Genomic DNA, 57,671 nt, shown 5'->3' with positions numbered 1-57,671 from the left:
AGCACGATCTTCACCGTGTAGACGACCATCGCCGTCAGCATGATCATGTGCGGGTTCTTCTCGGTGACCTTGCGCATGACCACCAGGCGCGCTCCGAAGAAGGCGATGACGATCGCGGCGCCGATCAGCGACGAGAGGGCGGGGGCCAGGCCCTGCCAGACGGCCGTCACCACGACGCACACCACGCCGACGATCCCCGTCACGAGGGAGGCGCGACGCAGCAGCACGCCGAAGGCCTGTGCGGCCTGGACGCCTGCGTCGGTGCTCGTGCTCACGGGATTCTCTTTCGTCGTCGGTGGGTCGTCCGGTGGGACAGGCCTATCGGCGGCAGCCCCGGACTCGGGTGGAACCGGGGAGACTTCGTGAAAGCTATCACGAGCTCCGGGGTCTCCTACACCGCGTCGTGGGTCACCGGGGCTCACGTGCGGGACGTCTCGGTGGGGGCCGGCACCGGGGCCGTGCCGGACGCGTCGCTCGCTCCGTCGCTCACGGGCTCCACGGTGGGCCGTCCGCGCCGCCAGTACAAGGGCAGGAACGTCAGCGCGAGCACCAGGCAGCCCGCGGCGAAGGCCACGGCGAGGGCCTGGGCCAGCGGCAGGAAGGCGGAGGTGGCCGCGCCGAAGCTGAGGAAGGCCGCCCAGGAGTACATGACCAGCACGGCCACCCGGTGCGAGTGGCCCAGCTGCAGCAGCCGGTGGTGCAGGTGCTTCTTGTCGGGGTGCCAGAACGCCTTGCCCGCCCGCGTGCGGCGCACGACGGCCAGCAGCATGTCGCTGAACGGCACGAGCAGGACCGCGATGGGCAGCAGCAACGGGAAGAAGGCCGGGGCGATCTTCTCGTCGGCGACCGTCTCGGGGTCCACCGTGCTGGTGGCGGCGATGGTCGAGCTCGCCATGAGCAGCCCCAGCAGCATCGAGCCGGAGTCGCCCATGAAGATGCGCGCCGGGTGGAAGTTGTGGGGCAGGAAGCCCAGGCAGACGCCGACGGTGATCGCGGCGATCAGCGTGGCCAGGGAGGAGAAGTCGTCCGGGACGCTGCCGCGCTGCAGGGCGTAGGAGTACCCGAAGAAGGCGATCGCGCCGATGCCGACGATCCCGGCCGCCAGCCCGTCGAGGCCGTCGACGAAGTTGACGGCGTTCACCGAGACGAGCACGACGAGGATCGTGATGATCATCATGGTCCGCCCGGACAGCAGGGTCACCCCGCCGATCGGCAGCTGCAGCAGGCTCACGCCCTGCCAGCCCATGATCCCCGCGGCGAGCACCTGACCGGCGAGCTTGGTGACGGCGTCGAGCTGGACGATGTCGTCGGCGACCCCGACGGCGACGACCACCGCGGCGCCGACGAGGACCCACAGCGGGCCCGGGTCGGTGTCGAACACGCGGGACAGGAACGGGATCCGGCTCGAGACGACCAGCGCGGCGCCCATCCCCAGCAGCATGGCCAGCCCTCCCAGCCGCGGGATCGGGACCGTGTGCACGTCCCGGTCGCGCAGCGGGGTGACGGCGCCGACCCGCTGGGCCAGCCGCCGCACGAGGGGGGTCGTCAGGTACGTGACCGCGGCGGCCACGACGATGACGAGGAGGTAAGCCCTCATCCGCTCGCGGCCCCTGAGTGCTCCTCGTCGACGGGAGCCTCGGGCTCGGCCGGTCCGGGCTCGGCCGGCCCCTCGGGCTCGGCCCAGCCGTTCGGGACGGCCGCGCGCAGCTCGGCCTCGCTGAGGGCCCCGACGCGCACGACCCGCAGCGGGCCGTCGGAGGCGTCGACGATGGTCGAGGGCGCGCCCTTCGGGCTGGCTCCCGCGTCGAGGTAGACGCGCACGGACTCCCCGAGCTGCTCGACGGCCTCCTCGACGAGCGTGGCCGCCGGCTGCCCGGACCGGTTGGCGCTCGAGACGGCCATCGGGCCGGTGAGGCGCAGCAGCTCCAGGGCGACCGGGTGCAGCGGCATCCGCAGGGCGACCGTGCCGTTCGTCTCCCCCAGGTCCCACGTCAGCGACGGCTGCGCGCGGCAGATGATGGTCAGGGCCCCGGGCCAGAACGCGTCGATGAGCTCGCGGACCGCGAACGAGATGGAGCTGGCCAGCCCGTCGACGGTGCGCGTCTCGGGCACCAGGACCGGCGGCGGCATGTCGCGCCCGCGGCCCTTGGCCTCCAGCAGCCGCTTGACGGCGGCGGGGTTGAAGGCGTCGGCGCCGATGCCGTAGACGGTGTCGGTCGGCAGGACGACGACCTCACCGCGTTTGACGGCGTTGTGCGCGGCGGACAGTCCGCGGTCTCGGACGACGGGGTCAGCGCAATCGAACGGGGGCCTCACGAGGCAAGAGTGTCCCACCGTCCGGGCGTGTCGCGACGACCGCCTCGCGCGCGGCGGGTCAGGCGCCCTCCCGCGGCACGCTCAGCGGCGGCGGGCCGAGGTCGAGCGCGGGCGGTCCGTCAGGTCGCGGTGGCTGCGGACGTCGGTCCACGCGGCCGCCGCGAACATGGCCCGGGCGCTGAGCTCCTGCACCTCGGCGTGCTCGACGACGACGTACCCGCCCGGCCGCAGGAGCCGGGCCGCCGCCGCGACGACGCGCCGCGGGACCTGCAGGCCGTCGTCCCCGAGGCCGTACAGCGCGACCCGCGGGTCGTGCAGGGCGACCTCGGCGTCCACGGGGACCGCGCCCGGCGGGACGTACGGCGGGTTGCTCACGACGACGTCGACGGCGCCGTCGAGGTCGTCGAACGACGTGCCCGCGTCCCCCAGGCGCAGGTCCAGGCCCGGGGCGAACTCGTCGACGTTGCGCCGCGCCCAGGCGTGGGCCATCGGGTCCAGCTCGACGGCGTGGACGCTCGCGCCGGGCACCTCGGTGGCCACCGCCAGGGCGATCGCCCCGGACCCGGTGCACAGGTCGACGACGACGGGGGCGTCGACCTCGCGGGCGGCGACGATCGCCAGCTCCGCCACGGTCTCGGTCTCCGGTCGCGGCACGAACACCCCCGGGCCGACGTGCAGGTCGAGGGCCCGGAACCCGGCGCGGCCCGTGAGGTGCTGCAGCGGGACGCGTTCGGCGCGCTGGTCGAGCAGGTCGGGGAACCGGCCGGGGTCGACCCGCTCCCCCAGCGCCACCAGCACGCCCAGCCGCGAGCGCTGCACCCCGAGGGCGTGGGCGAGCAGGACCTCGGCGTCGGCCCGCGGGGTCGCGACCCCGGCGCCCGCGAGCCGCTGCTCGGCCTCGTGCAGCAGCTCACCGGCATCGATCACGTCGCCGAGGGTAGGCCCAGCAACCGGAAGGCGATCGTCTGGGTGTCCACCGTCGCCGACCCGCTGGGCGAGGTCACCGCGACCCAGGCCCCGCTCGCGGGTTCGGCCCACACCGAGGCCTGGACCCCGGTGGTGGCGCCGTTGTTCCCCACGAGGGTCCGGCCGTCGACCTCGACGGTGAACCAGCCCCACCCGGACCCGCCGCCCAGCGCGGGGATGCGCGGGGCGAGCGCCAGCGGGTCCAGCCCGCCCGTGGCCGCCGCCCGGGCGAGGGCGCCGAGGTCCTCGGCGTCGGACCAGACGCCGGTGCCGGCGGGGGTGCTGCCCGCCGAGAGCCAGACCGTGGCCTCGCGCCCGTCGGCGGCCAGCTGCCGGGCGGCCCCGGCCGGCGGCGCGGCGGGGGCGGCCACGGTGCGGGTCAGGCCCAGCGGGGTCAGCACCCGCTCGGCCAGGAGCTGCGGGTACGGCTGCCCCGTCCGCTCGGCGAGCGCGTTGCCGAGGACGGCGTAGCCGAGGTTGGAGTAGGCGAACGTGCCGGGTGCCGTCCGCAGCGGCGTCCACGCGGCGTCGCGCAGCAGGTTGTCCGGCGTGTCCCAGCGGTAGGGGTTGCCGTGGGTGAGCAGGGACAGGAGCCCGGCGGCGCCCGCGCGGGTGCTGAGCCGGGGCAGGCCGGAGGTGTGCGTCGCGAGCTGGTCGAGGGTGATCGCGGCGGCGCCCCCGCGCAGGTGCGGGTAGACCTCGCCCAGCGTCGTGGCCGGTGCCACCTCCCCGCGCGCGACCATGTCCGCGAGCAGCAGCCCGGTCAGCGACTTGGTCACCGACCCGATCTCCTGCGGCGTCCGCGCGGTCAGGGCGCGGTCGACGTCGGCGGTGCCGATCGCGGCGGACCCCTCGGGGGTCGCCGCCGCGAAGCCCTGTCCGGCCAGGCCGGCCGTCGCGGTCCGCAGCCGGTCGGCGAGCGCCGGGTCGCCCGTCCAGGCGTCCGAGGGGTGCGGGGCCGGCGCGGGCGCAAAGGCGCTCAGCCCCACGACCAGCGCGGCACCCAGCCCCGCGACGGACAGCTTCCTGACGAACGAACGGTTGCGCGGCAACGGGTCACCTCGGTCCTACGGGCGGGCGGTCACGGACCGGACGACGGCGGCCCCGCAGCCCCACGTCGTCCGCGCCTCGAACCTAGGCATCGCCGCCGCCCGTCGTCGTCCGACGATCGGCCACGATCGGTGACGCTCAGGACGCCGCGAGCTGGGCCGCCTCGTCCGCGTCGATGGCCGACTGGATGACCGGGTCGAGGTCCCCGTCGAGGACCGTGTCGAGGTTGTAGGCCTTGAAGCCCGTGCGGTGGTCCGCGATGCGGTTCTCGCCGTAGTTGTACGTGCGGATCCGCTCGGAGCGGTCGACGGTGCGGACCTGGGAGCGGCGCGCCGCCGAGGCCTGCGCGTCGGCGGCCTCCTGGGCGCGGGCGTGCAGCCGGGCCCGCAGGATGCGCAGGGCCTGCTCCTTGTTCTGCAGCTGCGACTTCTCGTTCTGGCAGCTGGCCACGACGCCCGTGGGCAGGTGCGTGACGCGCACCGCCGAGTCGGTCGTGTTGACGCTCTGACCGCCGGGCCCGGAGGACCGGAAGACGTCGATCCGCAGGTCGTTCGGGTCGAGGGCGACCTCGACCTCCTCGGCCTCCGGCATCACCAGGACCCCGACCGCGGAGGTGTGGACGCGGCCCTGCGACTCGGTGACGGGGACCCGCTGGACGCGGTGCACCCCACCCTCGTACTTCAGGCGGTGCCAGACCCCCTCCGGGGAGCTGCCACGCGTCTTCACGGCCACCGAGACGTCCTTGTAGCCGCCGAGGTCGCTCGCCGTGGAGTCGATGAGCTCGGTCGCCCAGCCGTGGCGCTCGGCGTACCGCAGGTACATCCGCAGCAGGTCACCGGCGAACAGCGCGGACTCCTCCCCGCCCTCCCCCGCCTTGATCTCCAGGATCACGTCGCGGGAGTCGTCGGGGTCGCGCGGCAGCAGGACGCGGCGCAGCCGTTCGGCGGCGTCGGTGACGGCCTGCTCGAGCCCCGGCAGCTCCGTCGCGAACGAGGCGTCCTCGGCGGCCAGTTCCCGCGCGGCCTCGAGGTCGTCGGAGGCCGCCCGCCACGCCGAGTGCGCCTCGACGACCTGCCCGAGCTCGGCGTAGCGCCGGCCGAGCGAGCGGGCCAGCCCCTGGTCGGCGTGGACGGCGGGCTCGCCCAGCCGGCGTTCGAGCTCGGCGTGCTCGTCGAGCAGCGGCTGGACGGACTCGAACACGGCAGGGCTCCTGGGGGTGGAAGGGCGGGAACGCGACAGCGCCGGCCCCACCACCTGCGAGGTGGCGGGACCGGCGCTGTGAGCCGACTACTTGGCGGTCTTCTTGCCGTAGCGCTGCTGGAAGCGGGCGACGCGGCCACCGGTGTCCAGGATCTTCTGCTTGCCCGTGTAGAACGGGTGGCAGGCGCTGCACACGTCGGCGCGCATCTCGCCGGACGTCTCGGTGCTCTTGGTGGTGAACGTGTTGCCGCAGGTGCAGACGACCTGGGTCTCGACGTACTCCGGGTGGATTCCGGCCTTCATGGTGATCTCCTCTTGGCGCTCAGTCGGCACCGGGTCGCCCATCGCGTGCGGCGTGAGCCGGTACCTGCGGTCGAAGCAGTCTCCCACAGGAGCCGCCGGGTAGTGGAACCCGGCGACCCCCCGGGAGATTCCCGTCGGTCCTGCCTCAGTCCTTGTTGACCAGCGGCGTCGAGGTCTGCACCTGGTGCAGGAACTCGAGGTTGCTGCGGGTCTTCTTGAGGCGGTCGAGCAGCAGCTCGATGGAGGCCTGCGCGTCCAGCGCGGTGACCACGCGACGCAGCTTCCAGACGGTCTGCAGCTCCTCGCGGGACATGAGGATCTCCTCGCGCCGCGTGCCCGAGGCCGGGACGTCGACGGCGGGGAAGATGCGCTTGTCGGCCAGCTGGCGCGACAGGCGGACCTCCATGTTCCCGGTGCCCTTGAACTCCTCGAAGATGACCTCGTCGGCCTTGGAGCCCGTCTCGACCAGGGCCGAGGCCAGGATCGTCAGCGAGCCGCCGTTCTCGACGTTGCGGGCCGCGCCGAAGAACCGCTTCGGCGGGTACAGCGCCGAGGCGTCGACACCGCCGGACAGGATGCGGCCGCTGGCCGGCGCCGAGATGTTGTAGGCGCGCGACAGGCGGGTCAGGGAGTCCAGCAGCACGACGACGTCGTTGCCGAGCTCCACGAGGCGCTTGGCCCGCTCGATGGCGAGCTCGGCGACCGCGGTGTGGTCGGAGGCGGGACGGTCGAAGGTGGAGGCGATGACCTCACCCTTGATCGTCCGCTGCATGTCGGTGACCTCTTCGGGACGCTCGTCCACGAGCACGACCATGAGGTGGCACTCGGGGTTGTTCGTCGTGATGGCGTTGGCGATGGCCTGCATGACCATCGTCTTGCCGGCCTTCGGCGGGGCCACGATCAGACCGCGCTGGCCCTTCCCGAGCGGCGACATCAGGTCGATGATGCGCGTCGTCAGGACGTTGGGCTCGGTCTCCAGGCGCAGCCGCTCCTGCGGGTACAGCGGCGTGAGCTTGGTGAACTCCGGGCGGTGGCGGGCCTGCTCGGGCGCCGCGCCGTTGACGGTGTCGACGCGCACGAGCGCGTTGAACTTGGCGCGCTGGCCGGACTGCTCGCCCTCACGGGGCTGACGGACGGCACCGGTGACGGCGTCGCCGGGGCGCAGGTTGTTCTTCTTCACCTGGCCGAGGGAGACGTACACGTCGTTGGCCCCGGCGAGGTAGCCCGAGGTGCGGATGAACGCGTAGTTGTCGAGGACGTCCAGGATCCCCGCGACGGGCAGCAGGACGTCGTCCTCGTTGATCTGCTCGTCGACCTCGGGAGCGCCGCCGCCCTCGCGGCCGCCGCGACGGCCCTTGCGGTCGCGGTAGCGGTTGCGCCGACCGCGACGGCCCTCGCCGTCGAAGTCGTCGGCCGGGCCGTTGCCGGGCCCGCCGCCCGAGGCGGCCTGGGGACGCTCGTCGGACCGGTTGTCCTGGCGCTCCTGGCGCTCGGGACGGTCCTGGCGCTCGGGACGGGTGCGGTTCTCGCCCCGGCCCTCGGCCCGGTCGCCACGGGGCTCGCCCTCGGCACCGTCGCGGTCGCGACGGGGCAGGACGGGCAGCTCGACCTGCTGGTCGGGTTCGCGGACGCGGTCGCGGCGGGCGCGCTCGCGGCGCGACAGGCGCTGGGGGGCGTCCTCGGAGCGCTCGGCGCGTTCCGGGCGCTCGGCCCGCTCCGTGCGGGCGTTCGTGAAGTCGTCGAGCGTGGGCTCGGGGCGCTGCTGGGCCGGCTGCTGGGAGGCGACCGGCGCGGCGTCGGCCGGCGCGGCGTCGGCGACCGGCGGGGCACCCGCCGGGGCTCCGGCGCGACGCGAACGGGTCCGCGGGGCGCGCGCGCCCTCCAGCGCCGGCGCCTCGGCCTGCGCGGAGACCTCGGCCCGCTCCGGGGCCTCGGCCCGCACGGGGGCGGGGTCCTGCGCGGGAGCGGGGGTCTGGACGTCCTGCGCGGGAGCGGAGGTCTGGGCCGGGGCGGCGGGAGCCGCGGTCCCGGCCTCGGGGCGGCCGCTGCGCTGCGGGGCGCCGGACTGGTGCTCGCGGATGGCCGCGAGCAGGTCCACCTTGCGCATGCGGCCGGTGCCCGAGATGCCGAGCTCGGTCGCGAGCGCCTGCAGCTGCGGCAGGCGGAGTGCGGACAGGCTCCCGGTGCGGCGCGCGGGCGCCTCGGCGGTCGCGGCGTCGGTGGCTGCGATGTCGGTGGTGTCGGTCACGAAGGTCCTTCCCCCTCGTCGGAGCGACGGACCGGCGGACCCGGCGCTTCGTCGGGTCCGGGGGTGTCGCGTTGACTGCCCGATCGGGCAGGAATTGGGAATCCACGGCCGCGCGAAGGAGCGCAGGACGAACGTGGAGACGCACCCGGAGGCAGGGGGACGGCCGCTGCAGGAAGACGTTCCTACGAGCGGTTGTTCTTCGACCAGCGTCCGCCAGAAACGGTCCCGCCGTGAGTGCTGATGACGATGCTAACACCCACCGGCCCGCTGTCCTTCCCCATCCCCCGTTCGGACGCGCCGCGCGTCGTGGCGCCGGACCCCTGCGGCAGCGCGCGGCGGTGGCCCGCTGGACGGCGCACCACCGGTCTCAGCCGACGCGCCAGGACACCCCGGTCGGGTGCACGGGGCGGTCGTGGACGTCCCACGTGCCCTGCGCCGCAGCGGTCTCGTGCACCCGCGCGACCCCGGCCGCGTCGGTCAGGACGAGGACGCTGGGCCCGGCCCCCGAGACGACGGCGGCCAGGCCCTGCTCCCGCAGCACCCCGAGCAGCCGCGCCGAGGCCGGCATGGCCGGGGCCCGCTGGGCCTGGTGCAGCCGCTCCTCCGTCGCGTCGAGCAGCAGGGAGGGGTCGGCCGTCAGGGCGTGCACGAGCAGACCGGCGCGACCGGCCGTCAGTGCCGCGTCGGCGTGCGGGACACCGGCGGGCAGCAGCGCCCGGGCCCGCGACGTCGCGAGCTCCACCTCGGGCACGCACACGACGGCGCGGACGTCCGGGTGCACGGAGAGCCGGACGGACTTCACGGCGTCGGGGTGCGTGGGGTCCTCGCCCCGCGTCCAGGCGATGGTGAACCCGCCGTGGACGGCGGGCGCGGCGTTGTCCGGGTGCCCCTCGCGGCGCGAGCTCTCCACGAGGACCCGCGTGCGGGTCTGCTCGTCCGTCTCGTCGACGACCCCGACGGCCAGCAGCAGCCCACGCGCGGCCGCGAGCCCGGCGACGATGGCCGACGCCGACGACCCGAGCCCCCGACCGTGCGGGATTACGTTGCGGCACAGCAGGTTCAGCCCCGGCAGCGCGTACCCCTCCGCGGCCAGCTCCTCGCGCAGGACACGGACCACGAGGTGCCGGCCGTCCGTCGGGACGGTCCCGGCGCCCTGGCCCTCGACGGTCACCGAGAGCCCCTCGGGCAGGACCTCGGCGCGCACCTCGTCGCACAGGTCGAGCGCGAGGCCGAACGCGTCGAAGCCGGGTCCGAGGTTCGCGCTCGTCGCCGGGACGCGCACGGTCACGGCCGTGCCGACCGGCAGCGGCGCGAGGGCGCGCGGACGCGCGGGGGTGCTCACCGCCTCGGACACGCGGCTCAGACGTCCAGACCGATCGCGCGGGCGATGGTCACGGCGTCGGGCTGGACGCGCGTCGGCTGGGCCGCCTCGCCGGCGAGGTCGATGGCCCACTGCGGGTCCTTCAACCCGTGCCCGGTGACGGTGATGACGATGGTCTGGCCGGCCTCGACCTCGCCGGCCTCGGCCGCGGCGAGCAGGCCGGCGACCCCGGCCGCCGACGCGGGCTCGACGAAGACGCCCTCGCGGGAGGACAGCCAGCGGTGCGCGGCGAGGATCTGCTCGTCGCTGACGGCGTCGATGCGGCCGCCGGAGTCGTCGCGGGCGGTCGTGGCGCCGGTCCAGGAGGCCGGGTGGCCGATGCGGATCGCCGTCGCGACGGTCTCGGGCTCGTCGACGGGGTGGCCCTTGACGATGGGGGCGGCACCGGCGGCCTGGAAGCCCCACATCTTGGGCGTCTTCTTCGCCACGCCGTCGGCGGCGTACTCGGTGTAGCCCTTCCAGTACGCCGTGATGTTGCCGGCGTTGCCCACGGGCAGGGCGTGGATGTCGGGGGCGTCACCCAGGACGTCGACGACCTCGAAGGCGCCCGTCTTCTGGCCCTCGATGCGGAACGGGTTGACCGAGTTCACCAGCTCGACGGGGTACGCCTCGGCGAGCTTGCGGGCCTGGTTCAGGCAGTCGTCGAAGTTGCCGTCGACCTGCAGGATCGTCGCGCCGTGGGCGACGGCCTGGGACAGCTTGCCCATGGCGATCTTGCCGTCCGGGACGAGCACGACGCTGCGGATGCCCGCGGCCGTGGCGTACGCCGCGGCCGAGGCGGACGTGTTGCCCGTCGAGGCGCAGATGACGACCTCGGCGCCGTTCTCCTTGGCCTTGGTCATGGCCATCGTCATGCCGCGGTCCTTGAAGGACCCCGTGGGGTTGCAGCCCTCGACCTTGAGGAGCACCCGGCCCCGCACGAGCTCGGACAGGTGGCGCGCCGGGACGAGCGGCGTGCCGCCCTCCCCCAGCGTGACGACCGGGGTGTCCTCGGTCACGGGCAGCCGGTCCCGGTACTCCTCGACGAGACCCCGCCACACGTGCGCCATCAGGCGTCTCCCCCCTCGACCCGCAGCACGCCGGCCACGGAGTCCACGATGTCCAGTCGTTCCAGTTCGTCGACCGTGGTCGACAGCGCCGCGTCCGTGGCGCTGTGGGTCACGACGACGAGGACCGCGCGGCCCGAGTCGTCGTGACGCTGCTGCACGGCCTCGATCGAGACGCCGTGCGCGGCGAAGACCCCGGCCACCTGGGCCAGGACGCCGGGCTTGTCGGCCACGTCGAGCCGCACGTGGTACCGGGTGACCGTCTCGCTCATGGGCTGCACGGCCAGCTGCGCGTAGGCCGACTCCCCCGGTCCGCGGCCCCCGACGACCTTGTGCCGGGCGACGGCCACCACGTCGCCCATGACGGCGCTGGCCGTGGGCCGCCCGCCCGCGCCGGGACCGTAGAACATGAGCTCACCGGCCGCCTCGGCCTCGACGTAGACGGCGTTGAACGCGCCCCGCACGCCGCCGAGCTGGTGCTCGCGCGGCAGCATCGCGGGGTGCACGCGCACCGAGACGGCCTCGTTGCCCTCGGCGTCGGTGCCCCGCTCGCAGATGGCCAGCAGCTTCACGACGCAGCCCTGCAGCTCGGCGGCGCGCACGTCGGCCGCGCTGACCTCGGTGATCCCCTCGCGGTGAACGTCGTCGAGGCTGACCCGGGTGTGGAAGGCCAGCGAGGCGAGGATCGCGGCCTTGGCGGCGGCGTCGAACCCCTCGACGTCGGCCGTCGGGTCGGCCTCGGCGTACCCGAGGGCCTGGGCCTGCTCCACCGCCTCGGCGAACCCCATGCCCGTGGTGTGCATCTGGTCCAGGACGTAGTTCGTCGTCCCGTTGACGATGCCGAGGACCCGCGTGACGCGGTCCCCCACGAGCGACTCGCGCAGCGGCCGCAGCAGCGGGATGGCCCCGGCCACGGACGCCTCGTAGTACAGGTCGACGGAGTTCTTGGCCGCGGCCTCGTACAGGGTCGGGCCGTCGGCCGCCAGCAGCGCCTTGTTCGCGGTGACGACCGAGGCGCCGTGCTCGAAGGCGCGCAGGATGAGCGAGCGGGCCGGTTCGATGCCGCCGATGACCTCGATGACGACGTCGGCGCGCGTCACCAGCTCCTCGGCGTCGGTCGTGAACAGCGACGTGTCGATGCCCGCCCCGCGGTCGCGGCCCAGCCGGCGCACCGCGATCCCGACGAGCTCGAGCGGCGCGCCCACGCGCGCCGCGAAGTCGTCGGCCTGCGTCGTCAGCAGCCGCGCCACCTCGGCGCCCACCACGCCGCACCCGAGCAGCGCGACCTTCACCGGCTCCACCGCTTGCGCTCCCTCAGTTCGTCCTGCACGATCCGCCCCACCCTCTCACCCCGGTCAGGGCGTCCTGACCGGCTCCGTCCCGACCGGCTCGGTCCTCAGCCGGCGTCGAGCGCCAGCAGGTCCTCCGGCGTCTCGCGGCGCACCAGGAGCTTGGAGGACCCGTCGCGCACCGCGACCACGGCGGGGCGGGGCACCTGGTTGTAGTTGCTGGCCATGCTGCGGCAGTAGGCGCCCGTGCCGGGCACCGCGAGCAGGTCGCCCGCCGAGGTGTCGGCCGGCAGGAACTCGTCGCGCACCACGACGTCGCCGCTCTCGCAGTGCTTGCCGACCACGCGCGAAAGCACGCCCGGGGCGGCGGAGGCGCGCGAGGCGATCGTCGCGGAGTAGTCGGCGTCGTACAGCGCGGTGCGGATGTTGTCGCTCATCCCGCCGTCGACGGACACGTAGCGCCGGCTCGTCCCGCCGTCGAGGTCGACGACCTTCGTCGTGCCGACCTCGTAGAGGGTGAACGTGCTGGGGGCGGCGATCGCCCGGCCCGGCTCGACGGACACGCGCGGGACCGCGATGCCCTGCACGAGGCACTCGCGGGCCACGATCTCGGCGAGGCGACCGGCGATCTCGACGGGGGCCAGCGGCTTGTCCTCGGACGTGTAGGCCACGCCGTACCCGCCGCCGAGGTCGATCTCGGGCAGCTCCACGCCGTGCTCGCGCTCGACCCTGCGGTGCAGCTCCAGCAGCCGGCGCGCCGAGACCTCGAACCCGCCGAGGTCGAAGATCTGCGAACCGATGTGGCTGTGGAACCCCAGGACCTGCAGCTCCGGGCGCGACAGCGCCTTGGCCACGGCGGCCTCGGCGGCCCCGCCGGCCAGCGACAGGCCGAACTTCTGGTCCTCGTGGGCCGTGGCGATGTACTGGTGCGTGTGGGCCTCGACCCCGACGGTCACGCGCAGCATCACGGGGGCGACGACCCCGCGCTCACGGGCCAGGTCGGCGACGACGTCGATCTCCTCCAGGGAGTCCACGACGATGCGACCGACCCCGGCCTCCAGCGCCGTGACGATCTCGCGGCGCGACTTGTTGTTGCCGTGCAACGCGATCCGGCCCGGCAGCACCCCGCCGCGCAGACCCAGTTCCAGTTCCCCGCCCGAGGCGGTGTCCAGGTGCAGGCCGTCCTCGGCGATCCACCGGGCGACGCCGGTGGCGATGAACGCCTTCGAGGCGTAGTAGACGTCCGCCCCGCCGCACAGGTCGGCGAAGGCGTCCGCGAACGCGTTGCGGAAGGCGGTCGCCCGGGACCGGAAGTCGAGCTCGTCGACGACGAACAGCGGCGTGCCGAAGGTCCGCGCGAGGTCGGCGACCGGGACACCGCCCACGGTCAGGGCCCCGGCGGCGTCCCGGGCGACCGTGCGCGCCCACAGCTGCGGGAGGAGTTCGTTGACGTCGGCCGGGGGCTTGAGCCACGCCGGCACGACCGCGATGTCCGCCACTCACCTACCCCCGATCACATGCGGTCCGGGGCGGAGACGCCCAGCAGACCCAGGCCGTTGGCCAGGACCTGCTTCGTGGCGTCGTTGAGCCACAGGCGCGTCCGGTGCACGTCAGTGACCTCCTCGTCGGCGCGCGGGGTGACGCGGCACGCGTCGTAGAACTTGTGGAACCTGCCCGCGAGCTCCTCGAGGTAGCGCGCGACCCGGTGCGGTTCGCGCAGCTCCGCGGCGCGCTTGACCACGTCGGGGAACTCGGCGAGGGCGGCCAGCAGCAGCGACTCGGTCTCGTCGGTCAGCAGCGAGGGCTCGAAGGCGTCCTCGCGGCGCACCCCGGCGCTCGCGGCGTTGACGCCGACGTTCGCCGTGCGGGCGTGCGCGTACTGCACGTAGAAGACCGGGTTGTCGTTGCTGCGCCGGGTCAGCAGGTCCAGGTCGACGTCGATGCTGGAGTCGACGCTGGAGCGCACGAGGGAGTAGCGGGCCGCGTCGACGCCGACGGCACCGACGAGGTCCTCCATCGTCACGACCGTCCCGGCGCGCTTGCTCATGCGGACCGGCGCGCCGTCCTTGACGAGGTTCACCATCTGGCCGATGAGGATCTCGAGGTTGACCCCGGGGGTGTCGCCGAACGCGGCGCACATGGCCATCATCCGGCCGACGTACCCGTGGTGGTCGGCGCCGAGCATCAGCACGCAGCGGTCGAACCCGCGCTCGCGCTTGTCCAGGTAGTAGGCGATGTCGCCGGAGATGTACGCCGGCTGACCGTCGCTCTTGAGGACGACGCGGTCCTTGTCGTCCCCGAAGTCGCTCGTGCGCAACCACTCCGCACCGTCGGCGGTGTACATCCGGCCGAGGTCGCGCAGCTTCTGCACCGCGCGCTCCACGGCGCCGGAGGAGTGCAGGGAGTCCTCGTGGAAGTAGACGTCGAACTCGACGCCGAAGTCGGCGAGGCTCTTCTTGATCTCGGCGAACATGAGGTCGACGCCCTCGCGGCGGAACGTCTCCTGCTGCTCCTCGCGCGGCTGGTCGAGCACACCGGGCACGCGGGCGCGGACCGCCTCGGCGATGTCGGTGACGTAGTCCCCGCCGTAGCCGTCCTCGGGGGCGGGCTCGCCGTTGGCGCGGGCGAGCAGCGAGCGGGCGAACCGGTCGATCTGGCCGCCGTGGTCGTTGAAGTAGTACTCGCGCGTCACCGACGCGCCCGAGGCCTGCAGGACGCGGGCCAGGGAGTCGCCGACCGCGGCCCACCGGGTGCCGCCGAGGTGGATCGGGCCGGTCGGGTTCGCCGAGACGAACTCGAGGTTGACCTTCTCGCCGCTGGGTTCGGCCGCGTTCCCGTAGGCCGTGCCCGCCTCGACGATCGCGCGGGCGAGCTCGCCGGCCGCCGCGGCCTCCAGGGTGACGTTGAGGAAGCCGGGACCGGCGATGTCGACGGCCCGGACGCCGTCGACCCGCACCAGGCGCTGCTGCAGGACGGCGGCGACGTCGCGCGGGGGGCGGCCGGCCTTCTTGGCGAGCTGGAGGGCGACGCTGGTCGCCCAGTCGCCGTGGTCGCGGTTCTTGGGGCGCTCCACGCGGACCTCGGCCGGGACGTCGGCGGGGTCGAGGGTCAGCTCTCCGGCGGCGACGGCCGCGGTCAGGGCATCCCTCAGGGCAGCTGAGAGCTCGGCGGGAGTCACGAGGGGCAAGCCTACCGGCGCGACGGGCCCCACCCTCGCGCGCACCGATCGGGGGAACGGTGGTCGGGGCGCGCGCCGACCACTGGTAGTGTCTGCGACGCACCGCAGGGCCCCCGTAGCTCAGCGGATAGAGCATCGGCCTCCGGAGCCGTGTGCGCAGGTTCGAGTCCTGCCGGGGGCACGCAGACGAAGGGCGCCGCACACCGTGCGGCGCCCTTCGTCGTGTCCGAGCCCCGTGCTGGGATCCGTGCCGGACCGGGCAGGTCGAGGAGGGGGGTCGCGGGTGGACGTGCAGGACGCGCTGGCGATGGCGCGCGAGCTGCTGGCCGAGCACGGGCTGCACGACTGGACGGTCGGGCTGGACCGGGCCCGCACGCGCGCGGGGGTGTGCCGCGCGGACCGGCGCTGGATCGGCTTGAGCGGGCCGCTGACGGCGCTGCACGACGAGGCCGAGGTGCGCGACACCGTGCTGCACGAGATCGCGCACGCCCTCGTGGGGCCCGGGCACGGCCACGACGCGGTGTGGCGGGCGACGGCGCGGCGCCTGGGCTGCTCGGGCGAGCGGACCTCCGCGGGCCCGCGGGCGCCGGGGCCGTGGGCCGGGACGTGCCCGGCGGGGCACACCACGACGCGCCACCGCCGCCCGACCCGGGTGCTGTCCTGCGGCCGGTGCGGGCCGGGGTTCGACCCGGCGAACGTCGTGAGCTGGCGGTTGCGGGGCCGCGAGGTGCCGCCCGCGGAGATGCCGGACAGCTACCGCGCGGACCTGCGCCGGCTGCAGGACGTCGCCGCCTCCACCGCAGGCCGCACCGCAGCACCCGCCGGGGTGCGCCGGCTCCCGGTCGGGTCGTGGGTGCGCGTGGTGGGCGGCGGCCCGTACACGGGCACCACGGGGCAGGTCGTCAAGCTCGGCCGGACGCGCTACCACGTGCGCACCCGGGCGGGGGTGCTCACCGTCCCGTTCGCGCTGGCCGAGGCGGGACGGTGAGCGGGTCTCAGCCCGGCAGGACGGCCTCGAGCGCGGCGCGCAGCGCGGGGTCCTCGGGCGTGGTGCGCGAGCGCCAGCGGCCCGCGACGGTGCCGTCGGGGGCGACGAGGAACTTCTCGAAGTTCCAGGCGACGTCCCCGGCCCGACCGTCGGCGTCGGGGACCTGCGTGAGGGTGGCGTACAGCGGGTCGCGGCCGGCGCCGTTGACCTCGAGCTTCTCCGTCATGGGGAACGTGGTGCCCCAGGTCGCGGAGCAGTACTCGGCGATCTCCTCGTTGGAGGCGGGTTCCTGCTCCTTGAACTGGTTGCAGGGCACGCCCAGGACGGTGAACCCGCGCTCGCCGTACTCCTGCTGCAGCGCCTCGAGCCCCTCGTACTGGGGGGTGAACCCGCAGCGGGAGGCGACGTTGACGACGAGGACGGCCCGGCCGGTGAGGGCCGCGGTGTCCAGCGGGCCGCCGGTGAGGGCGGTGAGGGGGGTCTGGAACGGGGAGGTCACGGCCGGAACGTACACCGGGCCTGCCGGGGGCGGTTCAACGCCCGGCGAGGACCTCGCGGACGGCTTCGCGGGCGGCCCGGCTCGCCCCGACGGTGCTGGCGGAGGGGCCGTACCCGACGAGGTGCAGGCGGGGTTCGCGCACGACGCGGGTGCCTTCGACGAGGATCCCGCCGCCGGGTTCGCGCAGGTGCAGCGGGCGCAGGTGGTCCAGGGCGGGGCGGAAGCCGGTGGCCCACAGGACGACGTCGGCGGCCTGGGTGGACCCGTCGGCCCACTGCACGCCGTCGGGCCGCAGGCGGGCGAAGGCGGGGTGCCGCTTGAGGACGCCGCGCTCGCGCAGGGCGGCGACCTCGGGGGTCAGGACCAGGCCGGTGGCCGAGACGACGCTGCCGGGTGGTTCGCCGTGCGCGACGCGGCGGGCGACGACCTCGACGGCGGCGCGGCGGGCCTCGACGTCGAAGTCGTCGCGGAACACCGGCTCGGAGCGGGTGACCCACGTGGTGGCGACGCCGAGGTCGGCGAGGTCGGCGAGGTGCTGGACGGCGGAGATGCCGCCGCCGACGACGACGACGTGCCGGCCGACGAACTCGGCCGGGCCGGCGTAGTCGGCGGTGTGCAACTGGCGGCCGCGGAAGACGTCGCGGCCGGGGTAGGACGGCCAGAACGGCTTGGTCCAGGTGCCGGTGGCGTTGACGACGGCCCGGGCGGCGAAGGCTCCCGCGCTGGAGTCGACGAGCAGGCGCGCCCCGGCCGGGCGGACCTCGTGCACGGCGACGGGGCGGCGCACGGGTCCGCCGAGCCGCAGCTCGTACTCGGCGAAGTAGGCGGGGACGACCTCGCGGGCGGGGGCCCGGGGGTCGACGGCGCCGAGGGGGTAGCCGGGCAGGTCGTGGACGCCGTTGACGCGCTCCATGACGAGCCCGGGCCAGCGGTGGCGCCAGGCGCCGCCGGGTTCGTCGTCGCTGTCGAGCACGACGTACCCGCGTCCGGGGGCGAGACCGGCGTGGTCGAGGAAGAACGCGGCGGACAGCCCGCCCTGACCGGCGCCGATCACGACGACGTCGACGGTGGCGAGCGCGGGGCTCACGGCCGCCCGCCGCTCGACCGGCCGCGCGAAGGAGTCGTCACAGCGAGTGATCGTAATCGTCCGGGGCCCGACGCGGAGGGAGAGCGGGCGGCGGGCGCGGCTACCCTCGCCGCGTGACGACCTCCTCCCCCGGTGACCGCGACGGCTCCGGCGACCCCGACGGCGCGATCGGCTCCGGCGGCCCCGACCGCGAAGTGCTCACCTGGTCGACCTTCGGGCAGGCGGTGCGGGACCTGGCCTCGGCCATCGCCCGCGACGGGTACCGCCCCGCGGTGATGCTCGGCATCGCCCGCGGCGGGCTGCCGCTGGCCGCCGGGCTGGCGTACGCGCTGGACGTGAAGGAGACCGCGACGATCAACGTCGAGTTCTACACCGGCGTCGACTCCCGGCTGCCCGAGCCCGTGGTCCTGGCCCCGTCGGTGGACCTGTCCGAGCTCGCGGGCCGCGACGTGCTCGTCGTCGACGACGTCGCGGACACGGGCCGGACCCTGGGCGTGGTCGTGCGGATGTGCGCCGAGGCCGGGGTGCGGGCGCGGGCGGCCGTCGTCTACCGCAAGCCGACCACGACGCTGGCACCGGAGTACGCGTGGAAGGAGACCGACCGCTGGATCGACTTCCCGTGGTCGGTGCAGGGACCGGTGCCCGAGCTGGGCGCGGCGCTGCCCTCAGCCTGAGCGGCGGGTCGTGCGCGCCGTGGGTGCGGCGGTGAAGGGGTCCTCCGGCCACGGGTGCCGGGGGTAGCGACCGCGCATCTCCGCGCGCACCGACGGGTAGGCGCCCCGCCAGAACGACGCCAGGTCGGACGTGACCGCCAGGGGCCGGCCGGCGGGTGAGAGCAGGTGCAGGACGACCCGGACCCGACCCTCGACCAGGCGCGGGGTGGCGGTCCACCCGAAGGCCTCCTGCAGCTTGAGCGCGACGACGGGCAGCGCGGGGTCGGAGTAGTCGACCCGGACGCTGCGGCCGGTCGGCACGGGCAGCTCGAGCGGGGCGAGCTCGTCGAGACGACCGGCCTGCGGCCAGGGCAGCAGCGCGCGCAGGGCGCCGGCGACGTCGAGCCGGGCCAGGTCGCGCCGGGAACGGACACCGCCCAGGTCGAGCCACCGCGGCAGGGTGGCCAGCAGGTGCTCGTCGCCGAGATCGGGCCACGGATCGCCTTGCGCCGCGCGGCAGCACGCCACCCGGGCCCGCAGCGACGCGGCGGCGGGCCCGAAGGTCAGCAGCCCCAGCCCCTCGCGCCGGACCCCCTCGGCGACCGCCTCGGCGACCGCGTCCGCGGGCGGGTCGGGCAGGGGGCGGGCGGACAGCTCGAGGGCCCCCAGCCGCTCGACGCGGCGGGCGCGCACGTCGCCGTCCCAGCGGACCTCCTCGACGACCTCGACACCGACGACGTCGCGCGCGGTGTCCTCGTCGAGGGGGGCGGCGGCCCGCACCCGGGCGGCGGCCCGGCCGGGGGCGCGGTCGGCGACCGCGACCGCCAGCCACCGGGCCTGGCGCAGCCCGCTGCCCGCGTCGAGCTCGACGCCCGTCCCGCCCGCCGTCGCGTACGCCGTGCCCCCGGCCGACCGCTGCCGGGCGACGCGCTCGGGGTGGGCCAGCGCCACGACGGTCCCGGCCACGAGGTCGCGCGGGGCCCCGGTCCCGCGGTGCTCGCCGGCGGCGGCCAGCAGCCGGGCGACCTCCCGGCGCCAGGTCCCGGACCCCTCGCGGGAGGCGTCGCGGGAGACCGAGCGCCACGCCGCGACGAGGTCGTCGCCGGAGCGCGCGGAGTCCTCCGACAGCAGGGCGACGACCTCGGCGGCCGCGCGGGAACCGACCCGCTCGGCCCCCTGCAGCAGCGCGCGGGCCAGCCGCGGGTGCAGCCCCACGTCGGCCATCCGGCGTCCCAGCGGCGTGATCGCCCCGCCGTCCAGGGCACCGAGCCGGGTCAGCGCCTCGCGCGCGGCGGCCAGCGGTCCGGCCGGTGGGGCGTCGAGCAGGGCCAGGTCGTCCACCTCGCCCCACCCCGCGGTCAGCAGGGCGAAGCCGGTCAGGTCGGCCGTGAGGACCTCGGGCGCGGAGTGGGCCGCCAGCAGGGCGTGCTCGGCCTGCGACCAGGCGCGCAGGACCGTGCCCGGGCCCTGCCGGGCGGCGCGGCCGGCGCGCTGGTCGGCCGAGGCGCGCGAGACCCGCACGGTGTCCAGCCCCCCGAAACCGCGGGCGTGGTCGATCCGCGGGACCCGCGACAGCCCGGCGTCGACGACGACCCGCACCCCCGGGACCGTGAGGCTGGACTCGGCCACGGCCGTGGACAGCACCACCCGGCGCCGGGGACCGGGCCGCAGGGCGGCGTCCTGCTCGGCCCCGGAGCGCCTGCCGTGCAGCGGGACCACGTCGACGTCCGCCCCCGGGCCGGACAACCGGCCTTCGACGGCGCGGATCTCCCCCGCGCCCGGCAGGAAGACGAGGACGTCCCCGGTGAGCTCGGTGAGGGCCCGGCGGACCAGCGCGGCCACGTGGTCCAGCAGCGCCGGGTCCACGCGCAGCCCCTCGGGCGGGCGCACGGGCCGCGGCGGAGGGCACCACCGCACCTCCAGCGGGTGCACGGGGGCGGTGGCCGTCACGACCGGGCCCCCGAGCAGCTGCGCCAGGCGCGGCACGTCGAGGGTGGCCGACGCGGCGACCAGCCGCAGGTCCTCGCGCAGCAGCTCGCGCGCCTGCAGGGCGAAGGCGAGGACGAGGTCGGCGTCGAGCTGGCGCTCGTGGACCTCGTCGAGCAGCAGGGCGCCGACGCCGGGCAGCTCCGGGTCGTGCAGCATCCGGCGCAGCAGCAGGCCGGTCGTGACGACCTCGACGCGGGTCCGCGGCCCGGAGCGCCGCTCGCCGCGCACCGCGTACCCGACCGTCTCGCCCACCGGTTCGCCCAGCAGCGAGGCCATCCGGGCCGCGGCGGCGCGGGCGGCGACCCGCCGGGGTTCGGCGACGACGACCCGGCCCGGGGCCCGCCCGGAGAGGTGGTCGGCCAGCGCCAGGGGCACCAGGGTGGTCTTGCCCGTGCCCGGCGGGGCCTGCAGGACGGCGGTGCCGGCCTCGTCGAGGGCTCTCAGCAGGTCGGGGACGGCGGCGCCGACCGGCAGGGTGTCCAGCAGTCCGTCGGCGAGCACCCGCTCATCCTGCCCGGGCCCGGCGGCGGCGCCGCACCACCCCGGCGGTCCCCGCGGCGAGCACCAGGACGAGGGCGAGGACCTGCCGCACGCCCAGGACGGGCCCGGCGCCCTCCCACTCGTAGCCGCCCGCCGCCAGACCGGCGAGGCGCTCGAAGTGGTTGCGGGCCCCGGGGAAGAAGAAGTCGTCGACGCCGTAGGCGACGGGGAAGGCGGCCGGGCCCGCGAGCACCGTCGCGACCGCCCACTGCGGCCGGTGGTGCGACTCGTGCTCGGCCAGCGCGGCGGCCTCGGAGGGGACCGTCGGGAAGCGGGGCGAGACGACCATGTCGCCGAAGTTCGTGGTCCGCTTGCCCGCCACGGCCTTCGAGACGACGCCGACGTAGTAGTCGGCGGCGGCGTAGCGGCAGACGGTGAGCCCGCGCGCGTCGGCGTAGAGCATCGCCAGCCCCGTCTCGGGCCAGGTCGCGACCTTCTGCGCGGCCACCGAGACGGTCAGGGGGCCGACCTCGGCGGTGGACCCCCACTCCTCACCGGGCGGGGCCGCGCAGATCGGCGCGTCACCGAGGTCGGTGACGCTGCGCCAGGTCGTCCCGACGAGGATCAGGCCGACGGCGAGCCCGGCCACGACGCCCTGGGCGACGCGGACGGGACCGGAGCGCAGCGGGGCGTGCCGACCACGGAACCACCAGTAGGCCGCGCCCAGGACCCCACCGACGAGCAGCCAGAAGAGGAGGTGGACCGCGGAGCGGCTGTGCGGGTGGCTGTACCCCCACCACTGGCGCTCGCGTCGGCCCACCCCGCTCAATCTAGGGCGGGAACCTCAGTTCGTCCCGGCGCCCGCACCGCGTCCGCCGCCACCGCGGCGACGGCGTCGCGGCGCACCCCCGGCCGGGGCCGAGGAGCGCTGCGGCGCACGGGGTTCGGTCTTGGGCTTGGGGGCCCGCTGCGGCTGCGGCGGGGCCGTCGGGACGGGCGAGTCGGCGGGGTCGACCCACGCGGCCGCCGGGCCGACGAGGCGGGAGGTCAGCTGGTGACCGGTCCCGACCGGCGTCCACTGTGGGGAGATGCCGGCCTGGCGGGCCAGGGTCCGCACGTCGCCGCGCTGGTCGGGGGTCGCGACGGTGACCACGAGGCCGCCGGCACCGGCGCGGGCCGTGCGGCCCGAGCGGTGCAGGTACGCCTTGTGCTCGGTCGGGGGGTCGACGTGCACGACGAGGCCGACGTCGTCGACGTGGATGCCGCGGGCGGCGATGTCGGTGGCGCACAGCACCTTGACCGACCCGTCGGAGAACGCGCCGAGGTTGCGCTCGCGGGCGTTCTGGCTGAGGTTGCCGTGCAGGTCGACCGCCGGGATGCCCGCGGCCGTCAGCTGCTTGGCCAGCTTCTTGGCGGCGTGCTTGGTGCGGGTGAACAGCACGGTCCGGCCCTGGCCGCCCGCCAGTTCGCGCACGAGCGCGTTCTTGGTGTCGGCCGCGACCTCCAGGACGTGGTGCTCCATGGTCGAGACGGGCGCGACGGCCGGGTCGACGGAGTGCACGACGGGCTCGGACAGGTACCGCTTGACGAGGACGTCGATGCCGTTGTCCAGGGTGGCCGAGAACAGCAGGCGCTGGCCGACGACCGGAGTCGCGTCCATGAGCCGCTTGACGCCGGGCAGGAAGCCCAGGTCGGCCATGTGGTCGGCCTCGTCGAGGACCGTGACCTCGACGGCGTCGAGGCGGCAGTGGCCCTGACCGATGAGGTCCTCGAGCCGGCCGGGGCAGGCGATGAGGACGTCGACGCCGTCGCGCAGGGCGCTGACCTGCGGGTTCTGGCCCACCCCCCCGAAGACGACGGTGGTCTTCAGCCCCGCGGCGGTGGCCAGCGGGGTGACCGTCGCGGCGACCTGGTTGGCCAGCTCGCGGGTCGGGACGAGCACCAGCGCGCGGGGGCGGGTGCTGCGGCGCGGCCGCGTCGAGGCCGCCAGGCGGGCCACCAGCGGCAGGGCGAAGGCGATGGTCTTGCCGCTGCCGGTCCGGCCCCGGCCCAGCACGTCGCGCCCGGCCAGGGAGTCCGGCAGCGTCGCGGTCTGGATGGGGAACGGGCTGGTGACGCCGCCGGCGGCTAGGACGTCGACGAGGGCCTGCGGGACGCCGAGCTCGGCGAAGGAGCGGTCGTCGGTGACGACCTCGGTGACCGTGTCGGAGACGACCTGCGGGCGCGGCGCCTCGGCCCGCTGCGCGGGCACGTTCCGCCCGGCGCCGTTCTGCGCGCCGTTCTGGGCGCCGCTCTGGCCACCGCCGCCGGAGCGGCGACGACGGCGCGGGCGGGGCACCGAGGAGTCGTTCGAGGTGGGGGTGGACGTGCGGGGGCCGCGGGACGCGGACGTGTTCACGTGGAGCCTTCCGGTGATCGGACACGACGGGGATCGGCCGTGGTGCCCGCGGAACGAACCGGACTGAACACTCGACCGCGGTCGCCGCAGGGGCGACCGCCGACGACCACCCTAGTCGCCGTCACACCCCTCCATCGGCAGGTGAGGGCCCGCAGCGCAGTTCGTGACCGATCCCACTCGCGCCCGGCGGGGCGAGTGAGGTGACCCTTTCCCGCTCCAGCGGTGGAGAGGCTACCCTCACTCCTCGTGCCCACCTCGACCAGCGCGCCGCCCCCGACGGCCGCCACCGCACGGCCGGCGGCGCCCCGGCGGTGGGGCGCGCGACGGCCCGTCGCCGTCGCCGTCGCCGCCGTCCTGCTCGTCCTGGCGGTCCTGGCCAGCCTCGCCGTCGGGTCCCGCGAGATCCCCCTGGGCACCGTCCTGGACGCACTGCGCGGCATCGGCGCCGGCTCCCAGGACGTCCTCGTCGTCCGGGAGCTGCGCGTACCGCGCACCCTCGTCGGCGTCGCGGTGGGCGTCGCGCTGGGCCTGTCGGGAGCCCTCATGCAGGCCCTGACCCGCAACCCGCTGGCCGACCCCGGGCTGCTCGGCGTCAACGCCGGCGCCGCGGCCGCCATGGTCACCGCCCTCGGCGTCCTCGGCCTGACGTCGCGGCTGCAGCTCGTGTGGGCCGCGATGGCCGGCGCCGCGGTCGTGTCCGTCGGCGTCTACGTGCTCGGCGCGACCGGCCGCGGGGGCGCCACCCCCGTCCGGCTGGCCCTGGCCGGCACCGCGGTCTCCGCGGCCCTGTACGCCTACACCAGCGCGCAGGTCCTGCTGGACTCCAGGACCTTCGACCGGTTCCGCTTCTGGCAGGTCGGCTCCCTCGCCGGGCACGACACGACGACCTTCCGGCAGGTGCTGCCCTTCTTCGTCGTCGGCACCGTCCTCGCCCTCTCGCAGGCCCGCGCCCTGAACGCCCTCGCCCTCGGGGAGGACTCCGGCCGGGCGCTGGGTGCCCACGTGGGCCGCACGCGCGTGCTCACCGCGCTGGCCGTCACCCTCCTGTGCGGGGCCGCGACCGCCACCGCCGGGCCCATCGCCTTCGTCGGCCTCGCCGTCCCGCACCTCGTGCGCGCCCTCACCGGGCCCGACCAGCGCTGGGTCCTGCCCCTGTCCTGCCTCGTGGCCCCCGCGCTGGTGCTGTTCAGCGACGTCCTGGGCCGGATCGTGGTCCGCCCCGGTGAACTGGAGGTCAGCATCGTGACCGCGCTGCTCGGGGCGCCCGTCCTCGTGGCCCTCGTCCGCCGCCGCCGGCTGGCGCAGCTGTGAGCGCGCACGCGGCGTCCCGGTCCGTCGCCGTCCCCCACCGGCGCGTCGCCGACCGGGCGCGCGCCGGGCGCACCGTCCGCGCCGGGCGCGGGTTCTCCGTGCGCGTCCAGGGCCGCACCCTGACCGTGTGCCTGGGCCTGCTCGTGGCGCTGGTCGCGGTCGTCGCCGTCAGCCTCACCACGGGCGACTACCCGATCTCCGTGCCCGAGGTCCTCAAGACCCTCGCTGGCCAGGGGCGGCGGGCCGACGAGTTCATCGTCCTGGGGCTGCGGCTGCCGCGCGTGGCCACGGGCCTGCTCGTGGGCTTCGCCCTCGGCGTGGCCGGCGCGGTGTTCCAGCTCGTCACCCGCAACCCGCTGGGGTCCCCCGACGTCATCGGCTTCACCTCCGGGGCCGTCACCGGCGCCCTCGTCGTCCTGCTCGTCCTGGGCGGCGGCGGCTGGCAGACGTCCTTCGGCGCGCTCGTCGGCGGCGGGGTGACCGCGATCGCGGTCTACCTGCTGTCCACCCGCGGCGGCGTGCAGGGCTACCGGCTCATCCTCGTCGGCATCGGCGTCTCCGCCGTCCTGCAGGCCGCCAACAGCTACCTGCTCACCCGCTCCCGCGTCGAGGACGCCCAGGCGGCCACGGTGTGGATCACCGGCTCGCTCAACGGCCGCGGCTGGGAGCAGGCCACCCCCGTCGGCGTCGGCCTCGCGCTGCTGCTGCCCGTCCTGCTGCTGAGCGGGCGCTCGCTGACGGTGCTCGACCTCGGCGACGACGCGGCCCGCGCCCTCGGCGTCGACGTCGCCCGCACCCGGCTCGTCGTCCTCGTCGCCGCCACCGCCCTCACCGCGCTGGCCGCCATGGCCGCCGGGCCCATCGCCTTCGTTGCGCTGGCCGCCCCGCAGATCGCCCGCCGCCTGACGCGGGCCGTCGGGTCCGGGCTCGTCGCCGCCGGGCTGACCGGCGCGCTGGTGCTGCTCGTCAGCGACCTCACCGCCCAGCGCCTCTTCGCCCCCACCCAGCTGCCCGTCGGCGTCGTGACCGGCGCCGTCGGCGGCGTCTACCTCGCCTGGCTGCTGGTCACCCAGTGGCGCCGCGGCCGCGGCTGACCCGGCCCCACCCGACACGAGAGGAACCTGTGAGCACCCCGAACCGGCTGCGCGGCCAGGACCTGACGCTGGCCTACGACGAGCGCACCATCGCCGCCGGCCTCGACATCGAGATCCCCGACGGCTCCTTCACCGTCGTCGTCGGACCCAACGCGTGCGGCAAGTCCACCGTGCTGCGGGCCCTGGCCCGGATGCTCAAGCCCACCGTCGGCAGCGTCTTCCTCGACGGCCAGCACATCCACTCGCTGCCGTCCAAGGAGGTCGCCCGGCGCCTGGGCCTGCTGCCGCAGACCGCCACCGCGCCCGACGGCATCACCGTCGCCGACCTCGTGGCCCGCGGCCGGTTCCCGCACCAGAAGCTGCTGCGCCAGTGGTCGGCGGACGACGAGCGCGCCGTGGACGCCGCCATGGCCTGGACGCAGGTCGACGACCTGGCCGAGCGCACCGTCGACGAACTGTCCGGCGGGCAGCGCCAGCGGGTCTGGATCGCCATGGCCCTGGCGCAGGAGACGCCCATCCTGCTGCTCGACGAACCGACGACCTACCTCGACATCGCCCACCAGATCGAGGTCCTGGACCTGTGCGCCCAGCTGCACGAGGAGCAGGACCGCACTCTGGTCGCCGTCCTGCACGACCTCAACCACGCCGCCCGCTACGCCACGCACCTCGTCGCCCTCAAGGCCGGCCGGGTCGTGGCCCAGGGCGACCCGGCGCGGATCGTGACCGCCGACCTCGTCGAGGAGGTCTTCGGCCTGCCCTGCGTCGTCATCCCCGACCCCGAGACCGGCACCCCGCTCGTGGTGCCCCGGGCCCGGGCCGCCCGCCCGGGCCGCGACCGCGAACCCCGACCGGCCTGACCCCGCGGGGCCCGGGGCCGGTGCGGGCGTTTAGCGTGTCGCAGGTGCAACCCGGACGCGGCGGTGGACCCCTCGGCAGGCTCGGGCTCGTCGTGCACCCCGTGCGCGACACCGTCGAGCAGGCCCGCGTCGTCCAGCGGTGGGCGCACGAGCACGGCAAGGAGGTCGTCGGGTTGCGCACCGACGCGACCCGGCTGCCCCCCGACGTCCGCCTGGTGGGCCAGACCGAGTTCGCCGCGACGGTCGACGCCGTCGTCAGCCTCGGCGGCGACGGGACGATGCTCGGCGCCCTGCGCCTGCTCGTGGGCCGCACCGTGCCCGTCCTCGGGGTGAACCTGGGCCACCTCGGCTTCCTCGTCGAGCTCGAACCCAGCGAACTGCCCGGCGCCCTCGAACGCATCGCCGCCGGCGACTTCACCGTCGAACCGCACCTGTCCCTGCGCACCGAGCTGCGCACCGGCAGCGAGCACCGCGAGGCCGTGGCGTTCAACGACATCGCCCTGGCCCGCACCCCCGGCCGCGGGACGGTGACGGCCGCGCTGTCGGTCGCCGACCAGCGCATCGGGTACCTGCGCTGCGACGCCATCGTGCTCGCCACCCCGACCGGCTCCACCGCGTACAACTACGCCGCCGGTGGTCCCGTCGTCTCCCCCGGCGCCGAGGCCCTGCTCGTCACCCCCGTCGCGCCCATGTCCGGCATCGGCCGGCCCATCGTGCTCGGCGTCGACGAACCCGTCCGCCTCGAACTGCTCGAGAAGTCCGGCCCGCCCACCGTCGAGGTCGACGGCATCGCCTCCGGCGAGCTGCCGGCCGGCTCGGTCATCGAGGTCCGGGCCGTGCGCGACGCCGGCCACGTCATCCGGCTCGACGCCGCCGGCCACGGGCGGCGCTCGCGGGTCAAGCTCAGCCTGCTCGACCTGCCGCTGCTGCCCGAGGAGATGCTCGAGCTGGTGCCGGCGGAGCTGCGGCGCAGCGAGTCCACGCAGCGCCGCTGAGGCCGCGACCCGCCCCGGTTCGCAGCTGGGACCGGGGGAGCCCGTCCGCCGGTGTTCAATGGCGGTGCCAAGACCGCGCGTTCGAGACGAGGGCCCGTGGTGCCCGCGCGCAGCGTCCCGGCGTCTGCGCCCAGTCCCAGGAGACGTCGTTTGTCGGCTTCCGTCGCAGTGCTCCACGTCCCGGGCGACCACGGCTACGTGGACCACCTCACCCACGAGGGGGTGGACGGCGTCGAGGTCGTCCGCCTCGCCCGGCCCGACCCGTCGCGCTGGGCCCCCTCCCCCGCCCTGGACGCCGGGTGGGTCGAGGAGAACGCCGCCCTCTTCGACGTGCTGCACCTGCACTTCGGGTTCGAGGGCCGCACGCCCGCGCAGCTGCGCGAGCTGACGACGGCGCTGCGCCGGCGGGGCCGGGGCCTGGTCCTGACCGTCCACGACCTGCAGAACCCGCACCTGACGACGCAGCACGACCACGACCGGCTGCTGGACGTGCTGGTCCCCGCCGCCGACGAGGTCGTCACCCTGACCCCGGGGGCGGCCGACGAGGTCGAGCGCCGCTGGTCGCGTCGCCCGCAGGTCGTGCCGCACCCGCACGTGGCGCCCTTCGAGGCGATGACGCCCCGCCCGCCGCGCAGCGGTCCGCGGGTCGTCGGCGTGCACCTGAAGAGCCTGCGCGCCAACCTGGTCGCCGGCCCCGTGCTGGAGTCCGCCGCCGAGGCCGTGCGGCGCCTGCCCGGCACGGTGCTGCGCGTGGACGTGCACGGCGAGGCGCTCGAGCCGTCCTTCCCCCGCCACGACGCCGCGTTGTCGGCCTGGCTGCGGGACGCCCACGCCGACGGGCGCGTCGACCTGCGCGTGCACGACCGCTTCGACGACGAGGAGCTGTTCGGCTACCTGCGGGAGCTGGACGTCTCGCTGCTGGCCTACGGGCACGGCACGCACTCGGGCTGGCTGGAGCTGTGCCACGACCTGGGCGTGCCCGTCGTGGCCGGGCACGTCGGCTACCTGCACCAGCAGCAGCGGCTCGAGCAGGTCGACCTGCTCGACCCGCAGGCCCTGGCGGCGGCCCTGGACCGCGCCGCGGCCGCCGGCCCGGGCACGGCCGCCGACGCCGGGAGCCGGGCCGCCCAGCGCCGACGGGTGGCGCAGGCGCACCGGGACCTCTACCTGCGGGTGGTCTCGCAGGTCGCCCCGCACGGGGCGGCCGGGCCGCGGGTGGACGCGTGATCGGCTGGTACGTCCACCACCACGGCGCCGGGCACCTGCAGCGCCTCGTCGCGGTGACCCGGCACCTGCGCACGCCGGTGACGGCGCTGAGCTCGGCGCCGCGCCCGGCCGGTTTCACGGGCGGGTGGGTGCAGCTCGACCGCGACGACGACGGCGACGTCGACCGCGCCTCGGCCACGGCCGGCGGCGCGCTGCACTGGGTGCCCCTGCACCACCGGGGGCTGGGGCGGCGCCACGCCGTCGTCGCCGGGTGGATCGCGCAGGCGCGCCCGCAGCTGGTCGTCACGGACGTCTCCGTCGAGGTCACGGTCCTGGCCCGGTTGTGCGGTGCGCCCGTCGTCGTCGCCGCCATGCTCGGCGACCGCGACGACGCGCCCCACCGGCTGGGCCGCGACCTCGCGACCGCGCTGCTGGCCCCCTGGCCGCAGCCCGCGCCGCAGCCCGCGCCGCAGACCCCCGCCCCGTCCGGCAGGACCCCCGTCGTCCACGTGGGGGCCTTCTCCCGCTTCGACGGCCGACCCGCCCCCACCGGCGCCACCCGGCCGGGCACGGTCCTGGTCCTGTGGGGCAGCGGCGGGCGCGACGTGAGCGACGACGAGCTGCTGGCGGCCCGGGAGGCGACGCCCGGGTGGACCTGGCGGTTCCGCGTGCCCGGGTCCCGCCTGACCAGCCCGCAGGACGAGCAGGACGTCTGGGACGCGCTGCTGGAGGCCGAGGTCGTCGTCGTGCACGGCGGCCACAACGCCGTCGCGGAGGTCGCCGCCGCCCGCCGAGCGGCCGTCGTGGTCGCCCAGGACCGGCCCTTCGCCGAGCAGCGCCGTCGCGTGGACCTGCTGCGCGCGGAGGGCCTGGTCGCCCTCGACGGCTGGCCGGCGGCCGACCGCTGGCCCGGGCTGCTCGCGCGCGCCCGCGCCGTCGGGGCCGGACCCTGGCGGCGGTGGGCGCCCGGGGACGGGGCCCAGCGCGCGGCCCGGTTCCTCGACGAGACCGCCGCGGCGCAGGGGGTGCTCGCGTGAGGTCCCCGCAGGTGGCCGTGCTGACGATCGTCGCCGGCCGCCACGAGCACCTGGTGGGTCAGCTGGTGGGTCTGCAGCACTCCGACACCGTCCCGGACCTGCACGTCGTCGTGGCCATGGGCGACCCCGGGGTCCGTCCCCTCGTCGAGGCGCGGGCCGGGGACCGGACCCGCACCGTCGTCGTCGACGTCCCCGTCCCACCGGACGGCGAGCTGCCGCTGTCGCGGGCGCGCAACGTCGCCGCGGCGACCGCCCTCGCGGCCGGGGCCGAGCTGCTCGTCTTCCTCGACGTCGACTGCGTCCCCTCCCCGGGGCTGCTGCGGACCTACCGCGACGCGGCCGCGTCGGCGCCGGTGCGCTCGGTGGCGGGACCGTCCCTGCTGTGCGGGGCGGTGACCTACCTGCCCCCCGGCGTCCGGGTCGAGCGCGCCGCCGACCTCGCCGGGCTCGCGCGGGCGGCCTCGCCGCACCCCGCCCGGCCCGCCCCCGCCGAGCACGAGGTGCTGGCGGCGGACGAGTCGCAGTGGTGGCTGTTCTGGTCCCTGTCGTTCGCGGTGAGCGCCCGGGACTGGGAGCGCTTCGGCGGGTTCTGCGAGGAGTACCGCGGGTACGGCGGCGAGGACACCGACGTCGCCGCCACCGTGCGCTCCCTGGGCGGCAGCCTGTTCTGGGTGGGGGGCGCCGAGGCCTTCCACCAGCACCACCCCACGACCAACCCGCCCGTCCAGCACGTCGAGGCCGTCGTGCGCAACGCCGGCGTCTTCCACGCCCGGTGGGGGTGGTTCCCGATGACGGGGTGGCTCGACGCCTTCGCGGCGGCCGGTCTGGCCCGCTACGACGCCGCGACCCGCACGTGGTCCTCGACGGGGGCCTCGGCGGAGGCCTCGGACAGCACCGCCCGGTAGACGCCCTCGTAGCCGGCGATCATGGCCGGCGCGGACAGCCGCGCCTCCGCCGCCGCCCGGACGCGGGCCCGGTCCATCGCGAGCGCCGGGCCGACGGCGGCGGCCAGGGCGTCGACGTCCCCGGCGGCGACGACCTCGCCCAGGGCGCTGCCCGAGCCGGGGCGGACGACCTCGCGCAGTCCCCCGCGGTCGAGGGCGACCACCGGCGTGCCGCACATCGCGGCCTCGGCCGCGACGAGGCCGAACGGCTCGTCCCACACCGGGGTCACCAGGACCGCGCCCGCGCGGCCGACGGCCCGGGCCAGCGGGGAGCCCCCCAGGTGGCCGTGCCACGTCACGCCCCGGCCCAGGTGGGGGGCGATGCGCCGCGCGAAGTACTCCTCGTCCAGCGCCGGCCCCACCAGGTCCAGGTGCCGGCCCGCCCGCGCCGCGGCGGCGATGGCCAGGTGCGGGCCCTTCTCGGGGACCAGCCGGCCGAACCAGAGCAGGTTCGTCCCGCCCGGTCCCGGCGTCCAGCGGCCCGGGTCGACGCCGTTGTGCACGACGTGCGCGCGGGGGGCCCACGGGGCCCACTGCTGGCCGGTGAACCGGCTGACGCTGGTGAACCGGGCGGAGCCGCCGCCGGCCGCCAGGGCCGACGTCAGCCACGGGGTCGGGGGCGTGTGGAACGTCGTGACCGTGGGGAAGGGCAGCGTCGCCGACAACGACAGCGGCAGGTAGTGCAGGGAGTTGTTGTGGACCAGGTCGACCTCGTCGGCGTAGCGCGTGCGCAGCGCGTCCATCACGCGCAGGTGGGCGTGGTGCTCGGCCATGAAGGCCGCGGCGGGCATCGACGGGTCGCGGCGCGACAGCTCGTCCGGTTCCCACCCGCCGCCGTCCAGGACCTCCGGCTGGGCGTCGTCCGAGCCCTGGGCCGCGAACAGCAGCACCCGGTGGCCGCGCTCGCGCAGCCCGCGGACCAGGCCGCCGACGAAGGACTCCAGCCCACCCGCGTAGGGCTCGGCGACGGGGTACCTGCTCGGTCCCAGGACCGCGACGGTCAGGGACCGCCCCCGGGTGCTCGTGCCCGCCGTCCGCGTCGACCGCACGAGGGACCTGTCGGGGTGGACGGGCGACGGGGTGCGGGACAGGAGAGGCGGGTGCACCGGCTGAGGAAAGCACGAAGTGGCCGCCACCGCGCACTCCACCCGTCCGTACGGGCTCCGAACAGCCCCTACGCTGCGGCTGTGACCGGACGCCGACGACACTACGCGCACTTCTACGGCCTCGCGCCGGTCACCCGGGACGACCGGCCGCTGGTGCTGGTCCACGGCAACTGCCAGGCCGAGTCCGTGCGCGTGCTGCTCGACTTCCCCGCCTCCCCCGTGCGCACGGTCCGGGTGCCGCCGGTGCACGAGCTGACCGCCGACGACCTGCCGCACCTGCACGCCCTGCTCGAGCAGGTCGACGTGGTCGTCTCGCAGCCGGTCCGGGACGGCTACCGGGACCTGCCCGTGGGGACCGCCGAGGTCGTCGCCGCGGGCGCGCGCCGTCCGCGGCTCGTGGTGGTGCCCGTCGTCCGCTGGGCCGCGCTGCACCCCTTCCAGGTCATCGTCCGCTCCCCCGCCGCGGGGGAACCGCCCGTCGTGCCGTACCACGACCTGCGCGTGCTGGCGCAGGCCGCGGGACGACCGCCGCTGCCGGAGGTCCCGGCCCCCGCGGCCGTCCGGGCCGTGCGGGAGCTGTCCGTCGGGGAGCTGGCGCGCCGGCACGAGGCGCACGGGTCGCTGCCCGTCACCGACCTGCTCCTGGCCGCCGGGGCGGCGGCCACCCACACGGTCAACCACCCGGGCAACGACGTCCTGCGGGGTCTGGCCGGGCGGGTCCTGGGCGCGCTGGGCGTCGAGGCCGACGTCCCCGACCCGGGCCGGACGCTGCTGGACAGCATCCACACCCCCGTGGCCCCGCAGGTGCTGGACGCCCTGGGGCTGGCCCCCGCCGCCGGTTCCACCAGCGGGCCCGGCGCGCAGGACTGGCTCGTGCACGGCGAGCGCGTGCCGCAGGACGTCGTGCGCGCCGAGCACCTGCGCTGGTACGGCGAGCACCCAGGGGTCGCCGAGGCCGGGCTGGTGCGGCACGCCGCGGCGTACGAGGCGCTGGCCGCGTGAGGGTCCCCGAGGCGGCCGTCGTCTGCCTGGTGCTCGGCCCCGCCACCCACGGCGTCACCGCCGAGGCGCTGGCCCAGTGGGACGTGCTGCGGACCGACGGCCGCGGACCGGTGCACCTGGTCCGCCGCGAGGGCCCGCCCGACCTCACCGACCTCACCGCCGCCCTGCGCGACGTCCCGGCCGGGGTCGTCTCGCTGCACGTGACCGACCGGCTGCTGGGCCCGAGCCCCGAGGACGCCGCCGCGCTCGTCGAGGGCCTGGCCCGGCAGCGGCCCCTCGTGCTCACGCTGCACGACCTGCCCCAGGCCAGCGACGGGGCCGTCAACCACCCCCGGCGCGCCGCCGCCTACGGGCGCATGGCGCGGGTCGCGGCCCACGTGGTCGTCGCCAGCCGCCACGAGGAACGTCTCCTGGCCGCCTGCGGCGTCGAGCGGCCGTGCACCGTCGTCCCGCTGCCGGTGCCGCACGTGGCCCCCTCGCCCGCCGCCGCCCCCGGCACGACGCCGACCGCGGTGGCCGTGCTCGGGTACCTGTACCCCGGCAAGGGGCACCTGCAGGTCGTGGAGGCCCTCGACGCGCTCCCCGCCGGGGTGGGCCTGCTCGCGCTGGGCCGCCCCTCGGACGGTCACGAGGACCTCGTCGACGAGCTCGTCATCCGCGCGGCGGCGGCGGGGCGCTCCTGCCGGATCACGGGTTTCGTGCCGTCGGCCGAGCTGCCGGCGCGGCTGCGCTCGGCCGTGCTGCCGGTCGCCCCGCACGAGCACCTGTCGGCGTCCGGCTCCATCAGCACCTGGATCGGCGCCGGCCGCCGTCCCCTGGTCCCGCGCAGCGACTACGCCGAGGAACTGCTGGAACGCTCCCCGGGGTGCGTGACGGTCTACGACGACTTGCGCACGGCCCTGGCGCGGGCCTGGGCGGACCCGGCCTCGACCTGGGCCGGGGCGGCCGCCGGGCCGCCGGGCCCGACGGTCGCGCAGACCACCGCCCGGCTGCGCGCGGTCCTGCGGGCCGCCGGCCGGCACGTGCTGATCGACGTGCGCGACGGCGCCCGGGTGCCCACCCCGTGAGCGGGGCGGACGTGGCGGCGACCCCGGAGGCAGCGGTGAGGGTGTCGGTCGTGGTCCCCCACTACGAGGCCCCGCACGACCTCGAGCTCGTGCTGGGCGCGCTCGCGCTGCAGGACCACCCCCTGCACCTGCTGGACGTCGTCGTGGCCGACGACGGCTCGCGCACCCCGCCGGCCCCGGGGCCGCGGCCGTTCCCGGTGCGCGTGGTCGCCCAGGAGGACGCCGGGTTCCGCGCAGCCGCCGCCCGCAACCTCGGGGCCGCGCACGCCACCGGCGAGGTCCTGTGCTTCCTGGACGCCGACACCGTCCCCGAACCGGGGTACGTCGCGGCCGTGCTGCGGGCGGTGCGCGCGGGAGCCGACCTCGTCGTCGGCCGCCGTCGCCACGCCGACCTGTCCGCGGCCACCCCCGGCGCCCTCGCGGCGTGGTGGCGCGGGCAGGGGCCCGCCCCGGAGCTCTTCGAGGACCCGGCCTGGCTGCGCGAGGCGTACGAGCGCACCGGCGACCTGCGCGACGCCGGTGACGACGCGTACCGCTTCGTCATCTCCGCGGTCCTCAGCGTCACCCGCGAGCTGTTCGACGCGGTGGGCGGCTTCGAGGAGTCGTTCACGCAGTACGGCGGGGAGGACTGGGAGTTCGCCCACCGGTGCTGGCTGCGGGGGGCGGACTTCGCCCACGCCCCCGACGCGGTCGCCTGGCACGACGGGCCCGACTTCGCCGGCCGCACCGACGACGCGGACGCCCGCCGCTCCCGCAACGCCGAGGGGCTGGCGCTGGCCCGGTTCGTCCCCGGTCCCGCGACCCGCGGCGCCGGGCTGGTCTGGGCCTTCCCCGACGTCGTCGTGACCCTCGACGACACCGGGGCCGAGGTGGCCGACGTCGTGGCCTGCGTCGCGAGCCTGCTGGCGGGCACCGACGGCGGGGTCTGGCTGCGCTCGGGGGACGCCTGCGACGAGCTCGCGGACCCGCGCGTGCACCGCGGGACCCCGCCGGCGGACGTGCTGGGCCGCTGCCGCTTCCGCGTCGACCTGGACCGGCCCGTGGTCCTGACCGGGGCCACGCTCGCCGAGCTGACCGACGTCGCGCCGGTGCGGGTCGGCGACGACCTGCTCGTGCGGCGGACCCGGGACGTGGCCCGGTCCGCCGGCGCCGCCGACGTGGCCGTGCCGGCCGACCCCGCCGTGCGGGCCGACCCCCTGGACGGGGTCGACCTGCAGCGGGCCTGGGGCCGCTACGACCACCGACGCCACGTCCGCCTTCAGCGGTCGCTGCGCACGCCGTTCGTCGTCAGCGAGCGGCCGATCGCCGCGCCGTAGTCGGCGACGACCTGCTCGTCCACGACCCCGTCGGAGACCAGCTGCACCAGGCAGCGCACGACGAGGTCGGTGGAGCCGTAGACGAAGTGGGCCAGCAGGGCCAGGTGCTTGACCTGCTCGGCCTCCAGCACCTCCAGCCGCCCGAAGTCCTTGACGTAGGCCACGTCGGCCTCGATGACCTGCTGGTGGTGCTCGAAGATGTTCCCGTCCAGCACGCCCGGGGCGATGGGCCACTTCTTGATCGCCGCGAAGGTGTGCGGCAGGAACCCCTGGGCGCGCAGCTCGGCGTCGACCTCGCCGAACAGCGGCTGGCCCTCGTACAGCGGGACGAAGGAGACCTCGGTGTGCACGGCGACGGCCCCGGCCAGGGTCCGCCGCCCGTTCTGGAAGATCGTCAGCTCCGAGCCCTGGACGTCGATCTTCAGCAGGTCCAGGGGCCCGAGGTCGTCGAGGTCGTCCAGGCGCTTCGTGGCGACGGTGCCGCGGCGCAGGACCTCCCCGTAGCGCGCGAACTCGTTCAGCGCGGACAGCCGCCGCACGTCCGGCTCGAAGAGGCTGGTCATCCCGTTCATCCAGGTGACCTTGAGCTCGTGCTCGCCGCCGTCGCCGACGGCGTGCGGCAGGTACCGCTCGTTCGGTCCCGCGGCCTCGAGCAGGGCGGTGAGGGCCTCGGCCTGCGGTTCGAATCCCGTGACCGTGCACAGGCCCGCGGTGAGCATGTCCTTGTACGGGGGGTCACCGTCGATCGGGTTCGCCCCGATGTCAACCACGGCCGTGAGCCGCTCCACCGCCAGTCGATCCACCCACGAGTGCACTACGGCTCCCCTTCGTCGCCGGCGCCCGCCGTGGGCGCGCCTGGTCATGAGTACCAGGCACCACCCCGGCGCCGGCCGCGCGGGGCCGCCGGTCGGCCCGGCCGCAGGCACACCTCGCGCCCGTCACGGCGGGGATCGCGGGCGCGAGATGCGCCTCCGGCGGGAGGGGGCCGTCAGGGCGCGGCGGTCGCCGTCGCCCCGGCCAGCGCGGCCGCGCTCGCGGTCGGGGCGCTGACGGCGGCCTCGTCCCGCTGCGCGGTGGCGGTGCTCGTCGCCCGGTCCGTGGGGGTGCCGGTCGCGGTGGCGGTCGCCTCCGGCGAGGACGTCGCCGTGCCCGTGCGCTCGCCCGTGGCGGTGGCCGTGCTCGTGGGGTCCTCGGTCGCGGTGCCCGTCGCCGTACCCGTCGGGGAATCCGTCGCCGTGCTCGTGGCGGTCTCGGTGGCGGTGTCCGTCGGGGTGCCCGTCGGGGTGGGGGTGGGCGTCGACGGGGTCGACGTCACCGTGGTGCCGAGGATGGTGCTGCTCGTGGTCGCGGTGTCGCCCTGGCGCTCGGCCGCGACGCTCTTGCCGCTGACGGACTCGAAGACGAAGATCCCGCCCACGCTCAGGACGAACGCGACGACGCCGAGGAGCACGGCGTGCCGGGCGCGGAACCGCTTGCGCCGCGGCGGTCCCGGGGTCGGCGCCGGGCCGGGGCCGGGCGCACCGGCCTCGTCGACGACGGGCGGCTCGGTGCGGTCGGGGTGCTCGTCCTGCGCCGGGGGCACCGGACCCGTGCGCCGGTCGCGGGCGCGACGGGCGACCTCGGCGAGGTGCTCCCGGCTCCGGTTCAGGGTGAAGCCGTAGATCGCCGCCGCCGTGGAGGCGATGACGCTGCCGAGGGCCGCGCCGACGAGGGTGCCGTACGCGCCGAAGCTCTTCAGCCCGGCCAGCAGCACGGCCGACGTGACGGCCGCGCCCGCTCCGCCCGCGATCTGCAGCCAGTTGATGGTCAGGGTGGTCCGCTGGGGTGTCTGCTCGCTCATGCCGCGTCCCATGGTGTCACCCGGGTCCGGGGGTTCCGGCCACCCGGCGAGCGAGTCCTGTGAAGGTGCGCCACAGTGATCGCCATGACGATCCTCGTGCAGGACCTGAACCAGTGGAAGGGCGCGGCCGTCCTCGACGTCAGCGACGCGAAGATCGGCACCCTCAGCTCCGTCTACGTCGACGCCGCCACCGACGAGTGGCTGTTCGCGGCCGTCGAGACCGGCGTCGTGGGGTTCAAGAAGGTCGTGCTCGTGCCCCTGGACGGCGCCGCCGTCGGCCGCCACGACATCCGGGTGGCCTTCCCCAAGGAGACCGTCAAGGCCTCGCCGTCGTTCGGGACCGACGAGGAGCTCGGCCCCGACGACGAACCGCGCATCTACGCCGCCTACGCCATGGAGTACTCGGCCGCCGACACGCCCAGCGGCCGCCACCTGGCCCGGCGCTGACCCGCGGCTGACCCTGCGGCCGACCCTGCGGCTGACCCGCGACTGACTGCAGAGCGGGTCAGCCGCGGGCGCGCTGCATGGCGTCGCTGACCTCGCCGACGAGCTCCTCCAGGACGTCCTCGAGGAACACCACGCCCGTGACCTCACCGGCCGCGTCGACGACGCGGGCCAGGTGCGCGCCCGTGCGGCGCATCGCGGCGAGGGCGTCCTCGACCTCCTCGCCCGCCCCGAGGGTCCCCAGGGCCCGGACCCGCTTCTCCGGCACCGGTTCGGCGTACCGGTCGTCGTCCGCGTACAGGATGTCCTTCAGGTGCAGGTAGCCCTCCAGGTCGCCGGCGGCGTCGACGACGGGGAAGCGGCTGAACCCCGTGCGGGCCACGAGGGCCTCCACGTCGGCGGGGGTCGAACCGGCGGGCAGGGTGCGCAGCTCGGCCAGCGGCACGGCGATGTCGCCGACCGTGCGGTCGGAGAACTCCAGCGCCCCCGTCACCAGCCCGCCGGAGTCGTCGAGCGTGCCCTCCCGGCGGGACTCGGCGACGATCGACTGCACCTCCTCGACGGTGAACGCGCTGGAGACCTCGTCCTTGGGCTCGACGCCCAGCGCCCGCAGGGCGGCGTTCGTCAGGGCGTTCAGGGCGCGGATGACGGGCCCGATGACCCGCCCGATCGCGACCAGCGGCGGGGCCAGGAGCAGCACCGCGCGGTCGGGGCCGGCGATCGAGAGGTTCTTGGGGATCATCTCGCCGACGACGACGTGCAGGTACGTGACGATCGACAGCGCGATGACGAGGGCGACGGGGTGGATCAGCACCTCGGGCAGGTGCACGGCGTGGAACAGCGGTTCCAGCAGGTGCGCGATGGCCGGCTCGGCCACGGCGCCCAGCCCCAGGGAGCACAGGGTCACCCCCAGCTGGCAGGCCGCCAGCATGAGCGAGACGTGCTCCATGGCGGTCAGCGCCGAGCGCGCCCGGGCGCTGGACTCGGCCAGCGGCTCGATCTGGCTGCGCCGGGCCGACAGCACGGCGAACTCGGCGCCGACGAAGAAGGCGTTGCCCAGGATCAGGAACACCGCCAGGAGCAGCGAGGCCTGGTTGCTCACCGGGCACCTCCCGCGCTCGCGACGGCCCCGGAGACGGCCCCCGAGACGGCTTCGGACACGGTGACGGGCCGGGGGCGCAGCCGCAGCCGTTCGACCCGGCGGCCCTCCATGCGCGCCACGCGCAGGACCGCGCCGTCGATCTCCACCTCGTCGCCGACGGCGGGGATGCGGCCGAGGCGGGCCATGACGAACCCGCCGACGGTCTCGTAGGCGGGGTCGTCGGGGACGTCGACCCCGCAGGCGTCGCGGACCTCGTCGGGCCGGGCCAGGCCGGGGACGGTCCAGGAGGAGTCGCGGTGCTGGCGCAGGCCGCCGCGGTCGCGGTCGTGCTCGTCGGAGACGTCCCCGACGATCTCCTCGACGAGGTCCTCCAGCGTCACCACGCCGGCCGTGCCGCCGTACTCGTCGACGACCACGGCGAGCTGCAACCCTTTCTGCCGCAGTTGCACCAGCAGCGGTTCGAGGGTCAGGGAGTCCGGCACGCGGCGGGCGGTGGACATCAGGGCCGCGGCGGGCACGTCGTGCCGGCGCTCGGGCGGGACCGCGACGGCGGCCTTGACGTGCACGACGCCGCGCACGTCGTCGTCGTCGTCCCCGGTCACGGGGAACCGGGAGTGGCCCGTGGTGCGGGCGCGCGCGACGACGTCGGCGGCGGTCTCCTCCAGCCGCACGACCTCCATCCGCACGCGCGGGGTCATGACGTCGGCGGCGGTCTGGTCTCCGAACAGCAGCGAGCGGCTGATGAGGTTCGCGGTGCCCTCGTCGAGGGTCCCCAGGTCGGCCGAGCGCCGCACGAGCGCGGCCAGCTCGCGCGCCGAACGGGCCCCGGACAGCTCCTCCTGGGGTTCGACGCCGATGCGCCGCAGGAACCAGTTCGCGCTGCCGTTCAGGACCGTGATGAGGGGCCCGGTGAACCAGGTGAACCCGCGCTGCAGCGGGGCGACGACCCCGGCGGTGCGCAGCGGCACCGACAGGGCGAGGTTCTTGGGGATCAGCTCCCCCACGACCATCGAGAACGCGGCCGCGACGACGACGCTGACGACGCCGGCGACGGTGTCCGCGAGGCCGTCGCCGAGCCCCAGCGCGCTCAGCGGGCCGTGCAGCAGCGAGGCGAGGGACGGTTCGGTGAGGTAGCCGACGAGCAGCGTCGTCAGGGTGATCCCGACCTGGGCGCCCGACAGCTGGGTCGACAGCGTCCGCAGCGCGGGCAGCACCCCGGCGGCCCGGCGGTCACCGTCCTCGACGGCCTTCTCGACGGTGAACCGGTCGAGGGTGACGAACGCGAACTCGGCGGCGACGAACACCGCGGTGCCCAGGGTCAGGACGATCCCGACGAGCAGGAGGAGCCATTCGGTCAGCACGCGGGGACTCCTGAGGGACGGGTCAGGGGGCCGGTCACGGGGCTGGTACTGGGAGGGTCGCTGCTGGGGGGGCCGGTCTCGGCCCTGGAACTTGAGCTCATGACACCGACGATCGTAGTGGGTGCCCGGATTCCGGCACCGCGACCGCGCGGGCCCTCAGAACAGGGTGTCCCCCGCCAGGAACGTCTCCAGCGGCGTCACGCAGCGGCGCGCGGCCCGCAGCAGGGAGTCGTGCCCGCAGCCGCCGGCGACGAGCGCGGTCGCGCTCGGGACGGCGGCGGCCATCGCCAGGGCGGCCTCGCCGAAGAACGCGGGCGACCGTTCCCCGGTCAGCAGCAGGGCCCGGGCGGGCAGGTCGGCGTAGCTGTCGGCGGGGCCGTCGAACTGCAGCCCGGCCCGGGTCTCGGCGAGCACCTGCGGCAGCCGGGCGGCGGTGGACCGGCCCCACTCGGTGCGGGCCAGCAGGCCGCCGACCAGGCGCTGCACGCGTTCGGAGCGTCCCACCGCCTGCAGCGAGGAGGTCCGCAGGTGCCGGTCGAGGTGGGCCAGGGCCAGCTCGGGCGAGCCGGTCGCCAGCGCCCGCGCGGCCTGCTCGAGGGCCTCCTCGGGCACGGACCCGTCGATGGGCAGGACGGCGTCGTAGACGGCGACGCGCTCGACGCAGCGGTCGAGCAGGCCGGCGGTGGCCAGCAGGGCGACGAGCCCGCCGAGGCCGTGGCCCAGGACGAGGCGGGCACCGGTGCGGGTCAGGACGGCTCCGAGCAGGGCGACGTCGTCGGCGACGGCGTAGCGGGCGCCGTCGCGGCCGGTGTGCTCGCGGTCGTAGCGGTGCACGGTGAACCGGGCGCCCAGTCGCTCGGCGAGCCTGGTGTAGTCGGCGGCGGCACGGGTGCCGTGGACGAGGACCAGACCGGGGCCGGTCCCGGTGGTGACGACGTCGACGGGTTCGCCGTTCGCCCGCCGGACGCCCTCCAGGATCACCGGTCGGACCGTCCGCCCGGGCCGGGCGCCGGGGCCTGCTCGCTCACGCGCTCACCAGCCCGCGGGCAGCGGGCGTCCTTCGTCGTACCCGGCGGAGGACTGCAGGCCCACGACGGCGCGCTCGGCGTACTCGGGCACGGTGCGGGCCCCGACGTAGGTGAAGGAGGACCGGACGCCGGAGGTGATCTGGTCGAGCAGGTCCTCCACGCCCGGGCGGGCGGGGTCCAGGTGCATGCGCGAGGAGGAGATGCCCTCCTCGAACAGGCCCTTGCGGGCGCGCTGGAACGGGGAGTCGGCGCGGGTGCGGGCGGCGACGGCGCGGGCCGAGGCCATCCCGAAGCTCTCCTTGTACTCGCGCCCGCCGGCGTCGACGGCGAGGTCGCCGGGGCTCTCGTGGGTGCCGGCGAACCAGGACCCGACCATGACCTGCGAGGCGCCGGCGGCCAGGGCGAGGGCGACGTCGCGCGGGTGGCGGACACCGCCGTCGGCCCAGACGTGGGCGCCGAGCTCGCGCGCGGCCGCGGCGCACTCCAGGACGGCGGAGAACTGCGGGCGCCCGACGCCGGTCATCATCCGCGTGGTGCACATGGCCCCGGGCCCGACGCCGACCTTGACGACGTCCGCGCCGGCAGCGACGAGGTCGCGCACGCCGGCGGCCGTCACGACGTTGCCGGCCACGACGGGCACCTGCGGGTCCACGGAGCGCACGGCGCGCAGCGCGTCGAGCATCTTCTCCTGGTGCCCGTGCGCGGTGTCGACGACGAGGGTGTCGATCCCGGTGTCCAGCAACGCCTTCGCGGTGGCGGCCACGTCGCCGTTGATGCCGACGGCGGCGGCGACGCGCAGCCGGCCGCGCGCGTCGAGGGCCGGGGTGTAGACGGTGGAGCGCAGCGCCCCCGTGCGCGTGAGGGCCCCGACGAGGACCGGCCCGTCGCCGTCGTCGCGCACGACGGGGGCGAACCGGCGGCGGGAGTCGTGCAGCACGCCGAAGGCGGCCTCGAGGTCGGACTCGACGGTGGCGGCGTCCAGGGACACCGGCCGCCGGCTCATGACCGCCCCGACCTGCGTGAAGCGGTCGACGTCGGCGCAGTCGGCGGGGGTGACGACGCCGAGGACGTGCCGGCCGCCGTCCAGGACGACGGCCGCGCCGTGGGAGCGCTTGGGGATGAGGGCCAGCGCCTCGGCGACGGTGGCGTGCTCGTCCAGCACGACGGGCGTCTCGAAGACGGGGTGGCGGTCCTTGACCCAGGAGACGACCTCCGCGACGACGTCGAGGGGCAGGTCCTGCGGCAGGACGGCCATGCCGCCGCGGCGGGCGACGGTCTCGGCCATCCGCCGGCCCGAGACCGCCGTCATGTTGGCCACGACGACGGGGATCGTGGTCCCCGTGCCGTCGCCGGTGGACAGGTCCACGTCGAGGCGGGAGGTGACGTCCGACCGCGACGGCGCGAGGAACACGTCGTTGTAGGTCAGGTCGTGCCGGGGCTGCTGGCCGTCGAGGAAGCGCACGCCACCAGGGTAGGCGGCGGGCCCGGGCTCAGAGCCGGAAGGAGCCCACCGCGGCGCGCAGGTCGCGGGCGGCGCCGGAGACCTCGTCGGCGGCGGCCTGGGTGGCCCCCGCGTCCGACGTCGTGCGGGCGGCGGCCGCGGCGATGCCCGAGATGTTGTTCGTGATCTCCTGCGAGCCGTTCGAGACCTCCGAGACGTTGCGGACCATCTCGCTGGTCGTGGCGGACTGCTCCTCCACGGCGGCGGCGATGGTGGCCTGCAGGCCGTCGATGCGGCCGATGACCTCGGTGATCTCGCCGATGGCGGCGGCGGCCGAGGCGGCGTCGGCCTGGGTGGCGGCCACGCGCCCGACGATCTCCTCGGTCGCGCGAGCGGTCTGCTGGGCCAGTTCCTTGACCTCCCCGGCCACGACGGCGAAGCCCTTGCCCATCTCCCCGGCCCGGGCGGCTTCGATGGTCGCGTTCAGCGCGAGCAGGTTGGTCTGCTCGGCGATGGAGGTGATGAGCTTGACCACGTCGCCGATCTCGCGGGAGGACACCGACAGGCGCTCGAGGGTGGCGCCGGCCTCCTGCGCGGAGGCCACGGCGGCCGAGGCCACCGAGGAGGCGTCGGCGGTGGAGGCCGCGATGTCGCGGATGGCCGCGCTCATCTCGTCCCCGGCGGCGGCGACGGTGCCGACGTTGGCCGCGATGTCGCTGGAGGCGAGCAGGACGACGTCCGCCTGGGCGGAGGACTCGGCGGCCCCGGAGGACAGCCGCTGCGAGACGTCGGTGAGCGCGCCGGAGGCCTGCTGCAGACCCTCCGCGCTGCGGCCGATGGAGCGGACGGTCTCGGCGACCTGGTCCAGGGCGGTGTTGAGGGCGATCGCGGTGAGCCCGACCTCGTCGCGGCCGACGACCTCGACGCGCTCGTCCAGGCGGCCCGCGGCCAGCGCCTCGGCGACGCGGCGGGTGCGGTCCAGCGGCCGGGAGATGGACCGGGTGATGACCAGGCCCATGCCGACGGCGAGCACCAGGGCGCCCGCGGCCACGGCCCCGACGAGGAGGCGGGCGCTGCGGTAGGCGGCGGCGCCCTCGGCGGCGTCGCGGGCGGCCGCGGCGGTGAAGGTGTCCTGGACGCGCTGCAGCTCGTCGTTCGTCGTCGACTGCCCGATGCCGCCGGCCGAGACGGGGACGCTCTCGTCGTTGCGGGTGTCCATCATCTTCTGGGCCTGGCCGCTGACGGCCAGGTCCATGAGGACGGAGGTCCCGGCCGTGTACTCGTCCAGGGCCGCGTCGACGGCGTCGAGCTGGGCGGTCGGCACGACGGTGGCCCGGTCGCGGAACTCCTTCCACGTCGAGCGGACGTCCGCGAGGGTCTCCCCGAAGGTGGCCTGCGCCTTCGGCGACGGGGCGAGCGCGGTGGCGAACAGGTCCTTGGTGGCGCGCTGGTACTGCGTGCGCACCTGCCCGAGCGTCTGCTGACCGGTGACGTACTCGGTGCTCACCGTCTGCAGGCGCTCCTGCGCCCCGGCGAGCTGGACGAGGCCGACGCCCGCGGCGGTGAGCAGCAGCACGCACAGGACGGCGAAGCTGGCGGCGATCTTGGTGCTGACCCGCAGGTCGAGGAGGAACCGCGGCACGTCGTCTCCCGGTGTGCGTCGCGCGAGCGCCGTCGGACGAGCGGCACCGGGGTCCATCGGCGCACCGCGCGCTGCCCTGAGCCGCGGCCCGCGCACGGTCCTCGCGGAGAGCGTGTGCAGGGCTCGTGCACGCAGCCGCCGTCCAGCTCGCGTCCGGGTTCACGGGGCCGGGACCGGCCTACGCTGGTCGCCATGAGCATCGGAGCCACGTCGGCGCCCCAGGGTGGCGCGCAGCAGAACGGTCAGCCGCCGCGCACGGCCGTGGTCGTCGAGGACGAACCCACGATCGCCGACGCCGTCGCCCGCCGGCTGCGGGCCGAGGGCTACACGGTCGAGACCGCCGGCGACGGCCCCAGCGGGGTGGAGCTGTGCGAGCGGGTCTCCCCCGACGTCGTGGTGCTCGACGTCATGCTCCCGGGGTTCGACGGCCTGGAGGTGTGCCGGCGGGTGCAGGCCTCGCGCCCGGTGCCGGTGCTCATGCTCACCGCGCGCGACGACGAGACGGACAAGCTCGTGGGCCTGGGCGTGGGCGCGGACGACTACATGACCAAGCCGTTCTCGATGCGCGAGCTGGTGGCGCGGGTCAACGGCCTCGTGCGCCGCGTCGAGCGCGCGCGGGCGCTGGTGGGCTCGCCCGCGTCGGCGTCGGAGGCCATGGTCTTCGCCGTCGAGGGCGGTGAGCTGGAGATCGACCGCGCCCAGCGCCGGGTCCGCCGGGCCGGGGACGAGAAGCACCTGACGCCCACGGAGTTCGACCTGCTGGTGTGCCTGGCGCAGTCCCCGCGCACGGTCCTGACCCGCGAGAAGCTGCTCGAGGAGGTCTGGGACTGGGTGGACGCCTCCGGCACCCGGACGGTCGACAGCCACGTGAAGGCCCTGCGGCGCAAGCTGGGCCCGGACCTGGTCCGCACCGTGCACGGGGTGGGGTACGCGTTCGAGCCGACCGGCGGCCAGGAGGCCCCGTGAGCTCCGGCCACCCGTCCGAACCCGCCGGCTCGGGCCTGACGGGCCCCATCCCGATCAGCGGGGCGGCGCACGACGCCCGGCTGCGGGCGACCGGGACCGCGACCCGGACGGCGGCCAGGACGGCCACGCGCCGGCCGTGGCCGGACGTGCGCCCGCTGGACCCGGTGCACTCGATCAAGACCAAGCTCGCGCTGCTCGTGGCCGCCTCGGTGACGATGGCCTCGCTGCTGGTGTGGGCGGGGCTGCGGCTGGCCGAGATCCACATCGGTCCGCGCTACACGCTGCCGGCCTCGATCGTGGTCACCCTGGTGTTCACCCAGCTGCTGGCGCGGGGCATGACGTCGCCGCTGCGGGAGATGACGGCCGCGGCGCGCGCGATGGCCACGGGCGACTACTCCCGGCGGGTGCGCTCGACGTCCAGCGACGAGGTCGGTGAGCTCGCCGACGCGTTCAACCGGATGGCCGAGGACCTCGAGGCCGTGGACCGGGAGCGGCGCGAGCTGGTCGCGAACGTCAGCCACGAGCTGCGCACGCCGGTCTCGGCGCTGCACGCCGTGATGGAGAACCTGGTCGACGGGGTGACCGAACCGGACCAGGAGACGCTGAACACGGCCCTGGCCCAGACCGAGCGGCTGGGCCGGCTGGTGGAGCAGCTGCTGGACCTGTCGCGGCTGGACGCCGGGGCCGTGGAGCTGGACCGCGAGCTGCTGGCGCTGGAGCCGTTCCTGGGGCAGGCCGTGCGGGCGATGTCGATGACGGGCCGCGACGTGGAGTACGTCCTCGACGTCGAGCCGCGCGACCTGGACGTGGTCGTGGACTCCGCCCGGCTGCACCAGGTGGTGGCGAACCTGCTGGACAACGCCTCGCGGCACTCCCCGCCCGGCGGGAAGGTCTTCGTCTCGGCGCAGGCCGTGGGCCAGGTCGTGCGGATCACCGTGCAGGACCAGGGCCCGGGCATCGCCGACGCCGACCGCGAGCGCGTCTTCGAGCGCTTCCAGCGCGGCAGCGCGCGCACCGACGGCGGCACCGGGCTCGGGCTGGCCATCGCGCGCTGGGCCGTGCAGCTGCACGGGGGGACGATCCGGGTGGCGCCGACGCCGGAGGAGGGTGGCTGCCGCATCGACGTCCACCTGCCGAGGGTCACGGGCGAGGCACCCACCGTGACGAACGCCGTGACGGACGCGGCCGCGCACGCGCAGGGGCGCGGGTAGTCCCGTTCCCAGGGCGGCGGGCGGGCGCATACCACACCGGGATAGGGTGGACGGGCGCCCGCAGTCGGAACAAACGAACGAGGAAGAAGGCGACACCGCCGTGCCTCAGCAGCCCTCGCACCACGAGGACAAGATCGCCGCCACCTTCGGCCCGAACGAGTGGCTCGTCGACGAGCTGTACGAGCAGTACAAGACCGACAAGGATTCCGTCGACAAGGCGTGGTGGGACTTCTTCGAGGACTACTCCCCGGCCGACAGCCCGGCCGGGACGACCCAGAGCACGGGCGGCAACGGTTCGAGCAACGGCTCGGGCAACGGGTCCGCCAACGGGTCCGCCAACGGCGCGGCTCCCGCCGGGGCGCCGGCGACCGCCAAGCCCCGCACGGCCCCGCCGGCCCCCGCTCCGACCCCGGCCCCGGCCCCGGCCCCGGCGGCGCGATCCGCCGCCCCCGCCGAGAAGTCCCCCGTGAAGCCCGTGGAGAAGGCCGCCGAGAAGCCCGCCGAGAAGCCCGCTGCCGGGGCGCCCGCGCAGCCGGCCCCCGCGGCGCAGGACCTCGTCTCCCCCCTGCGCGGTCCCGCCGCCCGCGTGGTGACGAACATGGAGGAGTCCCTCGAGGTCCCCACGGCCACGAGCGTGCGCGCGGTCCCGGCCAAGCTGCTGGTCGACAACCGCATCGTCATCAACAACCACCTCAAGCGCGCCCGCGGCGGCAAGGTCTCCTTCACCCACCTCATCGGCTTCGCGCTCGTCGAGGCGCTGGCGGCGATGCCGTCGATGAACGCGGCGTACACGACCGACGCCAAGGGCAAGCCCGCCGTCCTGCAGCCGGCGCACGTGAACCTGGGCATCGCCATCGACCTGCCCAAGCCCGACGGCACCCGCCAGCTCATGGTCCCGGCGGTCAAGGAGTGCGAGACCAAGAACTTCGCGGAGTTCTGGAGCGCCTACGAGGACGTCGTGCGCCGGGCCCGCGGCGGCAAGCTCACGGCCGACGACTTCGCCGGCACGACGATCAGCTTGACCAACCCCGGCACGATCGGGACCGTCCACTCGGTCCCGCGCCTGGTCAAGGGCCAGGGCGCGATCATCGGCGTCGGCGCGATGGAGTACCCGGCGGAGTACCAGGGCGCCAGCGAGGAGACGCTGACCCGGCTGGCGGTCAGCAAGGTCATCACGCTCACCTCGACCTACGACCACCGCATCATCCAGGGCGCGGGGTCCGGTGAGTTCCTGCGCATCGTGCACAGCAAGCTGCTGGGCGAGGACGGGTTCTACGACCGCGTCTTCCAGGCGCTGCACATCCCGTACCAGCCGATCCGCTGGACGCCGGACATCTCGATCAGCCACGACGACCAGCTCAACAAGACGGCCCGCCTCGTCGAGCTCATCCACGCGTTCCGCGTGCGCGGGCACCTCATGGCCGACACCGACCCGCTGGAGTACCGGCAGCGGATGCACCCCGACCTCGAGATCGAGACGCACGGCCTGACGCTGTGGGACCTCGACCGCGAGTTCCCGACCGGGGGTTTCGGCGGCAAGGCGCACATGAAGCTGCGCGACATCCTCGGCGTCCTGCGCGACTCGTACTGCCGCACCGTCGGCATCGAGTACATGCACATCCAGGAACCCGAGCAGCGCAAGTGGATCCAGGACCGCGTCGAGCGCCCGTACGCCAAGCCGACCGCGGCCGAGCAGCTGCGGATCCTGCGCCGGCTCAACGCGGCCGAGGCGTTCGAGACGTTCCTGCAGACGAAGTACGTGGGGCAGAAGCGGTTCAGCCTCGAGGGCGGGGAGTCCGTCATCGCCCTGCTCGACGGGCTGCTGTCGCGCGCGGCGAGCGCGGGCATGGACGAGGTCTGCCTCGGCATGGCCCACCGCGGGCGCCTGAACGTCCTGACGAACATCGCGGGCAAGAGCTACTCGCAGGTGTTCCGCGAGTTCGAGGGCATGCAGGACCCGCGCACCGTCCAGGGCTCGGGCGACGTGAAGTACCACCTGGGCACCGAGGGCACCTTCACGGGCGAGGACGGCGAGCAGACCAAGGTCTACGTCGCCGCGAACCCCTCCCACCTCGAGGCCGTCGACCCCGTGCTGGAGGGCGTGGCGCGCGCCAAGCAGGACCGCATCAACCTCGGGGGCGCCTCGTTCCCGGTGCTGCCGGTCCTCATCCACGGCGACGCGGCCTTCGCCGGCCAGGGCGTGGTGGCCGAGACGCTGAACCTGTCGCAGCTGCGCGGGTACCGCACGGGCGGCACCGTCCACGTCGTCATCAACAACCAGGTCGGGTTCACCACGGCCCCGGCGTCGTCGCGCTCGTCGTTCTACTGCACCGACGTCGGCCGCATGATCCAGGCGCCGATCTTCCACGTGAACGGCGACGACCCCGAGGCGTGCGTCCGCGTGGCGCAGCTCGCCTTCGAGTTCCGTCAGGAGTTCGACAAGGACGTCGTCATCGACATGGTCTGCTACCGCCGTCGCGGCCACAACGAGGGCGACGACCCGTCGATGACGCAGCCGCTCATGTACAACCTCATCGAGAAGAAGCGCTCGGTGCGCAAGAGCTACACCGAGGGCCTCATCGGCCGCGGGGACATCTCCGTGGAGGAGGCCGAGGAGGCGCTGCGCGACTACTCGGCCCAGCTCGAGCGCGCCTTCGCCGAGACCAAGGGCTCCAAGGCAGGTGGTTCCGGCGACGGCGACTCCCGCGGCGGGCTGGAGAAGCCGTCCGCGCAGGAGGCCGACGAGCAGGCCCCCCGCTCGGCGCGTTCCACGGCCGTCGACGCCGCGGTGCTCAAGCACATCGGGCAGGTCCAGGCGAACCCGCCGGCGGGCTTCACCGTCCACCCCAAGCTGCGGCAGCTGCTCGACAAGCGCGAGCAGATGTCGACCGAGGGCGGCATCGACTGGGGCTGGGGCGAGCTGCTGGCCTTCGGGTCGCTGCTCATGGAGGGCGTGCCGGTCCGGTTGTCCGGCCAGGACTCCCGTCGCGGGACGTTCGTGTCGCGGCACGCGGTCCTGACCGACCGGGTCACCGGCGACGAGTGGACCCCGCTGCTGTACCTGGGCCGCGAGGGCGCCGAGCAGGCCAAGTTCTGGATCTACGACTCCCTGCTGTCCGAGTACGCGGCCATGGGGTTCGAGTACGGGTACTCCGTGGAACGGCCCGACGCGCTGGTGCTGTGGGAGGCGCAGTTCGGCGACTTCTTCAACGGGGCGCAGACCGTCATCGACGAGTTCATCGCCGCCGGCCAGCAGAAGTGGGGTCAGCACTCCTCGGTCGTCCTGCTGCTGCCGCACGGCTACGAGGGCCAGGGACCGGACCACTCCTCGGGCCGCATCGAGCGGTTCCTGCAGCTGTGCGCCGAGGACAACATGACGGTCGCGGTGCCCTCGACGCCCGCGAGCCACTTCCACCTGCTGCGCCGCCAGGCGTACGCCCGCCCGCGCCGCCCGCTCATCGTCTTCACCCCGAAGTCGATGCTGCGCCTGAAGGCCGCGCAGTCGGACGTGGAGGACTTCACGACGGGGACCTTCCAGGAGGTCATCGGCGACCAGGGCGGTCTCGACCCCGCGAAGGTCGACCGCGTGCTGCTGTGCTCGGGCAAGGTCTACTGGGACCTCGCCGCCGAGCGGGCCGCGCGCAAGGACACGACGACGGCCGTCGTCCGCCTCGAGCAGCTCGCCCCGCTGCCCGTGCAGCAGGTCCTGGCCGAGCTGTCGAAGTACCCGGGCGCCGAGGTCGTGTGGGTGCAGGAGGAGCCGTCGAACCAGGGCGGCTGGTGGCACGTCGCGATGGGCCTGTTCCCGTCGCTGGCGGCCAAGCTGCGCCTCGTCTCGCGCCCCGCGTCCGCTTCCCCCGCCGCCGGCTCGGCCAAGCGTCACCAGGCCGAGCAGCGCCAGATCGTGGACGAGGCGTTCACCCGCTGAGGAAGTCGTCCACCGGGCGAGCCCCGTCACCCTCGCGGGTGGCGGGGTTTCGTCGTTCCCGGCCCACCCGCCCGGCGGGACGACGACGTGGGCCCGCGGTGCGAGCGACTATCCTCGCCCCGAGCATCTCCCCCCTTCTCCAGAGGAGCACCACCCGCGTGAGCGAGGACCAGCAGTGAACGGCCGCTACGACGTGCGGGTGTGCCTGATCGGCGACGAGTTCGTGACGGGTGTCGGCGACCCCCGCGCCCTGGGCTGGGTGGGCCGGGTCTCGGCCCGCACGCCCCGCGAGGACCGCGACGTCACGTTCTTCCCCCTCGGGGTCCCGGGTGAGACGACGACGGAGCTGAACAACCGCTGGCGCGAGGAGACCTCCCGCCGGTTCGTCGGCGGCGACGAGCACCGCCTCGTCGTGGGCCTCGGCCACGCCGACCTCGACGCGGGCACGACCCTGGCGCGCAGCCGCCTGAACCTGGCCAACGTCCTCGACGAGTGCGAGGCCCGCGGCCTGCCGACCCTCGTCGTGGGTCCCACGCCCGTCTCGGACGCCGAGCGCAACGACCGCATCGGCGACCTCGCCGACGCGTTCGCGGACGTCTGCGCGCGCCGCCGGATCGCCTACGTCGACACCTTCTCCCCGCTGCTGGAGCACGAGGACTGGTACGCCGACCTCGCCGCCTCCGACGGCGTCCACCCCGGCCAGGCCGGGTACGGCCTGCTGGCGTGGCTGGTGCTGCACAGCGGCTGGTACGACTGGCTGGGCGTCCCCCAGCCGTGACCCGGCCCTGAGTCGGCCCTGGTGGAGCTGCACGAGGACGAACCGGCGGCGGGCCCGTGGCGGCCCGCCGCACCCGGTGACGTCCTCGACCTGACCGGGACCGGGGTCGTGGCGGTGGACGGCCGCAGCGCCTCGGGCAAGACGACGCTGGCCGGGCTGCTGCGCGAGGAGGCGCAGCGGCGCGGTCTGCGGGCCGCGGTCGTCCACACCGACGACCTCGCCTGGCACCACTCGTTCTTCGGCTGGGCCGGCCTGCTGGCCGACGGTGTCCTCCGGCCCTGGCGCGCGGGCCGTGACGTCGCCCACGTGCCGCCGGGCTGGGCCCCGCACGGCAGGGCCGGGGCCGTCGAGGTCCCCGCGGGCGTGGACCTGCTGCTCGTCGAGGGCGTCGGCGCAGGACGGCGCGAGGTCGCCGGTCTCCTCGACGCCGTCGTGCGGGTGCAGTCCGACCACGTCCTGGCCCGCGAGCGCGGCCTGGCGCGCGACGTCGCCTCCGGCGTCGACGGCGACCCGGCGCAGACCGTGGCGTTCTGGAACGAGTGGGAGCGCGAGGAGCGACCGTTCGTCGCCGGTCAGCGCCCGTGGGAGCGGGCGCGGGTGATCGCCTCCCTCGTCCCCCGGCGCGGGCGCCGGGAGGTCCCCCCAGTCGTCCCCGGCGGCTGGGCGCTCAATCCAGGACCCGGCGCCAGTAGCGGTCCGGGGCGTCCAGGAAGAACCGCCAGTCCCTGACGACCGCGAGGTCCTCCCAATCGTCCACCCGGGTCAGTCCGTTCCCGTCGACCTGCAGGATCCGCGCGCCCGGCAGGGCCGTCAGCAGCGGCGAGTGCGTCGCGCACAGCACCTGCCGGCCCTCGGCGGCCATCCGCGCGAAGGCCGCCCCCAGGACGAGCTGGTTGCCGAACGACAGCGCCGACTCCGGCTCGTCGAGCAGCAGCAGCCCGACGTGCCGCATCCAGCCCGCGCCCAGGACGTCCAGGAACGACTCGCCGTGACTCAGCTCGTGCAGACCGGAGTGCGCCTCGGAGCCGACCTCCCGCAGCCAGGAGTAGAACCGGTGCATCGTCTCGGCGCGCAGGAAGAACGCCTCCCGGAACCGGGACGTGCCGCGCACCACCTGCAGGCGGTCCCCGAGCCCGGAGGCGTCGACCTGCGGCTCGTCCCGGCCGGGCGCGTGCCGCCGCAGCCCGCCCTCGGCGGGCACGCCGACGGCCTGCGCGACGGCCTCGACGAGGGTGGACTTGCCCGCCCCGTTCTCCCCCACGAGGAACGTCACGCCGGCCGGCAGGTCGAGACCGCGCGTCAGCAGCTGCGCCACGGCCGGGACGGTGTCGGGCCACGTGCCGGGGTCGGGTGCCGTCCCCGGCAGCGGCTGGACCCGCCGCACGAGGCGGTCGGGCCGTGGGCGCCCGGTCACGGTGGCCGTCACGGTGACCATGGTCCAGCATGGCCCGGTGCCCCTGCCGCTGCTCGGACCGGTCCTGCGCCACGTCGACGCGACGAGCGCCACCGTGTGGGTGGAGGTCGCCGCCCCCGGCCACGTCCACGTCGACGTCGAACTGCCCGACGGGTCGACCCGGCGCGGGTCGGAGCCGACCCTGAGCCTGCACGGTCACCACTTCGCGCTCGTCGTCGTCGACGGGCTGCCCACCGGGGAGTCGTTGCCCTACGGCGTGTCCCAGGAGGTGGACGGGCAGGAGGAACGGCTGTGGCCGCCGGTGTGGGACTGGCCGGCCAGCCGGATCAGCACCCCGGCGCCCGGGGACCCGGTGCGGCTGGCCTTCGGGTCGTGCCGCCGCGCCGGCGACGACGGCGAGGAGTCGACGCGGCTGGTGGGGGTGGACGCGCTGTCGGCCCTGGCGCACGGCATCGTGCTCGACGGGGCCGAGGCCCCGGACGTGCTGCTGTTCGTCGGTGACCAGGTGTACGCCGACGACCCGAACCCGGGGATCGTGGACCGGCTGCGGGAGCGCAACGACGGCCGGCCCGAGGGGTCCCCGGAGGTGCGCGACGAGATCGGCGACTTCGAGGAGTACACCTGGCTCTACCACGAGACGTGGGGCCCGGACCCGGTGCGCTGGCTGATGTCGACCGTCCCCACGTGCATGCTGCTCGACGACCACGACCTGCGCGACGACTGGAACACCTCGCAGGCCTGGCGCGAGGAGGTCCGGCGGCGGCCGTGGTGGCGCGACCGGGTGACGGGCGCCTTCGCCAGCTACTGGGTCTACCAGCACCTGGGCAACCTGTCGCCGACCGAGCTGGCCGAGGACCGGCTGTACCGGACGCTGCGCGCGACCGCCGACGACGACGAGCGCGACGCGCTGCTGGACGCGTTCGCGTGGGGCGCCGACGCCGACCCGTCCACGGCGCGCTGGAGCTTCACGCGCGAGCTGGGGGCGGCCCGGCTGGTGGCGATCGACTCGCGCTGCTCGCGGCGCCTGGAGCCGGGGGCGCGGTACATGACCGACGCCACGGAGTGGGAGTGGGTCCGGGCCCGGGCGCTGGCCCCGGGGGCGCGGCACCTGCTGCTGGCCACCACCCTGCCCGCCTTCCTGCTGCACGGGATCCACCACGCCGAGGCGTTCGACGAGGCCGTGGCCGACGGCCGGTTCGGCGCCCGCGCCGCCGGCTGGGCCGAGGCGCTGCGCCAGGCCGCCGACCTGGAGCACTGGGCCGCGTTCGGGCGCTCGTTCGGCCAGCTCGTCGACCTGCTCGGGGAGGTGGGACGCATCCCGCGGGCCCCGGCCAGCGTGCTGCTGCTGTCGGGCGACGTGCACTGCAGCTACACCGCGCAGGTCCGCGTCCCCGGGGTGGACCCCGCCCGCACGGTGGTCCACCAGCTCGTCATGTCCCCCTTCCGCAACCCGCTCGAGCGCGGGATGAAGGTCGCCAACCGCCTCCTGGACCGCGCGCCCGTGCGCGGGCTGCTGCGGGGCCTGTCCCTGCTGGCGGGGGTCCGCGGACCCGACGTGGCGTGGCGGGTCGAGCACGGGCCGTGGTTCGACAACGGGGTCACGACCGTCGTCCTGGGCCCGGACGGGGCCGTCGACGTGCAGGTCGACCACGCGGGCCGCAGCCAGGACCGCCCCCGGTTGCGGCGCACCCTGACCCGCCGGTTGCGGACACCCGTCGTGCACGCCCCCGCCCGGGAACCGGTCCGGGATCGCGCGTCCGTGTGACGAGTGCGTTACGAACGGGGGTGACACCGCGCAGGATGCACGGTCCGGGGCCCACCTGGTCCACACTGTGCACGCTCCACTCCCGTCCCCGGAGGTTCCCGTGCCTGCTCGACCCACCGCCCGCCGTCCGTTCCTGGGCGCTCTGGGAGCCGTCGCCGTCGTCGGCCTCACCGCCGCCGGCTGCGGCTCGAACACCCTGTCGGGGGACGCCACCAGCTCCTCGACGACCACCACGAAGGCGAGCTCGGCGGCGACCGCCGACCCTGCGCTGAAGGCGATGCTGCCTGAGTCGGTCCAGAGCTCCGGCACCCTGCGCGTCGGCACCAACGCCGAGTACGCCCCCAACGAGTTCCTCGACGGCACGACCGTCAAGGGCATGGACATCGACCTCATGAACGCCGTCGGCGCCAAGCTCGGCGTCAAGGTCGAGTACTCCAACGCCAGCTTCGACTCCCTGCTGACCGGTGTGGCCAGCAACCGCTACGACGCGGCGATCTCCTCGTTCACCATCACCTCCGCCCGCCTGGAGCAGGTGAACATGGTCCAGTACTACAACGCCGGCACCCAGTGGGTCGTCGCCAAGGGCAACCCGAAGAAGATCGACCCCGACAACGCCTGCGGCCAGATCGTCTCCGTGCAGACCGGCACGACCCAGTCCGACGACGACCTGCCCGTGCGGCAGAAGGCCTGCACCGACGCCGGCGAGCCGGAGATCCAGGTGCTGTCCTTCGACTCCCAGGAGGACGCCACCGCGGCCGTCGTCCAGGGCCGCGCGGCGGGCATGCTGGCCGACTCCCCCATCGCCGCCTACGCGGTGAAGCAGACCGGCGACAAGCTGGAGCTGTCCGGCAAGGTCTACGACTCCGCCCCGTACGGGATCGTCCTGCCCAAGGCCGAGACGGACGCCGCGAACGCCGTGTCCAAGGCCCTGGAGGAGATCGCGAAGGACGGTTCCTACGAGGCCGCACTGGCGCCGTGGGGTGGCGAGAGCGGCGCCGTGACCGAGTTCCCGGTCAACCCCGCGGCGTCGTGACGTCGCAGCCCACGCAGGAGGAGGAGCGCCCCGGCCGCATCGACGCGGTCGAGGTGCGCCACCCGTGGCGCTGGGTCGTCATCGCGGTCATCGCGGTGCTGGTCCTCATGCTGGCGCACCTGCTCCTGACCAACTCGAACTTCAACTGGCCCTTCACCCTCGAGGTGATGAACCAGACCATCGTCATCCGGGGTTTCCTCGTCGGGACGCTGTTCACGACGGTGTGCGCCATGGTCATCGGGATCGTCGGCGGGGTGCTGCTGGCGATCCTGCGCCTGAGCGACAACAAGGTCCTGGCCGGGGTGGCGTGGACGTTCACGTGGTTCTTCCGCGCCGTCCCGCGCTACGTGCTGCTGTCGATCACCGGCGGCCTGGGCGCGCTGTTCGCCACGGGCCTGTCCGTCGGGATCCCCTTCGACTTCCTGCTGGCGCAGTGGTTCGGCACGCCCGACCTGCGGCTGCTCACGGTGTCGCAGACGACGCTGTACGCCCTGTTCGGCGGGGTGTTCGGCGGCATCGTCGGGCTGGGGGTCTCCGAGGCCGCGTACATGGCCGAGATCTCCCGCGCGGGGCTGCTCAGCGTGGACCGCGGTCAGCACGAGGCCGCCGAGGCGCTGGGCATGTCGAGGGGCCTGGCGATGCGCCGGGTCGTGCTGCCGCAGGCGATGCGGGTCATCGTGCCGCCCACGGGCAACGAGGTCATCGCCATGCTCAAGGACACGTCGCTGCTGGCCGCCATCCCGGTCCAGACCGAGTTGTTCTTCCGCGTCACGAACATCAAGAACCGGACGTTCGAGGTCATGGCGGGCAACATGGCCGCCGTGGCGTACTACCTCATCGCGACGTCGGTGCTGATGGTCGGGCAGTACTTCCTGGAGAAGCGGTTCAGCCGCGGGTACGGCGGCAACGCCCCGCAGCAGCGTCCCGCCGCGGCCGGGGTCTCGCTGGGGCCGGGGGGTGCGAAGTGAGCGAACCGCTGGTCAAGGCCCGCAACGTCCACAAGAACTTCGGGCACGTCGAGGTGCTCAAAGGCATCGACCTGGACGTCCACGCCGGGCAGGTCGTGTGCCTGCTGGGACCCTCGGGGTCGGGCAAGACGACGTTCCTGCGCTGCATCAACTCCCTGGAGCGCATCGACGCGGGGCGGATCTGGGTCGACGGCGACCTCGTCGGTCTGGCCGAGCGCGACGGCCGGCTGCACCGGCTGACCGACAAGGAGATCGCCCGGCAGCGCCGCGACATCGGCATGGTGTTCCAGCGGTTCAACCTGTTCCCGCACATGAGCGCGCTGGAGAACGTCGTGGAGGCGCCCGTGAAGGTGCGCGGGGTCTCCAGGGCCGACGCGCGGCGGCGGGCCACCGAACTGCTCGAACGGGTCGGGCTGGCCGACCGGGCGCAGAACTACCCGGCACAGCTGTCCGGTGGTCAGCAGCAGCGCGTGGCCATCGCGCGGGCCCTGGCCATGCAGCCCAAGCTGATGCTGTTCGACGAGCCGACGTCGGCGCTGGACCCCGAGCTCGTGGGCGAGGTGCTGGCCGTCATGCGCGAACTCGCCGCCGACGGCACGACGATGGTCGTCGTCACCCACGAGGTCGCGTTCGCGCGCGACGTCGCCGACCAGGTCGTCTTCATGGACGGCGGCGTCGTCGTCGAGCGCGGGGCCCCGGCCGACGTCATCGGCAACCCGCGCGAGGAACGCACCCGCGCCTTCCTGGCGCGGATGCTGAAGGATCAGGCCGAGTAGAACTCGCGCAGCGTCCGCGCGACGACGGCGGGCGCCGCACCCGTGGCGCCGTGCACCTGGCCCTCCCACACGACCCGCCGGGCGTGCGGGAGGGCCGCCGCGAGGGCGTCCATCCCCGCGGGCACCGGTTCCCGGCTGTGGGCGCCCTGCGCGAGCAGCACGGGCAGCTGCGTGCGCAGCGACACCCAGCGCGCCGGGTCGGCGTCGTCACCGGCCAGGGCCTCGAGGTCGTGGACCCACCCGGCGGCCCCGGCCCGGGCCCGCACCGGGTCGGGGTCGGCCAGGGTGCTCAGCGCCGCGAGCAGCGGTTCGGGCACGCGGTCGACCTCGCGCGAGAGCAGGTCCTGCGCGGCGCGGAAGTCGCCGTCGGCCACCAGCCCCCGGTAGCGGGTCAGGACGGCCTCGAGGTGGGGACCGGCCAGCAGCACGGGCGGCTCCACGAGCGCCAGGGACCGGATGCCCGCCGGTTCGCTCGCCGCCGTGTGCAGGGCCAGGCTCGCCCCGTAGCCGACGCCGACGAGGTGGACGTCGGACTCGGTGACGGCGCGCACGGTCTCCAGCAGGGCGCGGACGTCGCGCACCTCGCTGTCGAACGTGTTGCGGCCGAAGGACCCCGGGCTCGGCCGGTAGCCGCGGCGGGCGCAGCGCCACACCTCGAACCCGGTCAGCTCCGCGGCGAGCCCGGCGAGGGAGTGCAGTCCCCCGCCGGACCCGTGGAGCATCAGCACGGGCTCACCGGTCCCGGTCCTGCGCACGGCCAGTCCGCCGACGCGGTCGGTGGTCAACGTGTCCACGTGGTCGAGCGTCCCACCGCGACCGGCTCCCCGGCTAGGTCAGGGGACGATGAGCCCGACGGTCTGCGTGCGGGCGCGCTCGAAGCGGGCCTGGGCGTCGGCCCAGTTCACCACGTTCCACCACGCCTTGACGTAGTCGGGCTTGACGTTCTTGTAGTCCAGGTAGAACGCGTG

General features: G+C 75.2%; 51 protein-coding genes and 1 tRNA gene (1 of these 52 running past the window's edge). 23 read left to right on the top strand and 29 right to left on the bottom strand.

From position 1 onward, the window contains the following. From CLV37_RS20710 to argS, 13 genes are all read right to left on the bottom strand, one after another. Positions 1–275 carry the 5' portion of a Cg1360 family ATP-synthase-associated protein gene (locus CLV37_RS20710; protein ID WP_106214008.1) on the bottom strand. 163 nt of this gene lie to the left of the window's left edge, so 275 of the gene's 438 nt are visible here — the first part of the coding sequence; it begins with the start codon at positions 273–275; the stop codon falls past the left edge of the window. Between the two features lie 143 nt (positions 276–418). Then, entirely contained in the window at positions 419–1,597 is a 1,179-nt protein-coding gene (locus tag CLV37_RS20705) for an MraY family glycosyltransferase (RefSeq protein WP_106214006.1), read from the bottom strand. Then, on the bottom strand, positions 1,594–2,316 hold the full coding sequence (locus tag CLV37_RS20700; RefSeq protein WP_245885515.1) for an L-threonylcarbamoyladenylate synthase: 723 nt from the start codon (positions 2,314–2,316) through the stop codon (positions 1,594–1,596). Before CLV37_RS20700 ends, CLV37_RS20705 begins: the two co-directional genes overlap by 4 nt. Before the next feature lie 81 nt (positions 2,317–2,397). Further along, positions 2,398–3,243 (bottom strand): peptide chain release factor N(5)-glutamine methyltransferase, encoded by an 846-nt coding sequence (gene prmC / locus CLV37_RS20695; protein ID WP_211298826.1) that lies wholly within the window; start codon positions 3,241–3,243, stop codon positions 2,398–2,400. Further along, on the bottom strand, positions 3,240–4,334 hold the full coding sequence (locus CLV37_RS20690) for a serine hydrolase domain-containing protein (protein ID WP_106214004.1): 1,095 nt from the start codon (positions 4,332–4,334) through the stop codon (positions 3,240–3,242). Before CLV37_RS20690 ends, prmC begins: the two co-directional genes overlap by 4 nt. Positions 4,335–4,470: 136 nt before the next feature. After that, entirely contained in the window at positions 4,471–5,532 is a 1,062-nt protein-coding gene (prfA, locus tag CLV37_RS20685) for a peptide chain release factor 1 (protein WP_106214002.1), read from the bottom strand. 87 nt (positions 5,533–5,619) lie between these two features. Next, positions 5,620–5,835: a 50S ribosomal protein L31 gene (gene rpmE / locus CLV37_RS20680; RefSeq protein WP_106214000.1), complete on the bottom strand. Its 216-nt coding sequence runs from the start codon at positions 5,833–5,835 to the stop codon at positions 5,620–5,622. Positions 5,836–5,980: 145 nt separating this feature from the next. Next, complete coding sequence (gene rho / locus CLV37_RS20675; protein WP_106213998.1) at positions 5,981–8,083, bottom strand: transcription termination factor Rho; 2,103 nt, start codon at positions 8,081–8,083, stop codon at positions 5,981–5,983. Between the two features lie 367 nt (positions 8,084–8,450). Then, complete coding sequence (gene thrB, locus CLV37_RS20670; RefSeq protein ID WP_106213996.1) at positions 8,451–9,437, bottom strand: homoserine kinase; 987 nt, start codon at positions 9,435–9,437, stop codon at positions 8,451–8,453. Positions 9,438–9,442: 5 nt separating this feature from the next. Beyond that, on the bottom strand, positions 9,443–10,513 hold the full coding sequence (gene thrC, locus CLV37_RS20665; protein ID WP_106213994.1) for a threonine synthase: 1,071 nt from the start codon (positions 10,511–10,513) through the stop codon (positions 9,443–9,445). After that, positions 10,513–11,811, bottom strand: coding sequence for a homoserine dehydrogenase (locus tag CLV37_RS20660; RefSeq protein ID WP_106213992.1), 1,299 nt, complete (start codon positions 11,809–11,811; stop codon positions 10,513–10,515). Before CLV37_RS20660 ends, thrC begins: the two co-directional genes overlap by 1 nt. A 95-nt stretch (positions 11,812–11,906) precedes the next feature. Beyond that, the gene (gene lysA / locus CLV37_RS20655; protein ID WP_106213990.1) at positions 11,907–13,298 is read right to left on the bottom strand and encodes a diaminopimelate decarboxylase; all 1,392 of its coding nucleotides are present in this window, start codon (positions 13,296–13,298) and stop codon (positions 11,907–11,909) included. A 14-nt stretch (positions 13,299–13,312) separates the two neighbouring features. After that, the gene (argS, locus tag CLV37_RS20650; RefSeq protein WP_106213988.1) at positions 13,313–14,977 is read right to left on the bottom strand and encodes an arginine--tRNA ligase; all 1,665 of its coding nucleotides are present in this window, start codon (positions 14,975–14,977) and stop codon (positions 13,313–13,315) included. 109 nt (positions 14,978–15,086) lie between these two features. On the opposite strand from argS, the gene CLV37_RS20645 reads away from it, so the two are divergent. Together CLV37_RS20645 and CLV37_RS20640 are read left to right on the top strand one after the other, a co-directional pair. Further along, positions 15,087–15,158: transfer RNA gene (locus CLV37_RS20645), tRNA-Arg, on the top strand. A gap of 102 nt (positions 15,159–15,260) precedes the next feature. Continuing rightward, on the top strand, positions 15,261–15,965 hold the full coding sequence (locus tag CLV37_RS20640) for a SprT-like domain-containing protein (protein ID WP_106213985.1): 705 nt from the start codon (positions 15,261–15,263) through the stop codon (positions 15,963–15,965). A gap of 7 nt (positions 15,966–15,972) precedes the next feature. Here the strand turns inward: CLV37_RS20640 and CLV37_RS20635 are convergent, their stop codons facing one another. Further along, positions 15,973–16,464, bottom strand: a complete 492-nt coding sequence (locus CLV37_RS20635; RefSeq protein WP_106214216.1) for a glutathione peroxidase — start codon at positions 16,462–16,464, stop codon at positions 15,973–15,975. Between the two features lie 34 nt (positions 16,465–16,498). Next, positions 16,499–17,551, bottom strand: coding sequence for an FAD-dependent oxidoreductase (locus CLV37_RS20630; protein ID WP_170127402.1), 1,053 nt, complete (start codon positions 17,549–17,551; stop codon positions 16,499–16,501). Positions 17,552–17,664: 113 nt separating this feature from the next. On the opposite strand from CLV37_RS20630, the gene CLV37_RS20625 reads away from it, so the two are divergent. After that, positions 17,665–18,225 (top strand): phosphoribosyltransferase, encoded by a 561-nt coding sequence (locus CLV37_RS20625; RefSeq protein ID WP_245885514.1) that lies wholly within the window; start codon positions 17,665–17,667, stop codon positions 18,223–18,225. Here CLV37_RS20625 and hrpB read toward each other — a convergent pair. Genes hrpB through CLV37_RS20610 form a run of 3 tightly spaced genes read right to left on the bottom strand, consistent with a single transcriptional unit; the run spans position 18,217 to position 23,071 of the window. Further along, entirely contained in the window at positions 18,217–20,694 is a 2,478-nt protein-coding gene (hrpB, locus tag CLV37_RS20620; protein WP_106213981.1) for an ATP-dependent helicase HrpB, read from the bottom strand. The genes CLV37_RS20625 and hrpB overlap by 9 nt on opposite strands. Before the next feature lie 4 nt (positions 20,695–20,698). Continuing rightward, positions 20,699–21,493 carry a hypothetical protein gene (locus CLV37_RS20615; RefSeq protein ID WP_106213979.1) on the bottom strand — a complete coding sequence of 265 codons (795 nt, stop codon included), beginning with the start codon at positions 21,491–21,493 and terminating at the stop codon, positions 20,699–20,701. Between the two features lie 24 nt (positions 21,494–21,517). Next, complete coding sequence (locus CLV37_RS20610) at positions 21,518–23,071, bottom strand: DEAD/DEAH box helicase (protein WP_211298825.1); 1,554 nt, start codon at positions 23,069–23,071, stop codon at positions 21,518–21,520. Positions 23,072–23,317: 246 nt separating this feature from the next. Between CLV37_RS20610 and CLV37_RS20605 the strand changes: the two genes are divergently transcribed. The 7 genes from CLV37_RS20605 (at position 23,318) to CLV37_RS20575 (ending at position 30,476) form a co-directional block, all read left to right on the top strand. Beyond that, complete coding sequence (locus CLV37_RS20605) at positions 23,318–24,382, top strand: FecCD family ABC transporter permease (protein WP_106213977.1); 1,065 nt, start codon at positions 23,318–23,320, stop codon at positions 24,380–24,382. Then, complete coding sequence (locus CLV37_RS20600; protein ID WP_106213975.1) at positions 24,379–25,476, top strand: FecCD family ABC transporter permease; 1,098 nt, start codon at positions 24,379–24,381, stop codon at positions 25,474–25,476. The genes CLV37_RS20605 and CLV37_RS20600 overlap by 4 nt, the downstream gene beginning before the upstream one ends. 29 nt (positions 25,477–25,505) lie before the next feature. Continuing rightward, positions 25,506–26,333 carry an ABC transporter ATP-binding protein gene (locus tag CLV37_RS20595; protein WP_211298824.1) on the top strand — a complete coding sequence of 276 codons (828 nt, stop codon included), beginning with the start codon at positions 25,506–25,508 and terminating at the stop codon, positions 26,331–26,333. A 44-nt stretch (positions 26,334–26,377) separates the two neighbouring features. Beyond that, positions 26,378–27,328, top strand: a complete 951-nt coding sequence (locus tag CLV37_RS20590) for an NAD(+)/NADH kinase (RefSeq protein ID WP_106214208.1) — start codon at positions 26,378–26,380, stop codon at positions 27,326–27,328. Between the two features lie 198 nt (positions 27,329–27,526). Further along, the gene (locus CLV37_RS20585; protein ID WP_146149520.1) at positions 27,527–28,555 is read left to right on the top strand and encodes a glycosyltransferase family 1 protein; all 1,029 of its coding nucleotides are present in this window, start codon (positions 27,527–27,529) and stop codon (positions 28,553–28,555) included. After that, entirely contained in the window at positions 28,552–29,571 is a 1,020-nt protein-coding gene (locus tag CLV37_RS20580; RefSeq protein WP_106213970.1) for a hypothetical protein, read from the top strand. The genes CLV37_RS20585 and CLV37_RS20580 overlap by 4 nt, the downstream gene beginning before the upstream one ends. Further along, on the top strand, positions 29,568–30,476 hold the full coding sequence (locus tag CLV37_RS20575; RefSeq protein ID WP_106213969.1) for a glycosyltransferase family 2 protein: 909 nt from the start codon (positions 29,568–29,570) through the stop codon (positions 30,474–30,476). Before CLV37_RS20580 ends, CLV37_RS20575 begins: the two co-directional genes overlap by 4 nt. Here CLV37_RS20575 and CLV37_RS20570 read toward each other — a convergent pair. Continuing rightward, on the bottom strand, positions 30,404–31,621 hold the full coding sequence (locus CLV37_RS20570; protein ID WP_211298823.1) for a glycosyltransferase: 1,218 nt from the start codon (positions 31,619–31,621) through the stop codon (positions 30,404–30,406). The genes CLV37_RS20575 and CLV37_RS20570 overlap by 73 nt on opposite strands. Before the next feature lie 81 nt (positions 31,622–31,702). On the opposite strand from CLV37_RS20570, the gene CLV37_RS20565 reads away from it, so the two are divergent. From CLV37_RS20565 to CLV37_RS27775, 3 genes are read left to right on the top strand one after another with little or no spacing between them, the layout of a single operon-like run. Beyond that, complete coding sequence (locus CLV37_RS20565; RefSeq protein WP_106213965.1) at positions 31,703–32,623, top strand: WcbI family polysaccharide biosynthesis putative acetyltransferase; 921 nt, start codon at positions 31,703–31,705, stop codon at positions 32,621–32,623. Continuing rightward, positions 32,620–33,690, top strand: a complete 1,071-nt coding sequence (locus CLV37_RS27780; RefSeq protein ID WP_170127401.1) for a glycosyltransferase family protein — start codon at positions 32,620–32,622, stop codon at positions 33,688–33,690. Before CLV37_RS20565 ends, CLV37_RS27780 begins: the two co-directional genes overlap by 4 nt. Before the next feature lie 50 nt (positions 33,691–33,740). Further along, the gene (locus CLV37_RS27775) at positions 33,741–35,006 is read left to right on the top strand and encodes a glycosyltransferase family 2 protein (RefSeq protein WP_170127400.1); all 1,266 of its coding nucleotides are present in this window, start codon (positions 33,741–33,743) and stop codon (positions 35,004–35,006) included. Here the strand turns inward: CLV37_RS27775 and CLV37_RS20555 are convergent. Together CLV37_RS20555 and CLV37_RS27130 are read right to left on the bottom strand one after the other, a co-directional pair. Then, the gene (locus CLV37_RS20555) at positions 34,949–35,809 is read right to left on the bottom strand and encodes an FkbM family methyltransferase (RefSeq protein WP_245885513.1); all 861 of its coding nucleotides are present in this window, start codon (positions 35,807–35,809) and stop codon (positions 34,949–34,951) included. The genes CLV37_RS27775 and CLV37_RS20555 overlap by 58 nt on opposite strands. Before the next feature lie 185 nt (positions 35,810–35,994). Continuing rightward, positions 35,995–36,846, bottom strand: coding sequence for a hypothetical protein (locus CLV37_RS27130; RefSeq protein WP_146149519.1), 852 nt, complete (start codon positions 36,844–36,846; stop codon positions 35,995–35,997). A gap of 84 nt (positions 36,847–36,930) precedes the next feature. Between CLV37_RS27130 and CLV37_RS20545 the strand changes: the two genes are divergently transcribed. Further along, positions 36,931–37,293: a PRC-barrel domain-containing protein gene (locus CLV37_RS20545; protein WP_106214206.1), complete on the top strand. Its 363-nt coding sequence runs from the start codon at positions 36,931–36,933 to the stop codon at positions 37,291–37,293. 58 nt (positions 37,294–37,351) lie between these two features. On the opposite strand, the gene CLV37_RS20540 is transcribed toward CLV37_RS20545, so the two are convergent. The 5 genes from CLV37_RS20540 to CLV37_RS20520 form a co-directional block, all read right to left on the bottom strand. Further along, complete coding sequence (locus CLV37_RS20540) at positions 37,352–38,392, bottom strand: hemolysin family protein (protein WP_106213959.1); 1,041 nt, start codon at positions 38,390–38,392, stop codon at positions 37,352–37,354. Continuing rightward, on the bottom strand, positions 38,389–39,753 hold the full coding sequence (locus tag CLV37_RS20535) for a hemolysin family protein (RefSeq protein ID WP_106213957.1): 1,365 nt from the start codon (positions 39,751–39,753) through the stop codon (positions 38,389–38,391). Before CLV37_RS20535 ends, CLV37_RS20540 begins: the two co-directional genes overlap by 4 nt. A gap of 156 nt (positions 39,754–39,909) precedes the next feature. Continuing rightward, entirely contained in the window at positions 39,910–40,734 is an 825-nt protein-coding gene (locus tag CLV37_RS20530; protein ID WP_106213955.1) for an alpha/beta fold hydrolase, read from the bottom strand. Between the two features lie 51 nt (positions 40,735–40,785). Beyond that, positions 40,786–42,243 carry a GuaB1 family IMP dehydrogenase-related protein gene (locus CLV37_RS20525; protein WP_106213953.1) on the bottom strand — a complete coding sequence of 486 codons (1,458 nt, stop codon included), beginning with the start codon at positions 42,241–42,243 and terminating at the stop codon, positions 40,786–40,788. Between the two features lie 28 nt (positions 42,244–42,271). Next, complete coding sequence (locus tag CLV37_RS20520) at positions 42,272–43,864, bottom strand: methyl-accepting chemotaxis protein (protein WP_106213951.1); 1,593 nt, start codon at positions 43,862–43,864, stop codon at positions 42,272–42,274. Positions 43,865–44,056: 192 nt separating this feature from the next. On the opposite strand from CLV37_RS20520, the gene CLV37_RS20515 reads away from it, so the two are divergent. From CLV37_RS20515 to CLV37_RS20495, 5 genes are all read left to right on the top strand, one after another. Next, positions 44,057–44,830, top strand: a complete 774-nt coding sequence (locus CLV37_RS20515) for a response regulator transcription factor (RefSeq protein ID WP_106213949.1) — start codon at positions 44,057–44,059, stop codon at positions 44,828–44,830. Positions 44,831–44,976: 146 nt separating this feature from the next. Continuing rightward, positions 44,977–46,041 (top strand): sensor histidine kinase, encoded by a 1,065-nt coding sequence (locus CLV37_RS20510; RefSeq protein WP_342762294.1) that lies wholly within the window; start codon positions 44,977–44,979, stop codon positions 46,039–46,041. A gap of 100 nt (positions 46,042–46,141) precedes the next feature. Beyond that, the gene (locus CLV37_RS20505; RefSeq protein WP_106213947.1) at positions 46,142–49,969 is read left to right on the top strand and encodes a multifunctional oxoglutarate decarboxylase/oxoglutarate dehydrogenase thiamine pyrophosphate-binding subunit/dihydrolipoyllysine-residue succinyltransferase subunit; all 3,828 of its coding nucleotides are present in this window, start codon (positions 46,142–46,144) and stop codon (positions 49,967–49,969) included. Positions 49,970–50,144: 175 nt separating this feature from the next. Then, complete coding sequence (locus CLV37_RS20500; RefSeq protein ID WP_106213945.1) at positions 50,145–50,747, top strand: GDSL-type esterase/lipase family protein; 603 nt, start codon at positions 50,145–50,147, stop codon at positions 50,745–50,747. A 21-nt stretch (positions 50,748–50,768) separates the two neighbouring features. After that, positions 50,769–51,476, top strand: a complete 708-nt coding sequence (locus CLV37_RS20495) for a uridine kinase family protein (protein WP_211298822.1) — start codon at positions 50,769–50,771, stop codon at positions 51,474–51,476. Here CLV37_RS20495 and CLV37_RS20490 read toward each other — a convergent pair. Continuing rightward, positions 51,415–52,173, bottom strand: coding sequence for an AAA family ATPase (locus CLV37_RS20490; RefSeq protein WP_245885511.1), 759 nt, complete (start codon positions 52,171–52,173; stop codon positions 51,415–51,417). The two genes, CLV37_RS20495 and CLV37_RS20490, sit on opposite strands and share 62 nt — an antisense overlap. A gap of 25 nt (positions 52,174–52,198) precedes the next feature. Between CLV37_RS20490 and CLV37_RS20485 the strand changes: the two genes are divergently transcribed. The 4 genes from CLV37_RS20485 (at position 52,199) to CLV37_RS20470 (ending at position 56,703) form a co-directional block, all read left to right on the top strand. Continuing rightward, positions 52,199–53,926: a DUF7800 domain-containing protein gene (locus CLV37_RS20485; RefSeq protein ID WP_211298821.1), complete on the top strand. Its 1,728-nt coding sequence runs from the start codon at positions 52,199–52,201 to the stop codon at positions 53,924–53,926. 100 nt (positions 53,927–54,026) lie between these two features. Then, positions 54,027–54,959: an ABC transporter substrate-binding protein gene (locus tag CLV37_RS20480; protein WP_245885510.1), complete on the top strand. Its 933-nt coding sequence runs from the start codon at positions 54,027–54,029 to the stop codon at positions 54,957–54,959. Beyond that, positions 54,956–55,927: an amino acid ABC transporter permease gene (locus CLV37_RS20475; RefSeq protein ID WP_106213941.1), complete on the top strand. Its 972-nt coding sequence runs from the start codon at positions 54,956–54,958 to the stop codon at positions 55,925–55,927. The genes CLV37_RS20480 and CLV37_RS20475 overlap by 4 nt, the downstream gene beginning before the upstream one ends. Continuing rightward, on the top strand, positions 55,924–56,703 hold the full coding sequence (locus CLV37_RS20470) for an amino acid ABC transporter ATP-binding protein (protein ID WP_106213939.1): 780 nt from the start codon (positions 55,924–55,926) through the stop codon (positions 56,701–56,703). Before CLV37_RS20475 ends, CLV37_RS20470 begins: the two co-directional genes overlap by 4 nt. On the opposite strand, the gene CLV37_RS20465 is transcribed toward CLV37_RS20470, so the two are convergent. Then, positions 56,691–57,497: an alpha/beta fold hydrolase gene (locus tag CLV37_RS20465; protein ID WP_106213938.1), complete on the bottom strand. Its 807-nt coding sequence runs from the start codon at positions 57,495–57,497 to the stop codon at positions 56,691–56,693. The genes CLV37_RS20470 and CLV37_RS20465 overlap by 13 nt on opposite strands. 39 nt (positions 57,498–57,536) lie before the next feature. After that, positions 57,537–57,671 (bottom strand): Fe-Mn family superoxide dismutase (locus CLV37_RS20460; RefSeq protein WP_342762293.1); only part of this gene is annotated, 135 nt, incomplete at its 5' end.

Origin of the sequence: Kineococcus rhizosphaerae (assembly GCF_003002055.1) — a bacterium.
In the GTDB taxonomy this organism is placed as follows: Bacteria; Actinomycetota; Actinomycetes; order Actinomycetales; family Kineococcaceae; genus Kineococcus; species Kineococcus rhizosphaerae.
This window is presented reverse-complemented; position numbering and strand designations above follow the sequence as displayed.

What these genes read in the sequence shown, in the direction of transcription:
- rpmE (WP_106214000.1), bottom strand. Translation starts at nt 5,835, where the DNA reads ATGAAGGCCGGAATCCACCCGGAGTACGTCGAGACCCAGGTCGTCTGC.
- thrC (WP_106213994.1), bottom strand. Translation starts at nt 10,513, where the DNA reads ATGGCGCACGTGTGGCGGGGTCTCGTCGAGGAGTACCGGGACCGGCTG.
- CLV37_RS20515 (WP_106213949.1), top strand. Translation starts at nt 44,057, where the DNA reads ATGAGCATCGGAGCCACGTCGGCGCCCCAGGGTGGCGCGCAGCAGAAC.
- CLV37_RS20705 (WP_106214006.1), bottom strand. Translation starts at nt 1,597, where the DNA reads ATGAGGGCTTACCTCCTCGTCATCGTCGTGGCCGCCGCGGTCACGTAC.
- CLV37_RS27130 (WP_146149519.1), bottom strand. Translation starts at nt 36,846, where the DNA reads ATGAGCGAGCAGACACCCCAGCGGACCACCCTGACCATCAACTGGCTG.
- CLV37_RS20545 (WP_106214206.1), top strand. Translation starts at nt 36,931, where the DNA reads ATGACGATCCTCGTGCAGGACCTGAACCAGTGGAAGGGCGCGGCCGTC.